Below are 57,671 nucleotides of genomic sequence, written 5' to 3' on the forward strand. Positions count from 1 at the left end.
CGGGTGATGTCGGAGACGCTGGCGCCGTGAAAGCCCTTCTCGGCAAAGACCTCCTCGGCCGCCGCCAGCAGGCGGGCGAGGGTTCGCTCGCCCCGGGGGGTCCGGGGCTGAGCGGTCGATTCCGCCAAGGCGGCGCTCACCTTCCGCCTTCGTCACCGTCCGGGCCTGTTGCCGGATTCGGCCCGGGGGCTCGAAGTCGATGATCGATTCGAGTCTCCGATTTCGACATACGCTTGCCACATCCCTTCAGGGACCTGAGCCGCCGCGGCATCCGGAATCACCTGGGTGCCGCTGTACCCCTCGACCCCCGCCAGCGCCTCGTCCAGCGCGGCGACGACGGCGCGCTCGCCACCCGCCCGCACGAAGGCGATCGCCCCTTCCACCTTGGCCCGCATGCTCCCGTCGGCGAAGTGCCCTTCCCGGAGGTACGCTTCGAGCTCCGACGCCGTCACCCGGTCCAGCGGCTGCTGCTCCGCCGTGCCGTAGCGCAGGTAGACGCGGGGGACGTCGGTGAGGATGGCGAGGAGGTCGGCGCCCAGCTCCGTCGCCAGCCGCTGGGCGGTCAGGTCCTTGTCGATCACCGCCTCCACCCCCCGGAGCCCGTCCGGCCCCTCGGCCACCGGCACTCCGCCCCCGCCCGCCGCAATGACCACCACGCCAAGGCCGACCAGCGCCCGGATGGCGTCGAGCTCGACCACGCGCCGGGGGGCGGGCGAGGGCACCACCCGCCGCCAGCCCCGGCCTGCGTCCTCGCGCATCACCCACCCTTTGGCCTGCATGAGCGCTCGGGCCTCGTGTTCCGCGTAGAAGGGTCCGACGGGTTTCGTGGGATTCCGGAAGGCCGGGTCGTGCGGATCGACGACGACCTGCGTCACGACGGTCACCACCGGGCGTGGCACACCGTGAGCCTGGAGCGCCACCCCGAGCTCCCGCTGCAGCAGGTACCCGATCTGGCCCTGGGACTGTGCCCCGCACACGTCCAGAGGCATGGCGGGAACCCGGTCCCGGGCCGCTTCGTTCTGGATCAGGATGTTGCCCACCTGAGGGCCGTTGCCGTGAGTCACCACCACCCGGTGGCCCCTTTCCACCACCCGGGCGATCTGGCGGCACGCCGTGCGGACGTTCTCGGCCTGCTCCTCCGCCGTCCCCGTCTGCCCATGCCGCAGGATGGCGTTGCCCCCAAGCGCGATGACGACCGTCTTCCCCATCGCCCTCACCTTTCGACACCACGTCCAGGGCAAGCAGGACGCCCAGAGCCCAGTCGGAGCCCGAGGTCGCTCCGTGGCGGAGGACAGAGGCGAGCGCCTCCGCCCGGCCTTCTGCGGCTCCGCCCAGCAGGGCGTCCACGAGCCGCACGCCGTCCGCCGCCGCCACCCCGCGGGCGGCCCAGCGGAGGAAGTGCGCGGACAGCGCCGTCGTCCGGCGGCGCTCGAGGGCTTCCTCGATCGCCCGCCGCAGGACGGCGGCGGCCGGGTGACCGCTGCGCCCCAGGGCGAACACGAGCCCCGCCAGGAAATCGTCTCCGCTCGGGGTGAGCCCGGGTCCCAGCCCCACCAGGGCCTCGACGGCGCGCGCCAGCCCGGCCGGCGCCGCTGTACCCGCGGTTCCCTGAAGGGCCGTGCGGAGGGCCTCCACCCGCGCCGCCGCCGCGCTCGCCAGCCTTCCCTCCCACCGCGTCCTGCAGCAGTCCCCCAGCCCCCACGGACGGCCCGCCGCCGGGAGGGAAGCGGCCAGCCAGGCCGCCGCCTCCCGCAGCTGCGCCTCAGAGGCACAGGCGGGCGGCGGCGGCGGCGCCCAGTCGAGGGCCTGCCCCCACGCCACGCACGCGCCCTCGGGACCGACGAGAACGCCGCCCTCGCACCGGACGGTGTCGCCGGGCTCCCACCCGGGGACGGGCGGCGATCCGGTGTCGGCGAGGACGACGAGCCCTGGTCCGTCACCGATCTCCGGCGCGACGAGGCCGACCAGCTCGTCGCCGAACCGGAGGTTGACCGCCCGGCGGTGAGCACTGAGAACGGTTCCCGCACGGCCGGAGGCCAGAACTGCCCGCACCGGGGCGTGGAGCGTCGCTGCTTGCCACCGCATCGTATCCCCATGGTAGCGGACGGAACCCGCGCGAATCGTCGTGGAACCATCACAAAAGCGGGGCCCGCCCAGCCCCGCCGGTTGTCAGGTTTCGTGCGCGCCGCCGCCCCTCCGTCTAGGCCAGGGAGCCCACCGCAGGCGACGGAACGAGCCCACGCAGGCGCGCCGCGTGCAAGGCTAGCTGGAGGTGGAGCCGGCTCTCCGCGTCCTCCAGGTCCATGCCCGTGATCTGCTGGATGCGCTCCAGGCGGTACAGCACCGTGTTGTAGTGGGCGTAGAGCTGTGCGGCAACGCGGCGGACGTTGCCCTTGTTGGCGAAGAAGGCTTCCAGCGTGCGCACGAGATCCGTGCGGTGGGCCAGGTCGTACTCGACCAGACGGCGGATGCTGGACAGGAAACGCTCCATCTCGTCCGACGGGCCGATCATGTCCAGGATCGGGAACACGCCCAGGTCGTCGACGTGCGCAACCCGGCCAGGCCCCCACACCCGCTCGGCGATCGCCGCCGCCCGCCGCGCCTCGAGGAAGCTGCGCCTCACCCCTTCCACGCCCCGCTGGACGCTCCCGACCCCGATGCTCAGTCGGAGCAACCGGCCGAACGGCCGCACTTGCTCCAGGAGGTGCCGGGCGAACCCCATGGCCTCCGCCCGGCCATCCCCCCTGCCACTCGGCCGCCTGAGGACGACCGTGTGGAGCTCGACCTCCCCGGTCAGCGCCTCCGCGCCGGCAAGCCGGCACACTGCCTCGTAGAGCTGGTCTGCCGCGGCCTGTGCCGCCGCGGCCTCCTGGGGGGAATGGACGGAGGCGGGCTCCGCCTTGACGGCCACGACGTAGTACGGCGCGGCGAGGTCCAGGCCGTAGAGCCGCGCCCGCTGCATCAGCGCGGCCTCGGACCGTATCTCGGGGGCGAAGAGCGCCGCGAGGAACTCGCTGCGGTACCGGCGCTCCACCTCCAGCAGGGTCCGCCGGTTGGTGAACTCCAGGGCCACCACCGTGGCCGCCGAGTCCAGCGTGATCAGGTCAAGTTCGCCCACCGGCCGGCCGGCTTCCCAGACCACGATTTCTCCGTGCGCTCGGCTCCCGACCACCACCGGGGTGACCACGCGGCTGAAGGTCCGACCCTGCCAGCGCACGACCTCGTGCCGGTGCAGCGTCTCGCCCGCAGACAGGAGGTACTCGCTCTGGCTGGCCTCCCGGGCGCTCTGGCGCTCCAGTTCCTCCGCCTCGTCCCCCGCCAGGGTCCCGGGCGCCCAGGCCAGGACCTGCCGGGCGGCGTCGAGGATGGCCACCGGGTTCCCGAGCAGCCCCGAGAGGCTGAGAGCCAGCGACTCCAGCCCGCGCCCCTCGAGAACCGCCTTCATCATCTCCCGGTGCGTCTCGTGCTGCCGGCTGAGCACGGTGGCCTGGCGGCTCACGATCTTGGCGAAGATCGGCTGCATCACCTCCGAGAAGGGAACGTCGGGCGGCAGGACGATCAGCGGGAGGGCGAGCTCGGTGGCACTCAGGAGCATCTCGGAGGGGAGTTCCCGCACGTAGGACTGCTTCACCGCCAGCGCGGCGGCGCCGAGGCGGTTCACCTGGCCCACCAGGTCGATCTGCGCGGCGCGGTCTTCGCGGATGGCGTACAGCGCCGTGATGAGGAAGTCCCCTGCCTTGACGAAGCGCAGGGCATCGGGCGCTTCCAGCACCCCCACCGAGCGGACCGCGCGCTCCATCCCGCCGGTCCCCGCCAGCACCCGGGCCCCCGGAATGAGTTCCACCGCCTCCCGAACCGTGATGGCTCCCAGGTGCTCCACGGCGGTCCCTCCCTTGTGGAAACATCACATCTCGGAAGTTTCGGCGCGTAAACTTCCGTTACATGGTCCATGCAAGTCTTAGGGTGGGTTTCGCCGCGCTCACCCCAGGCTCCTGTCACCCTGTCAGCTTGTGAACTTTTGCCTTATCCCCGCGCCTCCCGGTCGTAAGGTCGCATCAGCGCCCGAGGTGCCGCCGCGCCCCGGTAGGCACGGACGGCCAGCATCACGGCTCGATGACCGTACCTCCTTCGCCGGCGAGGGCCCTGCCCAGCGTGGAGAGGTCCGTGATGAGGGCAGGACGCTGCCGGCGCTCGGCGAAGCGGGCCGCCGCCTCCACCTTGACGCCGATGCTGCCGTACGGTAGATCCCCGCTCGCCACGAGGCCGCGGGCCTCGGCGACGGTGAGCCGCCTCAGGCCGGTCTCGCCATCCTGCCCCCAGCGCGCGATCACATGGGGGACGCCCGTAAGGAAGACGAGCATGTCCGCCGCGATCTCGACGGCCAGGAGGCTGGCGGCCAGGTCCTTCTCCACCACGGCCTCCACCCCCCGGACGCGGCCGTCGGGTGCGCGCACCACGGGGACTCCCCCACCTCCCGCGGCGATGACCACACAACCGGCATCCAGAAGGGACTTCACCTGCGGGCTCTCACACACGGTTCGGGGCTCCGGCGACGGCACCACGTGCCGCCACCCCCGCGCATCGCGCTGCAGCACGTACCCGCGCCGCGTCAGTTCGCTGGCCTTGGCGGCGGAGTAGACGGGGCCGACCACCTTGGTGGGGGCATGGAACGCCGGGTCCGCCGGATCCACCAGTACCCGGGTCAGGAGGCAGACGACGGGCCGCCGGATTCCCGCCCGGTAGAGGGCAGTGTCGAGGGTGTTCTGGATCAGGAGGCCGATCTGCCCCTGGCTCTCGGCGCCGCAGACATCGAGCGGCATGGGCGGGGCGAGAGCCCGGGCCTCCTCGTTCTGGAGCACGATGTTCCCCACCTGGGGCCCGTTCCCGTGGGTGACCACGAGCCGGTGACCGGCAGCCACGAGCTGCGCCAGCTGCCGTCCGGTGGCTTCCAGGTTCTCCGCCTGCTCCGCGGCGCTCCCGCGCTGCCCCGGCCGCAGGATCGTGCCGCTCCCGAGCGTGACCACGATCGTCATTCCGCCCTGAATGGCTGCCATCGCTCCTCCCGGCTTGGCGAAGCGCTGCGGATTACCCGTCGAAGGCGTCGGCGAGGGCCAGAAGGGCGTCGGCGAAGATGTTGGCGGGCGGATTCACGAGACCGGCTCCCACCTGCCCGACCCCGGGGTCCTTGTGCGCGATGCCGGTGTTGATGCTCGGCAGGATGCCGGTCTCGACGACGCGGCGGACGTCGATGCCTGTGGGCGTGCCGCGGAAGTTGAAGTACGGGATCTGGTAGTACCGGTTCTCCGCCAGCGTGATCTCGTACATCTTCCGGGTCAGCTCGATGGCCAGGTCCACGGTGCCGCCCACGAACTGGACGATGGCCGGCGCCGCCGCCATGGCGAACCCGCCGATTCCTGCGGTCTCGGTGATCACCGAGTCGCCGATGTCCGGGCTGGCGTCCGCCTCGGTGAAGCCGGGGAAGTAAAGGCCCCGGACCTTCTGAGCCGGGCCGGTGAACCACCGCCCGGGCAGCCCCGAGACCTGCAGCCCGAACTCGTAACCGTTGCGGGACATGCACGTGACCACGGTCGAGTCCCGGACGCCTCGCGCCGCGTCGAGGGTGGCCTTGGCGGCCGCCATGGAAAGGTTCACGAACCAGACCTCGTTGTGGCCGATGAAATCCAGCACCCGGGCTACCCGGTCGGGGCCCAGCGGCCCCCGAACGGCGTACGGGGCCACCTCCCGCAAGAACAGCGATCCGGCGGCCTTGTTCCGGTTGTGGCACTCGTCGCCCATGTGCAGCGCCTGGGCGATCAGGCTCCGGAGGTCGAGGCCCCCCATCTCCCGGACCGCGTGCCGCAGGGTCTCGGCCACGTCCGTGTTGATCCAGCGGAGCTTGTCGAGCACGTCCGGAGCGTAGGCCCCCATCCGGAGAACCCTGCCGTACCCTTCGTTCAGATTGGCGAACGCCCGGTTGCCGTAGGCCTTGTTCTCGACCACGAACACCGCGCTGGAGTACGACGTGACCCCGGCCATCGGTCCCACGGCGCCGACGTCGTTGTTGGAGCGGAAGGTGATCGCCCCCGAGGCAGCCAGCTCGGCTGCCTCCTCCGGCGTCCGGGCGAGCCCCTCGAGCATCAGGGCCCCCATGACGGCCCCCCGCTGGGGGCCTGCCATCGTCTCCCAGCGGTTGGGCGGCCCCGAGTGGAGGATGGTGGTCCGGGTCATCCCGGGGATGACCTCGCCGGCCGTGGCAACGTCGACCCACACCGGGTGACCGCTGAGAATGATCTCGAGGGCCCTGGCGTTCGCAGCCTCCACCCTGGGGTGGCTGAGCTTCTCCAGCGCGGCGACGAGGCGCGGGTCGCCGCCCGCCGGCGGCTGCCAGTCCAGCTGGGTGACGGCGATCCCCTGAGCCCTCAGGCTGTCGGCGAAGTGGGCGGTTCCCACGTTCAGGACGTGCAGGGGCTGACGCAAGAGGCTCATCGTGGACCCTACCTCCCCTCCAGGCTGGCGGCAACGGTCAGGGCGGCGAGGCGCGCCGTGGGCAGGACCACCGCGCCCGCCGCACGGAGCCGCTCCTCCTGTTCCGACCGCCGCTGGGGGTCGGCTTCCGTCGCCGTGACCGACGCCACCACCGCGACGCCCCCGGCGACGGCCGCTGCGATCTCGTCCGCCAGTGCCCCCGCCGGGTCGGGGTGTGCCCCGTGGCCCGCGACGATGTCGAGGAGGATGACGGCCGTCTCGGGGTCGGCGGCCTCGGCCCGGAGCCGCTGCCTGCGGACGGTGGGATCGATCATGGGGTGTGCGCGTCCCACCGTGAAGGTATCGTCTCCCAGGTCCAGGAGCGTGTGGCCGCGGCTGCGGTCCACGCCGCCCCGGCGCTCGGCCACCGGGTGCACGTTGCAGAGGACCGGCCCCACCCGCGCTTCCAGCACGGCGAGCGCCTGGTCGCACAGCGAACCGCCGGAGAAGAGGCCGCGGACGTAACGCCGGCCGGGGCGGACCGGGAGGGCGGGCAGCGGCCCACCGTAGCCGATCTGCGCCTCCAGTTCGGCGACCGGCCGCCCGGTGGCGAGGGAGACCGCCTGCACGGCGGCCTCGTCGATGGACAGGGCCCCCTCGCCGCCCAGGAAGCAGGTCACGACCGGCTTGGAGATCGCCCCTATGTCGGCGGCGAGCCGCTGTGCCACGGCCGGAGCCGGCGGCTTGGAGAGGACCACGATGACCGCCGTCTCCGGATCCTCCGCCAGGAGGCGCAGGCCGTCCCGCATCATGAGACCGCCCACCTCGGCGGTCAGGTCCCGGCCCCCCGTGCCGAGGAGGTGGGAGATGCCGCTTCCCAGCCGGTCGATGAGGACGCTGAGTTCCTGGGAGCCCGTCCCGGACGCCGCCACGATGCCGATCGGACCCCGCCGCACGGCGTTGGCGAAGCCGAGCCCCACCCCACCCACGATCGCCGTCCCGCAGTCCGGGCCCATGAGGAGCAGGCCCTTCTCGTGGGCCAGGCGCTTGAGGGCCACCTCGGTCTCGAGGGGGACATTGTCGCTGTACAGCATCACGTGGAGGCCGTGTTCCAGCGCCTTGCGGGCCTCCCGCCCGGCGTAGGCGCCCGGCACCGAGATGAAGGCGAGGTTCGCGCCCGGGGCCTGGCTGAGCGCGGCGGTCAGCGTCCGCGGCAGAGCGCCCCCCGACCCACGATCGCCCCCTCCGGAGCCCTTCCGGAGGAGGACCTCCGCCTGCTCCAGCGCGGCCGCCAGCGCCTCGTCGGTCTCCGCGTCGACGGCGATGACCAGGTCCGTTTCCCTGGCTGCCCGGGCAGAGTCCGTGAGGAGCCCGACCTGCTCCAGGATCTCCTTGTTCATCTCCGTGGCCATGGCGACCACGGCCTCCCGCACGCCCGGGAGTTCCATGAGCTTCTGGGAGATGGACATGAGGGCGACCGAGTCGTGGTACGTGTTCGGCTTGACGACGGTCTGGACCGGCACGGCGTCACATCCTTTCGAGCACCCCGGAGTCGCCGGAGCGAGAAGCGGAGGGGGGTGGCCCCTCCGCTCCCCCGGCTGAGACGGCCCGGCTACCTGGCGGGGACGAACGCCAGCATGCGGCACCACGCCGCCTCGCCGCCCCGGAAGCGGAACGGGAAGCAGCCCACCCACACCCGCTGGTCGAGGATCTCGTCGATCTCGCCGCCGATGTTCTCCACGTGGAACACGCCGTGCGGGAAGAGCTTGGTGTGGGTCATCTGGTACCATTCCTGGGGGAACACCTCGTCCAGGTCCTTGACGCCCAGGTGCTTGCGCACGGTCTCCGCCACGTCCGGCCGCACCTGCCGGACCACGGTGTCGAACGGATGGTCGGTGGACATGGCGTCGATGGCGATCCAGCGGATCCCGCGGTCGAGCACCCACTGGACGAACTCCTTCTTCGGCCCGGGCTGGTTCAGGAAGTAGCGGGGGAGGTCCGGCTTGGCCTCGCCGCACTTCGTCGGGCACCACTGCTCGTTGTAGTAGCGGTGGAAGCCGGTGTGGATGAGGAGGATGTCACCCTTCTCGATCCGGATGCCCGTCTTCTTCTCCCACGCCTCGAAGTGCTCGGGCCCGTACAGGTCGTAGTCGCCGACGCCCATCTTTTCGAGGTCGACGACGACGGCCGGACCGAACAGATGCTGGACCGGGATGCCCGCCACGTCAGGACCGGGGTCGTAGAAGTGCCAGGGGCTGTCCAGGTGCGTGGAGAGGTGGATCGTCGACGAGATGTGCTGCGCGTTCACCCCCTCGAAGGCGATCCGCTTGACCCACTTGACGGTGGGACCCTCGTACCGGGCGAAGGCCGGCGAGTTGGAGCTGAAATCCTGGGACAGGTCGAGCACGCGGACGTTGCTGAGATCGAGGAACTGGTTCATGCGCCCTTCCTCCCTTACCTACCGGCAACGGCTGTCAGTCGTGCGCTTCCACGGCCGGCTCGGCGTGCGCCCCGGGCCGGGCACCGGCAGACCGGCGGTCGAATGCGAGGAAGACGAGGTTCAGGAGGATGCCGACCACGGCGGCGGTGGCAATCGACGGCAGCTTCATTCCCCAGATCGGGATGTTGCCGCCCTCCATGGCAGCGCCGCCGAGCCCGATCACGAGGATGATCGCCCCGATGGCGAGCTGGCGCGGGTCGAAGAGGTCCACCTTCTCCTCCTGCATGAGCGCCACGCCCTGCATGGCGATGACCCCGAAGAGGTAGATCGCCAGGCCGCCGGTGACGAAGATCGGCAGGGTGGAGATGAGGGCCGAGAGCTTGGCCACGAACCCGAGCGCCATGGCGATGACCCCTGCGGCTGCCAGCACGGGGGTAGAGTAGTTCCGGGTGATGGCCATGAGGCTGTTGTTCTCGCCGTAGTTGGTCCCCGACGACGCCCCGAAGAAGCCGTTGATCATGTCGGACAGCCCGTCCAGGACGAGGTTGAGCCCGATCAGCCGCTTGACCTCGAGCCGTGGCCGGCCCAGCTCGTCGGCCAGCTTGTCGATGTACAGGCTGATCTGGTACAGGTGCGCCGTGCTCTCCGGGATGGTGGCGATGGCGATGGGCGCGATGGCCAGGACCGCCTGCCAGGCCCCGGGGGCCGTGAAGGCGGGGAACTGGAACTTCGGCATGGCGAACAGGGGCGCCTCGAGCACGGGCTTGAAGTCGACCAGCCCGGCCGCCAGGGACACCAGGTACCCCACGGCCGCCCCCAGGAGCACGGGCAACATGCCGAGGAGCCCCTTGCCCCGCAGGTATACCGAGAACAGCACGGTGGCCACCAGCGTCAGGAGCGCGATCGTCCAGTTCTGCGACGCCATGTCGAGAGCCGCCTTGGCCAGGGCCACCCCGATCACGATCGCCACCGAGCCCGTGATCGCCGGCGGCAGCACGCGGTCGAGGGCCTGCTTGCCCACCCTCTGGATGATCAGTCCGGCCAGGATGTTCACCAGCCCGGTGGCCACGATGCCCACCTGCGCGACGCGGTGGCCGCCCCAGGACGCGCCGACCACGGCGACCACGGGGGCGATGTAGGCGAAGCTGCCTCCGTAGTACAGCGGAATCCGGCCGCCCGACCCCACGACAGCGACGATGGTGGCCAGACCCGACGTGAACAGGGTGACGCCGACGTCGAACTTGGTGAGGATCGCCACCAGCACGGTGGCAGGGAACATGGTGAGCACGTGCTGGAATCCAAGGCTGACAAGCGCCCCGAATGGGGGTCGATCCTGCGGCAGGTATCCGATCACCCGGCCCGCTGTCATTAAGTTTGCCTCCCTTCCCTCGGTGATGTCTCGTTTCCGACCTCTTCTCCGGCTGCAGGCGGCGTCCCACCTCCTTTCCGGATCATGTCCCAGAGCCGCGCCGGGCTCAGGGGCATCTCGGTCACCCGCACCCCGAAGGGACGCAGCGCGTCCTCCAGGGCCTGGGCGAAGACCGCCGCCACGGGGATGACCCCGGCTTCGCCGGCCCCCTTGATCCCGAGCGGGTTGAGCGGAGAAGGAGTCTCGATGTGGTCGGTCTCGATGTGGGGCACCTCGCTGGCAGTGGGCAGGAGGTAGTCCATGAAGGTCGAGGTCAGCAGCTGGGCGTTCTCGTCGAAGACCAGCTTCTCGTAGAACACGCCGCCGATCCCCTGCGCCACCCCCCCGTGGATCTGCCCCTCGACGATCATCGGGTTGATCACGGTTCCGCAGTCGTGCACCACGCAGTACCGCAGGACCCGGATCTGCGCCGTCTCCGGGTCGACCTCCACCACGGCCGCGTGGCCGCCGCTCGGGAAGGTCGACTGCTGGGGGCTGAAGTAGCGGGTCGCCTCCAGCCCCGGCTCGCCGAACTGCAACGTGCCCCGCAGCGGGTTGGCCCGGAAGGCCACCTCGCCGAGGGAGAGGGAGCGAGCCGGCGCCCCCTTCACCCGGGCCCGGCCATCGGCCAGCTCGATGTCGTCCGGGCTGCATTCGAGGAGGCGGGCGGCGACCTGGCGGGCCTTGTCGGCGACGGCCTGCGCGGCCAGGTGGGCGGCGTTGCCCACCACCACGGCCGCCCGGGACGCGAAGGTGCCGATCCCCCACCCCATGGCTGCCGTGTCCCCGGTCACCACGTGGACGTCCTCCACCCGCACGCCGAGCTGGTCGGCCACCACCTGCGCGAACGAGGTGAAGTGCCCCTGTCCCTGGGTCCCCACGCCCGTGGCGACGAGCACCTTCCCGGAGGGCTCCACCTGGACCCGTACCCCTTCGTAGGGGCCCGGGCCGGAGCCCTCCACGTAGAACGCCATCCCGACCCCTACGTACCGGCCCTGGCGGCGGGCCTCCTCCTGCTCCCGCCGGACGCGGTCCAGGTCGAGGAGGCGCACCAGCGTGTCGGCCAGGAGCGGGTAATTGCCGCTGTCGTAGCGCGTCGGGGCCCAGTCCTGGTAGATCAGGCCGGTGTCCCACGGGAACTCGTCGGGCTGGATGAAGTTCTTGCGCCGCACCGCCAGCGGGTCCATCCCGAGCGCCTCGGCGATGCGGTCCATCATCCGCTCCATGACGAACACCCCATGCGGGCGCCCGGCCCCGCGGTAGGGGGTGACCGTCGGCTTGTTGGTGTACACCACCGTGCCTTCCACCCGGTAGTTGCGCAGGCGGTACGGACCCGGCAGCGTGGTAAGGGTGATGATCGGCACCTGGATCCCGTACGGCGTGTAGGCGCCGCTGTCGTGGACGAACCGCGTGTACAGGCCGAGCAGCGTCCCGTCCCGGCTGACCGCGACCTCCACCTCGTGGACCTGCTCCCGCTCCTGGGTGGTGGCCACGAAGTTCTCGCGCCGGTCCTCGATCCACTTGACCGGCCGCCGGAGCTTCATGGCCGCGAACAGCACGAGGACCTCCTCGGGGTAGAACATCATGACCTTCGGCCCGAAGCCGCCGCCGACGTCCGGGGCGATGACCCGCAGCTTCATCTGCGGGAGCCCGAACCAGCCGGCCAGCCCGTTCCGCAACGCGACCGGCGCCTGCGTGCTCACGTACATCGTGTAACCGTCGCCTTCTGGGATCGCCACGATGCCGCGGGTCTCCATCGAGGCCGCCGTTCCCCGGTCGATGCGGAGGCGCTCGGTCAGCACGAGGTCCGCCCGGGCCCGGGCGGCGTCGTAGTCGCCCACGTTGCGGACGATCCGGGCGGCGACGTTGTCGGGCATGTCGTCGTGGACGCGGGGCGCGGCCGGGTCCAGCGCCTGCAACAGGTCGTGCACGGCCGGCAGGGGCTCGTAGTCGACCTCCACCGCTTCGGCGGCGTCCTCGGCCAGGTAACGGTCCTGCGCCACCACGAAGGCCACCGCCTCGCCCAGGTGGCGCACCTTGTCCTTCACGAGGGCGGACTGAGTCCGGCCGTGAACGAGGTCGTCGTGGGGGATGAGGAGCGGGAGCGGCCCGTTCAGCGGCCCGAGGTCGTCCGCCATGTACACGGCCACCACGCCGGGCATCTGCCGGGCGCGCGCCACGTCGATCCGCCGGATGCGGGCGTGCGCGTACGGGCTGCGGACCACGGCGGCGTGGAGCATGTCCGGCCGCGAGATGTCGTCCACGTACACGCCGCGCCCGGTGAGCAGACGCAGGTCCTCGTTGCGCCGGATGGGCTGCCCGAAGTAGCGCGTGCTCACTTGCGCTCCCCTCCCTCCGGCATCCGCGACGCGGCGTCACGTACCGCCGCGACGATGTTCTGGTACCCCGTGCACCGGCAGAGGTTGCCGCTGAGGAGTTCCCGGATCTCCTCCTCGCTCTCCGGAAGCGGATGCTCGGCCAGGTAGCCGGCGACGGTCACGACGAAGCCAGGGGTGCAGAACCCGCACTGAAGCGCATGGTGCTCCCGGAACGCCTCCTGGACGGGGTGCAGCCGGTCGCCGTCGGCAAGCCCCTCGACGGTCGTCACCGAGTGGCCGTCCACCTGCACGGCGAACAGGAGGCAGGAGCGCACCGGCTTGCCGTCCAGGAGCACCGTGCACGCCCCGCACACGCCGTGCTCGCAACCCACGTGGGTCCCGGTGAGCCCGAGGTGGTGGCGCAGGAAGTCGCTCAGGAGAAGGCGCGGCTCCACCTCGCGCTCGTACTCCTGGCCGTTCACCCGCACCCGGATCGTCCGCGTGCTCACGCCTCCGCCCCCCTCTGCGCCTGGCGAACGGCAAGACGGAGGGCACGGCGGGTCAGGACGTCCGACAGGTGCCGGCGGTACTCCGCCGTGGCGTGGATGTCCGACTCCGGCTCCACGGCCTCCCGCACTTTCCGGCCGGCCTCCGCGAAGACCTTCTCACCGGGCCGCTCGCCCTGCAGCACCGCCTCCGCCCCCCGCGCCCGGATCGGGGTCGTCCCCACCCCGGTCAGGGCGATCCGCGCCTCCCGGACGGCCCCGTCTCCGCCCATGTCGACGACGCAGGCCACGCCCACGATGGCGAAGTCGCCACTGCGGCGCGCCATCTCCACGAAGGCGTACCCGGCCGTCTCCGGCAGCCGGGGCAGCCGCACCTCCACGAGGATTTCGCCGGGCTCGATGCACGTGGTGTAATACATGACGAAGAAGTCGTCCGGGCCGACCTCCCGCACGCCCCCGGTGCCGGCGATGCGGAACCGGCCGTCCAGGCAGGCCCAGACCGCCGGCAGCTCGGCGGCCGGATCGGCGTGAGCCAGGCTCCCGCCGACCGTCCCCCGGTTGCGGATCTGGACGTGCCCCACGTGCCGAACGGCCTCCCGCAGGAGCGGCTGCCAGTCGGCCACCAAGGGCGAGTGCTCGACCTCGGCGTGGCGGGTCATGGCGCCGATGGCGAGCATGTCGCCATCCGACCGGATGTACGCCAGCTCCGGGATGCGGTTCAGGTCCACCAGCAGCCGGGGCGCAGTCAGCCGCATGTTGAGCGCCGGCACGAGGCTCTGCCCGCCCGCCAGCACCTTCGCGTCCTCGCCGTGCTGCCGCAGCAGGGCCAGCGCCTCCGGGAGGGTGCGAGGGTCCTCGTAGTCAAACCGCGGGGGCTTCATCCGCCCTTCCTCCCTCCTTCCTCACCCCACCGCGCCGGTACCGGATGTCCCACCGCCCTGACCGGCGCGAGCCCGGGCTTCCCGCTCGAGGCGGGCGAAGAAGTCCCCGACGAGGTGGCGCGCCGCTCCGCCGAGGACCCGCTGCCCCACCATGGCCACGGGGCCGCCCACCTGGATCTGCCATTCGTAGTGCAGCGCCGTCCCGCCGTCCGACGGCTGCAGGCGGATCGTGCCGCTCACCTGGACGAAGCCGCCCGCCCCGTTGCCCCCGATCTCCAGACACATCCACTCCGGCCGCTTCCGGTCGGCGACCCGGAGCGTCCCCCGGTAGGTTCCCTTGATGCCCGCCAGCCCCACTCTGAGGTCTGCCCGGTAGAGATCCTCCGACTCGCGCACCAGCCGCTCACAGCCCGGGAGCGCGCGGGCGAGGGCGGAAGCGTCGTTCAGCAGCTCCCAGATCTCCTCGGGGGAGGCAGGAAGGGTGATGTCGCCCGACAACTCGTACACTTCTGGTTATCCCCCTGCTTCGAGCGCTGCGGTCGTCGTGGGCAGCCGCAGTGGCCGGCCTCCCGTGCGCCGTGCGATACGCCACGGGGATTCGAGCACGTCCGAGACGATGCCTTTGGTGAACTTCCCTAAATTCGTTCGCCACGGCCCGGAAATCGGTTGGAGAGTTCTGTGGGCTCGCGCGAAGGGCGCGGCCCCGTCCCCACGGAAAGGACGGTGCCGGCTCACAACCTGGCGAGAGGCAGGGGGATTGAGATGGAACGGGTCGTTCTCATCACGGGAGCATGCGGCGGGCTCGGAAAGGCCCTGGCGGGCGCCTTCCTGGCGGCGGGCGACCGGGTCGTCGCGGTGTGCCGGTCAGAAGAGCGCCTGTCCGCCCTCCGCGCCGCACTGGCATCGGACCGGCTCGAGGCAATCCCCGCCGACGTCACCGACGAGGCTGCTGTCGACGCCCTGTTCCGGCAGGTGCTGGACCGGCACGGGCGCCTCGACGTGCTGGTGCACGGCGCCGGGGAGTTCGCCCTCGGCGCGGTGGAGGAGAGCCCGGTGGCGGTGTTCGACGCCCTCCTGGCGGCCAACGCCCGGTCGACGTTCCTGCTGACCCGTGCGGCCGCGCGCGTGATGAAGCGAAACGGGAAGGGCCGCATCATCCACGTATCGGCAAGACAGGCCCTGCGCGGTGAGGCGCTCTTCGGCCCCTTCTCCGCCAGCAAGTCGGCGATGGACCGCATCACGGAAGCAGCAGCGGCCGAGTTGCGGGACGACGGGATCACGGTCAACGCGGTGCTGCCGGCCACCATCGACACGCCGAAGAACCGCCAGGCGATGCCCGAGGCGGACACCGGCCGGTGGATCGATCCCGAGGACGTGGCCCGGGTGGTCCTCTTCCTCGCCTCCGACGACGCCAGGGCGGTCACCGGCGCCCTGATCCCGATCCACGGCCGGCAGTGAGGGATCGGGCTCCACGACGCCGCCGGCACCGGACCGCGACCCCGGGAGGGGCCGGACCGGAGAACGGCGAAGTCCTCTGAGCCGGCCGCCGCCCCGCCGGACGGCCGGGAAGGCGATCCTGGAGGTGCCCGCACGGTGCAGCAGGCGCTCGCAGGCATCAAGGTCCTCGACCTCTCCCGCATCCTCACGGGCCCCTTCGCCTCCATGCTGCTGGCGGACCTCGGGGCCGAGGTCGTCAAGGTGGAGACCCCGGGCACCGGCGACGACACCCGTCAGTGGGGCCCGCCCTTCGTGGCGGGCGAGAGCACGTACTTTCTCAGCGTCAACCGGAACAAGAAGAGCCTGACCCTGAACCTCAAGCACCCCCGGGGGCAGGAGGTCTTCCTCCGCCTGGTCCGCTGGGCGGACGTCCTGATCGAGAACTTCCGGCCCGGCACCATGGAGCGCCTGGGCCTGGGGTACGAGGTCCTGCAGGAGCACAACCCGCGCCTGGTCTACTGTGCGGTCTCCGGCTTCGGCCTCACCGGCCCGTACCGCGACAAGCCGGGGTACGACGTGCTCGCGCAGGCCATGGGAGGCATGATGGCCGTCACCGGCGAGGAAGGGCGCCCGCCCGTGAAGGCCGGCATGTCCATCGCCGACATCGGCGCGGGCATGTACGCTGCCTTCGGCATCCTCGCCGCCCTGTGGGCGCGCGAGCGCACCGGCCGGGGGCAGAAGGTGGAGACGTCCCTCCTGGAGACCATCGTCTCCTGGCAGACCTACTTCGCGACGGCCTTCTGGGCGACGGGCCAGGAGCCCCGCAAGACCGGGTCGGTCCACCCCAGCATCGTCCCCTACCAGGCGCTCAAGGCCCGAGACCAGTACATGATCGTCGCGGTGGGCAACGACGCCCTCTGGCAGAAGTTCTGCGAGGCCATCGGCCGCCCCGACCTGGCCGCCGACCCGCGCTTCGCCACGAACAAGGACCGGGTGGTCAACCGGGAGGTCCTGATCCCGCTCCTCGAGGAGATCCTCGGCACCGCGCCGGCCGCGCACTGGATCGAGCGGCTCGAGGCGGTGGGCGTCCCCGCGGGGCCGATCTACTCCCTCGCCCAGGTCTGGTCCGATCCCCAGGTCCTGCACCGGGAGATGGCCGTGGAGGTCGACCACCCCCGTGCGGGCCGCATCAAGGTGCCCGGCATCCCCATCAAGTTCTCGGCGACGCCGGGCGCCGTGCGGACCCCGCCGCCGCTTCTCGGCGAGCACACGGACGAGGTCCTGCGGGCGCTCGGGTACTCGAACGAAGAGATCGCCCGGATGCGGGAGGAGAAGGCGATCTGACGGCGATCGGGCGTGCGCGCGGAAAGAGGTCCGGGGGACTTGCCGGTCCCTCGGACCCCTTCTTTCTGCCGGTCGTTTCTGCCGGTCAAGCTGCCGGTCGGACCGGAGGCGGGCCTCAGAGCCAGCCGCGCGCCGCCATGGCGTCGGCCAGCCGCTTGAGCGCCACCATGTACGCGGCCCGACGCATCGAGACCCCCCGCTGCGCGTGCACCTTGTACACGGTGTTGAATGCCCGGACCATCATGTCCTCGAGACGCGCCTCGACCTCGTCCTCCGGCCAGTAGAAGTTCTGGAGGTTCTGCACCCACTCGAAGTACGACACGGTGACCCCGCCGGCGTTGGCCAGGATGTCCGGGATCACGAACGTGCCGCGCTGGACCAAGGCCTCCGACGCCTCGGGGGTCGTGGGGCCGTTGGCTGCCTCGCACACGATGCGCGCCGACACCTGGTCGACATTCGCCATGGTGATCTGGTTCTCGAGGGCGGCAGGTACCAGGATGTCGACCGGGAGGTAGAGAACCTCGTCGGACCCGATGGGATCGGTGCCCGGCAGCCCGACCACGCTCCCGTAGCGGCGGGTGTGCTCGATGGCCGCCTCGACGTCGATCCCGTCCCGGCGGTGTACGCCCCCCCGGACGTCCGAGATCGCGACGACCCGCACGCCGAGTTCCTGCAGGTAGCGCGCCGTGTGCGAGCCCACGTTGCCGAACCCCTGGATGGCCGCCGTCGCCCCCCGGAGGTCCAGCCCGAGGCGATCCGCGGCCTCCCGGATGGTGATGACCACCCCCCGGCCGGTGGCGCCCGTGCGGCCGGCGGACCCGCCCAGCACCTCCGGCTTGCCGGTGATCAGCGCGGGCGTGACGACCCCCCTCAGGGACGAGTACTCGTCCAGCATCCAGCCCATGATCTCGGCGTTCGTGTTGACGTCCGGCGCCGGGATGTCGCGCTCCGGACCCACGAACCCGGCCACGGCCCGGATGTATCCTCGTGCCAGGCCTTCCAGTTCCGAGCGGGACAGGGTCCGGGGCTCGCACACGACGCCGCCCTTGGCCCCTCCGTACGGAAGGCCGAGGACGGCGCACTTCATCGTCATCCACATCGACAGGGCCTTGACCTCGTCAAGGGTGACGGCCGGGTGGAACCGGACGCCGCCCTTGGTGGGCCCGACCACGTCCGTGTGCTGGCTCCGGTAGCCGGTGAAGGTGCGAACCTCGCCGCTGTCCATGCGTACCGGGATGTTCACCACGAGCACCCGGGCCGGTTCCTTGAGGTACTCGTACACGGCCGGCGGCAGGCCGAGGTCCTCGCAGGCAGCCCGGATGAGCCGCTGCACCGCCTCCAGGGGACTCTGCGCCTCCCGGACGGCGGCTTTGGCGGGAGCGACCGCACCGGGATCCGACCGGAACTCACGCACCGTGCTCATCGCAGAATGCGCCTCGCTTACGCGTTTTCACCCGATTTATCGTCCTTCTGCGCGCCGCGGACCGCGCCGATGGCGGACCGCTGGACGGTGATGTCCACCCCGTCGGCCACGCGCAGGGTGATGGTTTCCGGATCCAGGTCCAGGATGGTGCCGTGGATCCCCCCGATCGTGATGACCCGGTCCCCCTTTCTCAAGCTATTCAGCATCTCCTGCCGTTTCTTTGCCTGGACCTGCTGGGGACGGATCATGAGGAACCATAGGAGCGCAAAGAGCGCGATCGGCAGCAATAAGTTGAACAACTGCGGATTTTGCAAAGAGCACCCGCCTCCATTCGCCCGGCCGTCCGCCGCCGCGCCGCCTGGTTCGAGCGGCGTTCCTCTCATTCGACAACTTCGCCGTCGGACCTCCGATTCCTGGCGGAGCCCGAAGGCCCACCCGATCTTTCACCCCGCCGCCGTGCCGCCGCCCGCACCCTCGGTCGCCTGCTCCTGCCAGTACACGAGCTCCTCGACCACCGCGAAGCCCAGCCGCGCCCCCAGACGGCGGGCCGCCTCGCTGCGGGCGGGAATGACGGCGGAGAGCCGCCCCACCCCGCGCAGGAACGCCCAGCCCCGCAGGCGCTCGACCAGGGCGGTGCCGATCCCCTGGCGGCGCCGGCGCGGCTCCACGTAGACATCGCCCACGAACACGAAGGGCTCGCCGTCGAAGAGGGGGGGCGGTTCCTGCAGCGTGGCCGTGGCATAGCCGGCGAACTGCCCGTCCTCCTCGGCCACCACCGTGAAGGCGGCCGGGTACCCGAGCAGGCTCTCCATGCTCGCGCGCACCTGCTCGGCGTGATTCGCCGCCAGCCGCTGGCCGGACAGGGCCGCCCGCTCCGCGGCGTAAGCCAGGCACAGGGGGAGAAGCCGCTCCAGATCCTCCATCCGTGCTGCCCGGTACTCGATCACGGTGCCACCTCGCTTCGGACCACGTGTAAAGGACGGGGGGCGTGCAGGGCCGGGCCGCGGCCCTAGCGGGCCGGCCACGTGCGCAGCACCGGGCGCAGCGCCAGCACCAGCGGCACCCCGACCCCGTACACGGCAGCCAGCTCCCCCGCCCCGACGCTCAGGGCCGTGGGGAGGTAGGGCACGTCCAGCAGCACGCTCAGGTAGGCCCCCACGATGAGCCCGTTCAGGACGACCGGCGGCAGACCGGCCAGCCACACGGACCGGCGCAGCCGCCACGTGAGGTAGGCGGCCAGGCCGGTGACCGCGCTCCCCCCGAAGATGTCGACGGGCCCCAGGCCGCCGAAGAGGAAGTTCGCCAGCATGCAGCCGGCCCACAGGCCCGGGATGGTCTCCGGCCACAGCACGGGCAGCAGCACGAGCCCCTCGGACAGGCGCAGCTGAACCGGCCCGAAGGAGATGGGAGCCAGAACCCCGGTCACGGCCACGTAGAAGGCCGCCACCAGGGCGGCCCTGCTGACCTTCCGCCACATGCCCTTCGACTCCCCGCGCTGGAAATCCCGGGCGCACCATGGTTATCATAACCCGAACCGGGCGGGAAATCCAGGGAGTGAGGGGCACAGGGAGGGAGGGCAACCCCGCGCTGCTCATCGGTTCACGGCCCCCGGCGGCTCGGGCACGGTGCCTTCCGCCCCCTCCTCCCACAGGGCGTAGAAGTCACGGCGCAGCGCCGCCAGCCGCCCGGCGGCGATCGCCTGCCGGATGTCTTCCATCAGCCGCAGGAGGAAGTGGAGGTTATGGATGGTGCACAGGCGCATCCCGAGGATCTCGTCCGCCTTCAGGAGGTGCCGGATGTAGGCGCGGGAGAAGTGGCGGCACGCGTAGCAGGTGCACCCCTCCTCCAGGGGGGCCCAGTCCCGGGCGTACGCCGCGCCCCTGACGGTGATCCGGCCCCGGCGCGTGAACACCGTGCCGTGGCGGGCAAGGCGGGTCGGGAGCACGCAGTCGAACATGTCCACCCCCCGCCAGACCCCCTCGATCAGGTCCTCGGGGGAGCCCACCCCCATGAGGTAACGCGGCCGGTCTTCCGGCAGGAGCGGCACCTGGACCTCCAGCATCTCGTACATGACCGGCTTCGGCTCGCCCACCGAGAGCCCGCCGACGGCGTACCCGGGGAAGTCGAGTTCCACGGTTCGGCGCGCGGACTCGATCCGCAGGTCCGGGTACACGCTCCCCTGCACGATGCCGAAGAGGGCCTGCTCATCCGGGCGACCGTGGGCGGCCCGGCAGCGCGCGGCCCAGCGAGCGGTCCGCTCCAGGCTGGCACGGGCGTACTCCCGGTCGGACGGGTACGGGGTGCACTCGTCGAACGCCATGATGATGTCCGCTCCCAGGTCGTTCTGGATCCGGACCGCATCCTCGGGGCGCAGGAAGTGGGTCGCCCCGTCGATGTGGGAGCGGAACTCGACGCCGTCCTCCGTGATCCGGCGCAGCGGCGCCAGGCTCATCACCTGGAACCCGCCCGAATCCGTGAGGACGGCGCCGGGCCAGGCCATGAACGGGTGGAGCCCGCCAGCCTCCCGGACGACGTCGTGACCCGGCCGCAGGTACAAGTGGTAGGTGTTGCTGAGCAGGATGCGGGCCCCGAGGTCCCAGACCTCGTGGGGCGTCATCGTCTTCACCGTCGCCTGGGTCCCCACCGGCATGAAGACCGGCGTCTCGATGGCGCCGTGCGGGGTGGTCAGCCGCCCGAGACGGGCGGCCGACGCCGGGTCCCGGGCGATCACCTGGAAGTGTACTGGCGGCATCGCGTACCCCTCTCCGCCGCCGGGCAGCGCCCGGCGGGGGCGTCAGAGAATGAGCATGGCGTCGCCGAAGCTGAAGAACCGGTAGCCCAGCCGCACCGCCTCTCGGTAGGCCGCGAGGATGCGCTCCCGACCCGCGAGGGCGGAAACCAGCATCAGCAGGGTCGACCGGGGCAGGTGGAAGTTGGTCACCAGGGCGTCCGTGGCCTTGAACCGGTAGCCCGGGTAGATGAAGATGTCCGTCCAACCCGACCCCGGCCGGATCACGCCGGCCTCGTCGGCCACCGTCTCCAGGGTGCGGAGGGCCGTGGTCCCCACCGGGATGATGCGACCTCCCCGCGCCCGCGCCGCGTTCAGGCGGGCGGCGGCCTCCTCCGTCACCCGGTAGTACTCGGCGTGCATGACGTGCTCCTCGACGTCCTCCACCTGCACCGGCCGGAAGGTCCCGAGGCCCACGTGCAGGGTCAGGTAGACGATCTCCACCCCGAGGCCGGCGATCTCCTCCAGGAGGCGCGGGGTGAAGTGCAGGCCGGCCGTCGGTGCGGCGGCCGAGCCGGGGTCGCGGGCGTAGACGGTCTGGTAGCGCCCGGGGTCCTCCAGCTCTGTCCGGATGTACGGGGGGAGGGGCACCCGTCCGAGTTCCTCCAGCACGTCCTCGAACCGGCCCTCGTACGTGAAGCGCACGGCTCGCCCGCCGGCCGGGGTGAGCCCCTGCACCTCCGCCCGCAGGCGCCCGCCGCCGAAGAGGAGGCGCTGCCCCGGGCGCGCCTTCCGCCCGGGTCGCACGAGGGTTTCCCACGTGTCCGGGCCGGTGGGGTGCAGGAGCAGCACCTCCACCCGCCCGCCCGTGCCCTCCCGCTCGCCGATCAGCCGGGCGGGGATCACCCGGGTGTCGTTCAGCACCAGGGCGTCCCCCGCCCGCAGGTAGCGGGGCAGGTCCCGGAAGATCCGGTGCTCCAGCTCCCCGCTGTCGCGGTGCAGGACCATGAGGCGGGAGGCGTCCCGGGGCTCGATGGGCGTCTGCGCGATCCGCTCCGGAGGCAGCTCGAAGTCGAAATCCGCGACCTTCAACTGCAGGCCTCCCGCTCATCCGTGGGCGCGTCTCGTTCAGGGGCCGCCGTAGGCGGCGACCTCGACCCCGGTGAAATAGTATTGGATGATCTCCACGTAAGTCTTTCCCGCCAGCGCCAGGGCCCGGGCCCCCCACTGGGACAACCCCACCCCGTGCCCGTACCCGCCACCGGCCGCCCGCAGCGTGACCGGGACTTCGCCCCCGCCCCCCAGCGCCACGAACCCGCCCTCCGGCACGGCCGCGTAACGCTCCGCCGTGCCGGAGGGCCCAGAGGCGGCCGCCTCCGCCGCTCCGGCCAGCACGAGGCCCCCGGCGCTCGCCTCGCGGAGGGCGCCTGCCGCCCCCAGGACGATGAGCCGCTCCGCCGCCGCGTACCCGCGGGCAGGGGTACCGGGAGCGGTCCGCTCGACGGTGAGCTCCCGTGGGTTGGACGGCAGGCCGAGGGCCCAGCGCATCTGCGACCCGGTCACCTGCGCGCTCCCCCGGGTCCCCCAGACCCGCCAGTGGCTCCAGCGGCCACCGGAGCCCCGCGTACCGGCAGGCTCGACCCCGAGGATCTCGCCGACGTCCACCTGGTAGCCGTCGCGAAGCGCGGCACCGAGGCGCCCCGCGTCGACGACCACCTCCCAGCGATAGCGAGGGGCGTCCTGGTCGAAGTCCGGCACCCCGCGCAGGTACGGCAGCGGCCTGCCGCCGGTGAACACGACCTCGTTGTCCTCGGTGTGCCCGCCCGACTGGGCGTGGAACAGCGCTGCGATAAGCCGGCCCTGGTACAGGATCACCTGGCCCCGGGTCGCAAGGGCCGCCGCGTCCGCCTCCGGCTCTTCGACGTCCATGCCCCCGTACAGCTGGCTGGAGGTGTCCGCCGTGACGTCGAAGCCCTCGGCCCGGAAGCGCGCTTCCTCGCGCGCCTTCAGGGCGAAGGTGCGCGACACCACCGCCTGCGCCTTCAGCGCCTCCGGCGGGAACGACCGGACCGGCATCTCCCGGGGCAGGACGCCGCGCAGGTAGTCCTCGACCCCCACGACGTTCACGACGGATAGCCGGCCCCCGGCCGCGCTGGGAAGCACCTCGGCCTCACCGCGGTAGCGCCGCCCTTCGTAGACGATGGCCCCGCCATCGGAGGCGCCTGTGCCGGCGGGCACCGCGCGCACCGGGCCCGGCAAGAGGTGCGCGCCGCCATCCGGGGGCTCCACGCGCACGGCCACCGCCGGCCCGCCCGGCGGCCCCACGGCGCCGGGCACGGGCTCGGCCCGGAAGCGCACCGGCTGACCCGGCCCCGCCCGGGCGATCTCCCGGCCCGACGGGTCGAGGACGACGAGTCCGCCGGTGCCCCGCAGCTCCGCCCCCAGCAGCGCCCGCCCGATGCCGACCCGCACCGCCGGTCCCCCGAGGCTGCCCGCAGGGGCGACGTCGCCGGGCGCCGCCGGCGCCCGGGGCGACTCCGCCCGGGCGCGCGGGGCGGGCACGCCCGCCACCGCCAGGAAGCCCAGGGCGAGGGCTCCCAGGGCCGCAACGAGCCGGCGATCAGTCCTCCTCTTGCCGACTCTCACCTTCACCCTCCCGGTTGCCGTCCGGATCCGACGCGTCCTCTTCCCCTCGGTCCCGGCGCAACGGCCACCCGCTGCCCTCGTTCCGGTTGCGCGAGAGGGGCCAGAGCGAACGTAGCCGGTCCTCCGTCCGGATCCTGTCTTCCAGCCAGGGGAACAGCCCGGCTCCGGCGGAGCGGCGGTCCCCCCGCTCGTCCTTCCGCTCGTCTTTCCCGGGACGGTCCGCCCCCCGCTCTCCCCTCTCGCGGCCCCCGTCGCGGCCGTCCTCCCCGGGCTCGGGGGCCCCCCGGCCGCGCCCGTCGGGCCCCTGCCGGTCCTCCCCCTCCGGCCGGCGCCCCGGTTCGCGACGGCCGCCCGGCTCGTTGTCCTTCTCTTTCTTCCTGTCTTCGCCCTTCTCGTCCCGTCCGGGCTCCTCATGCGCACCGTCCCGGTCACCGCCCGGGCGCGGGCCTGGGAGTCCCGGCGCGCCGTCACGCCCCGGCCCCGAGTTGTGCTCCCCCTTGTCCTCCTTTCCGCCGCGAGCGTCCTTGTCCTTCCCCGGCGGCAAGGCCGGCGGCGGGTTCTCGGGCGAGCGCCCGGGGAAGAGCCCCTTTTCTGCCTGACGCCCGCGGATCCGCTCCACGACGGTTTGGAGGGAACCCGCGCCGAACCGGCGGATGAGGTCGCCCGGCCGCAGGTCGCGGAGCTCCTCCGGCCGCAGGGTCTGGCCGGGACGCTGCGCCCGCAGTTCCTCGTAGAGCATGTACTTCCCGGGCGAGATGCCGAGCGCCTCCGCCTTCTCCCGCTCGGAAGGGTCGGCCTGCAGGGTCTGCACCTGTGCGACCCCGCGGTGGGACCGGATGACCTCCTCGGCGGCACGGTACAGGTCGTCGTGCAGGCCCTCGAGGGCCGGCGCAGCCGGACCGGAGGGAGCGGCGGGCGAGATCGTGATGAGGACCATCGCATCGCCGTCGTCGGGCTGCAAGAAGCCCAACCGGAACGCCGCCTCGGTGATGGCCTCCACCACCTCGGGCGCCGGACGCCCCCGGTACCGGAGAAGTGCCAGCACCCGCTCGCCATCGGCGTTCAGGGCCCGGGCGGAGCGCACCCGCTCCCCGGCGGTGACCCAGAGTTCGATGCTCGGGTTGATGTCGACGGCCACCAGGGCGACGGCCGGCAGCGGGACGACGAAGGGCCGCACGATGGCGACGGCCAGCAGCAGCACGGCTGCGGCCGCGGCGGCCCACCACGCCGCCCTGGGGCCGGCGTGGTGGGCGGCGTCGGGGAAGGTGACCTCCTCACCGATCGCGGCGGGCCGGCTCAGCCGCACGTGGCGGAACTGCCCGTCCGGCGTGAGGACGATGCCCCTCCGCCCGTCCAGCCGGAGAAGCACCCCCTTGCCCACGGCCGCGACCCCCTTTCCCCGGGCCCGTCACGAACCCCGGCCGTCCGGATCGCTGCCGGCCGGTACGAGCGCGGGGCGGATGTAGCTCCGGAGGTAGTCGTACTCTTCGAGGAGGATGATCGCCACCGCCACGATGTACCGCCGCTGGCGCTCCAGGGTCTTGCGGCTCACCGGGGCGCGCCCGGCGAGTTGCCGGAGGGGCAACTCCTTGCGCAGGAGCAGGTGCTCCCGCAAGTCCGGGTCCTCGGCCAGCAGCCGGGCGCAGGCGATGGCCCGCTGGCGGGCGTCCTCGTGCCGGGGCGACTCGCGCACCAGGTCCTCGAAGCGGATCCCGAACTCGAGCAGTCGCCGGCTGAGGCGCTCGATCTCCTCCCGCCGCTCGGCCGCCTCCTCGTCCGCCCGGTGCTGGAGGACCGCCGCCCGCTCGTCGACCCCGGGGAGGGAGGACTCCTCCTCGCCCGGCGGCGCGAGGCTCGACAGCGGTACCTCGGGGCGCCGCCGGGCACGGCGCAGGTGGTCGATGAGCCGGCGCCGGATCACGACCTCGGCGAACGTGAGGAACGAGGTTCCGCGCCCCGGCGTGTACCGGTCGATCGCCTCGTCCAGGGCCATGAGGCCGACGCTCACTTCCTCGTCCCGGCCGGCCTGCAGGTACCGCCCCGTGACCTGTGCCCCGACGCGCAGCACCAGGGGCGTGTACTGCCGAAGCACCTGCTCCCGGGCCGCGGGGTCGCCGGCCCGCGCCCGTTCGATGGGGTCGTCCTGCGGCGGGGAGGGGCCGCCGCGGCCGCCCAGTAGGGCCCACAGCCCCGCGAGGAAGCCGGGCAAGGCCGTCACCCGCCTTCGGTAAACTCTTCGCCGGAGTCGGGACCGGATCTGGGGGTCGCGCGGCGCGTCAGCGCAGCCGGCCCACGATCCAGAAGAGAAGGCTCAGGATCACGCTGAGGAGGATGCTGGTCATGAGGGGGAAGTAGAACGTGAAGTTGCCACGCTGCACCACGATGTCCCCGGGCAGCCGCCCCAGGCTGAGCAGACGGCCCCCGTAGGTGAAGGCCAGGCCGAGGACGAACAGGAAGCCCCCCATCCACATCATGAGACGCCCGACCGGCTCCACGCCCCTCGCACCTCCGCCCGTCATCAGAAGAGACGCTGCTGCTCAGGCCCATCGGCCTCAGGGTACGGTATTCCCAGATACTCGTAGGCCGCCCGGGTGGCCACCCGGCCCCGGGGAGTCCGCTGCAGGAAGCCCATCTGCATGAGGTAGGGCTCGTACACGTCCTCGATGGTCTCCGGCTCCTCGCTGGTGGCGGCGGCCAGCGTCTCCAGACCGACCGGCCCGCCGCCGTACCGCTCGACGATCACCCGCAAGAGCCGCCGGTCCACGTGGTCGAGCCCCAGGCGGTCGACCTGCATGAGCTCGAGCCCGGCCTCGGCCACCTCCCGGGTGATCCGGCCGTCCGCCCGGACCTCGGCGTAGTCCCGCAGCCGGCGGAGGAGGCGGTTGGCCACCCGTGGCGTGCCCCGCGCCCGGCGGGCGATCTCCAGGGCCCCCCCGGGATCGAGCGGCACCCCGAGGATCCGCGCGGACCGGTTCAGGATCTGCACGAGCTCCGGGACCTCGTAAAACTGCAGCTGCGCCACCACCCCGAAGCGGTCGCGGAGCGGGGACGTGAGCGCCCCGTACCGCGTCGTGGCCCCGACCAGGGTGAAGCGCGGCAGGTCGAGCCGCAGCGTCCGGGCCGAGGGACCCTTGCCCAGCACGAGGTCCAGGGCGAAGTCCTCCATTGCCGGGTAGAGTGTCTCCTCGACGGCCCGGCTCAGGCGGTGGATCTCGTCGATGAACAGCACGTCGCGGTCCTCGAGGTTGGTCAGGATCGCTGCCAGGTCGCCGCCGTGCGTGAGAGCGGGGCCCGAGGTCGTGCGGATGTTCACCCCCAGCTCGCTGGCGATGATGTGGGCGAGCGTGGTCTTCCCCAGGCCGGGCGGCCCGTACAGGAGGACGTGGTCGAGCGGCTCCGACCGGGCCAGGGCCGCCTGGATGTAGATCGTGAGCTCCTCCTTGACCCGCTCCTGGCCCGGATAGTCCCGCAGGCGGGTGGGGCGCAGGGACCGGTCGTACAGGGCGTCGTCGCCCTGGCCCTGCGCCGATACCAGGCGCTCGCCCTCCACCGCGTTCCCCCCCATACGGTCCGCGCGTGTTCACGGCACGTGCGCACACTCACAACTCACAATTCACCACTCACCACTCACAACTCACCGCTCGCAGCTCCTCCGCCCAGCCACCGCAGCGCCAGACGGACGAGGGCGGCGGCCTCCGCCCCGTCGCCGGCCTGCGGCCGGATGGCCTCCAGGGCGCGCAGCGCCTCGGGACGCGGGTAGCCGAGCGCCGCCAGCGCCTCCGCCGCGTCCGCCCAGGCCTGCGCCGCCGGGTGCGCCGGCGCGGCCGGACCCGGTCCGCCATCCGCCGCGGGCCGCGCGCTGCCGCTCAGGCGCTCGCGCAGTTCGAGCACCAGGCGCTGCGCGAGCTTGCGGCCCACCTGCGGGAGGCGGGTCAGGAAGGCCGTGTCTTCGAGCACGATCGCCCGCCGCACCTCGTCCGGCGAGGCCGCCGAGAGGATCGCCAGGGCCACCTTCGGACCGATCCCGCTCACCGTGAGGAGCGCCTCGAAGAGCTCCAGCTCGCCCTGGGTGAGGAAGCCGAACAGCGTCAGGCTGTCCTCCCGCACCTGCAGCGAGGTGTAGAGGAGCACCTCCCGGCCGGCGCCCGGCAGCCGCTCCCGGGTGGAGGCCGGTACCAGCACCCGGTATCCCACCCCGGCGACGTCCACCACCACGTGGTCGGCCCCCGCCCGAACCAGCCGGCCCTGAAGGTGGGCGATCATCCGCTTCGTTGCCTCCCCAGTCCCTGCCGGACTCGCTCCTCGAGCGGCCACGACTGGAGCGCGCACAGGGCCACGGCGAGGGCGTCCGCCACGTCGTCCGGCCGGGGCTCGTCGCCGAGCCCCAGGAGGACGCGGACCATGGCCTGGACCTGGGTCTTGTCCGCCCGCCCCCAGCCGCTCACGGACTGCTTGACCTGCATCGGCGTGTACTCGGCGACCGGGACGCCGGACTGGGCCGCGGCGAGCAGGGCCACGCCACGGGCCTGGCCCACGCTCAGGGCGGTGGTGACGTTGCGGCCGAAGAAGAGTTCCTCCACCGCGACCAGATCCGGTTTCCAGTCGTGCAACAGACGGGACAGCCCGGTGTGAAGGGCCAGGAGGCGGAGATGCGGAGGCTCCCCCGCCGGCGTCTCGATGCTCCCGAAAGCGAGCGCCCGGGGCCCGCGGCTCCCGGACTCCACCACGCCGTAACCAAGCCTCGCCGTGCCGGGGTCGACTCCCAGAACCCGCAGCCGCGCCGCCTCCCCGCGCCCGGTGTCCCTTCTGGAATTACGCTACGCCCGGGGCGGGTTCCTGCCCGGGCGCGCCTGTGTTCGGGGCGCGGGCGAGAGACATCCACGAGGCGGGTTCAGGAGGCGTCGGACTCCAGGAAGGCCCGGACCGCCTCGTCGCCTTCCACGTCGACGCCCTGCTCCAGCCGGTGCCGGTCGACGGGCGGCAACCGGTCGGCGGCGATGCCGGTGCGGGAAAGCACCGGCCCCAGATGGCCCGCGCGGCCGTAGTAGACGACCACCTCGCCCCCCTCCAGCCGCACGTGCCGCCACGGCTCGGGCAGGTCCTGACGCAGCACCACCCGGTCGGGGGAGAACGACTCGACCTGCCACTGCGGGTAGTAGAGCGTCAGGTCCTGCCGGCGCATCCCCACGAGCGCGGCGGGCGCGGGCTCCTCGGACTCCTCCGTCCGGCCCGACGGGAAGTACACCTTGCGGTACAGGACCGTCGCCCCGGCCCGGATGGCAGGGGCGGCCGTCTCCTGGACCAGCGCGGCCCGGCCGGGGAGGGTCCGCCGGGGTACGGGCGGCCTCGGCCCGCGCACGAGTGCCAGCGACCAGCCGGCCAGGAAGACCAGGAGGCCCAGGCCGAGCAGGAGCCAGCGCCGGCGAGGGATGGATAGACGCTGCACCCGATCCCCTCCCGGTGACAGAAAGAAGTACCGCCCCGAGTTTCGCCCGGGACGGCACCGCTTATTCACGCTCCGGGAGCCAGCGGAGGTCCACCCACTCCCCGGCGAGGTCGGCCACACGCCACGGCAGCTCGGCGACCTCGCCGTCCGTGATGCGGAAGGCCTTCACCTCCGGTTCCTGTCCGGCCATGGAGACGATCACGTAAGCGGCCTCCGGGTAGCGGGCCATGGCCACGTCGGTGCGAGAAGGGTACGCGACCGTGGTCGGGTGCGAGTGGTAGATCGCCACGAGCTCTTCCTGGCCCGCCAGCACGCCCTGCATCGCCACGTGCTGGTCCGCGGGGTCGATCTGGTAGCGGATCGCAGGCTGGGCATGCACGTTGCGCAGGGCGTAGGCGCGGCGGGCGACACCCCCCTTGCCCGTCATGATCCCGCACGCTTCCTTCGGCCACTCCTCCCGGCAGTGCGCGACCATCCGCTCGTACAGGATCCGGGGTACCGTCAGGGTAGCAAAGCGGGAAGGCACGGCTCTCGCCACGCTTCGAAAGAGGATCGGGCTTCCCAGCCCCATCCGTAAGTTATGTCAACGCTGCCGAACGGGTGACCGCGCCTTCCCGCTAGCGCAGGTCGAGCCATTCCCCGTCCGGCAGGTCCAGCTTCCGGTACGGCACCGGGGCCGGGTCGCGCCCGGCGGCGAGCCGGTAGGCGCGGGCGTCGGGGGGATGTGACGCCAGCGAGACGATGAAGAGGAACGCCGGGCCCCCGGCCGGGCCGCGGGCCTGCCACACCTCCGCCAGCGCCAGGTCCCGGGGCGACGGGTACGCCACCGAGTCCGGGTGCGAGTGGTAGAGGGCGATCCACTCCTCATCGCCGGCCTCCACCGGACGGAGGGCGACCAGCGCGTCCACGGGGTCGACCCGGAAACGGCGGACGGGGTCGGGGTGGGCGTTGCGCACGGCCACGGCCCTGCGCACGACCCCCTGCCGGCCCGTGAGAAAGCCGACGGCCTCGTGCGGCCGCTCCGCCAGGCAGTGGGCCAGCACGAGGTCGTACAGACGGCGGGGGATCGCCAGGAGGGTGTCCATCGCTAGCCCTCGAGGGCGGCGAGTTCGCCCTCGGGGATGTCGAAGTTCGCGTAGACGTTCTGCACGTCGTCGTTCTGGTCGAGCACCTCGAGGAGGCGCAGGAGCCTCCTGGCGGTCTCGCCGCTCACCTCCACGGTGGTGACGGGCACCCGCTGCACCTTGCCTTCCTCGACCTTCACCCCGGCCCGCTCCAGCGCCCGCAGGACGCCGTCCAGGTCGTCCGGGGCGGTGGTGATCTCGAAGGCGTCGTCCTCGGCCCGCAGGTCCTCGGCGCCGGCGTCCAGGACGACGGCCAGGAGGTCGTCCTCCGTGATGTCGTTCTCGGCCCGGTTCACCCGGATCACGCCCTTGCGGGCGAACATCCAGGCCACCGACCCTGACTCCCCCAGGCTCCCGCCGTGCTTGTTGAAGATGCTGCGGATGTCGGCGGCGGTGCGGTTCCGGTTGTCCGTCAGGATCTCCATCAGGATGGCGACCCCGCCGGGCCCGTAGCCTTCGTAGACGACCTCCTCGTACGCGGAGCCCCCGGCCTGGCCGGTGGCGCGGGCGATCAGCCGCTCGATGTTCTCGACCGGCATGTTGGCCTCTCGCGCCTTCTCGATCGCCACCTTCAGGCGCAGGTTCGCGTCCGGGTTCCCTCCGCCCGCCCGGGCGGCGCTGAGGATGTCCTTCGCCAGGCGCGAGAAAAGACGGCCGCGTTCGGCGTCGTTCTTCGCCTTAGTCCGCTTGATCTGAGCCCACTTCGAATGTCCCGACATGGCCCTTGACTCCCCCCGGCCGGCAGGCGCCGGAGCCCGGGCCGCGCCTGCCGCTGGGGCGGGCTACGCCGGGCCCACGGGCGGAAGCTGCCGCTTGTGTTCGCTTTCGCGGTGCATGGCCTCGACCCGCTCCTTCAGCTCCGGGGAGCCCTCCCCGGTCAGCAGGTACCGGTCGAGGTCCGCATAGCGGATCCCCATCTGGCCCTCGTCCGTCTGGCCGGGCCACAGCCCTGCCGTGGGGGTGCGGTCCACGATCTCCGGGGGCACGCCCAGGTGCCGGGCCAGCTCGCGCACCTGGCCCTTGACGAGCGAGCCGATCGGGAGGAGGTCCACCCCGCCGTCGCCGTACTTGGTGAAGTACCCCACGTAGAGTTCGTCGCGATTGCCGGTGCCTGCGACCAGGTACCGCCGGAGCGCCGCGTGGAAGTAAAGCGCGGCCATGCGGAGGCGGGGCTTCAGGTTGGCCAGCGCGAGCCGGCGCACCTCCGTCCCCTCGCCCTCCGGGCTCATCACCGCCACAAGGGCATCGTACGCGTGGGAGAGGTCGACCGTCAACACTTCGATTCCCAGCGGCTCCGCCGCCAGACGGGCGAAGCGGGCGTCCGCCGGGTCCGAGTGGCAGGGCATGACGAGCCCCAGCACCCGCTCCCGGCCCACCGCCCGCACCGCGAGCGCGGCCACGGTGGCCGAGTCCACCCCGCCGGACAGCCCGACCACCAGCCCCCGCGCTCCGGCCCGGCGGACCTCGTCCGCCATCCAGCCCGAGATCCGCTCCGCCACCGCCGCCGCGTCCATGAACCTCGCCTCCCGGGCCTATTATTTCACGGTGGGGCGCGGCGGGCAACCAATTGTCAACTTCCCTGTCACAAGGCGGAGGACCACCCGGCGCGCCTACTCCTCCTCCGCCCACAGCACCGAGCTCAGGTACCGCTCGCCGGTGTCCGGGAGCACCACGACGATCTGCTTGCCCCGGTTCTCCGGCCGCTTCGCCACCTGCACGGCCGCCCAGGCCGCGGCGCCCGAGGAGATGCCGCAGAAGATGCCCTCCTCCCGGGTCAGCCGTCGCGCCATCTGGATGGCATCCTCGTTGGTGACCCGGATGACCTCGTCGACGACTTCCATGTTGAGCGTGTCGGGCTTGAATCCGGCACCGATGCCCTGGATCCTGTGCGGGCCGGGCTGGCCCCCGGACAGGACGGGCGAGTCCGCCGGCTCGACCGCGACCACGCGGAAGCCGGGCTTGCGGGCCTTGATGACCTCGCCCACCCCGGTGACCGTCCCGCCGGTGCCGACGCCGCCGACGAAGATGTCCACCCGGCCGTCCGTGTCCCGCCAGATCTCCTCGGCGGTCGTGCGCCGGTGGATCTCCGGGTTGGCCGGATTCTCGAACTGCTGCGGCATCCAGGCACCCGGATTCGCCTCCAGGATCTCCTGGGCCTTCCGGATGGCACCCTTCATGCCCTCCGCCCCGGGGGTCAGGACGACCTCGGCGCCGAACGCCCGCAGGATCCGGCGCCGCTCCAGGCTCACCGTGTCCGGCATGGTGACGATGAGCCGGTAGCCCTTGGCCGCGGCCATGAAGGCAAGGCCGATGCCGGTGTTGCCCGAGGTCGGCTCCACGATCAGCGTCTGGCCCGGACGGATGCGACCCTCGCGCTCGGCCGCCTCGACCATCGAGAAGGCGATCCGGTCCTTGACGCTGCTCGCCGGGTTGAAGAACTCGAGCTTGGCCAGCACCTCCGCCCCCGCGCCGTCCGTCACCCGGTTCAGGCGCACCAGGGGCGTGTTGCCGATCAGCTCCCAGATGTTACTGGCCACCTTCGGCCGCGTCCCGATGCTCACGTACGCTCCTCCTTGGGAACAGGAAAATTTCCGCCTGGAATCACGGTGTCTTCATTGTAACAGACACGGCCGGGGCCGTCAGGGGGAGGTTCGCCCGGCGAGACCGGAGGCGGACCCGACCCGTGCGCGCCAGCGGCCGCCCCCGGGGCGGGGCGGCCGCCGGCCTTCGTACGTACCCTGCTACACCCAGGCTGGATACGCTGCGATTCCGGGCACTCCGGCGACGGTCGGGTAGGCGGAAGGCACGGTGGCGACGGTCGTCACCGGCACGGCGTATTCGTAGACCCGGTACACCGTCGCGTTCGCCGCCGGGTAGTTCACTCCGCCCGGGACGATGAAGTTGTCGTTGGCCCCCGCCTGAGCCCCGATGAACGGGGAGAAGGCGGGCACGACGCCCGTCCCGTCCGGGAAACCGAAGAACCCAAACAACATCCGAGGGCACCCCCTTGGAGGTGAGCCCGCCCTTTCGGCTGTTTCCCCCCGGCCTCAGTCTATGGGGCGCCGGCGCGCGGGGTTACGGTCGACGGCGGCGCGAGGGTGCCGCCGAGCCAGAAGCTCTCGGGCACCTTCCCGGTGATGACCGTCTCGGCCAGGGGTAGTTCGGAGGTGACGGTCACCTCGCGGGTGACGAGCGGGATCACGACCCGCACGCGCGCGGTGAGCGCGAGGCTGACCACGTGCCGGGTCTGGTTGATCCCGGCCGCCTCGAACCGGTTGCGCACGTCCGCCGTGACGGCGCCCACGGGGACGAAGCGGACGGGCACCCCCGGCCCGAGTCCCGCGAGGAACGGGCTTCCGAAAAGGTCGCCCACCGGCAGGCGGAACGTCCGCTGCCCGATCCGCGCCAGCTCCGCCTGCAGCGCCCGCACGGCCCGGGCGGCGATCTCGTTCACCAGCGGGGTGTTGGTCTGGAGCACGGTGACGTTGCCCTGGGCGTCCGTCTCGTAGCGGACCAGGTCGGCGTACGACACCCCGCGCACGACCTGCCCGACCACCACCCGGTTCACCGCGTCCATGGCGATGGCCTGGGCCTGCATGTCCCCGACCGCCCGGATCACCGGATCGGCGACCCGGCCCCCGAGCCGGGCCAGGCCCCAGAGCACCGCTGCCGCCAGGAGCGCTCGCGCCGCCGGCCCCACCCGGGCCGCAAGCCGGCGCCGCCGGAAGCCCCGCATGCGCCTCCGCCCCTACCCTTCCGGTGGCAGCCAGGATATGCGCGCGCGGTCCCGAACGTTCCTGCCGGACGGGGCGCGGGTCAGCGCAGGACCACCCGGCCGTACCGCCGCTTTCCCGCCCGCACGACGAGCCCGTCGCGCACGGGCACGGGGGCGAGGGGGTCGGCGGCGCGCTCGCCGTCGAGGGTCACCCCACCCTGCTCGACCAGGCGCCGGGCCTCCGACGACGACTGCGCCAGGCCGAGGAGGACGAGGAGGCGGAAGAGCGGGAGGGTGCCCCCGGGCTCGAGGTCCTGCCGCCCCAGCGGCAGCTCCGGCAGATCGCCGGGAAGCTCCCGGCGCTGGAACACCGTGCGGAAGTGCTCCTCCGCCTGGCGGGCGGCCTCCTCGCCGTGGTACAGACGGACGATCTCCCGGGCCAGCTCCATCTTGAAGTCGCGGGGGTTGGCGCCGGCCGCCATCGCCGCCTCGATCTCCCGGACCCGGCTGACGGGTACCTCCGTGAAGTACGTCAGGTACCGGACGATGAGGGTGTCCGGGATGGACATGGTCTTCCCGTACATGTCCTCGGGACTGTCATTCAGGCCGATGTAGTTCCCGAGGCTCTTGGACATCTTCTCGACCCCGTCGAGCCCCTCGACGATGGGGGTCATCAGGCACACCTGCGGCTCCTGCCCCGCCTCGCGCTGGAGCTCGCGGCCCACCAGCAGGTTGAACCGCTGGTCCGTGCCCCCCAGTTCCACGTCGGCGCGCACGGCCACCGAGTCGGTCCCCTGCATGAGCGGGTAGAAGAACTCGTGGAGAAAAATGGGACGCCCCTCGGCGTAACGTTTTCCGAAGTCCTCCCGTTCCAGCATGCGGGCGACGGTCATCGTCGAGGCCAGCCGGATCACGTCCGCGAAGGTGAGGCCCGCCAGCCACTCGCTGTTGTACCGGACCTCCGTGCGCTCGATGTCCAGCCCCACCCGCCGGGCCTGCTCCAGGTAGGTGGCCGCGTTCGCCCGGGTCTCCTCCTGGGTGAGCTGGGGACGGGCCTCGTTGCGGCCGGTCGGGTCGCCCACCGTGGCCGTGTAGTCGCCGATGATCAGCACGGCCTGGTGGCCCAGGTCCTGGAACGCCTTCAGCTTGCGCAGCGGCACCGTGTGGCCCAGCGTCAGCTCCCGACCGGTGGGGTCGATGCCCAGCTTGACCCGGAGCGGCCGGCCGGTGCGGTAGGACTCCGCCAGCTTGCGCTCGAGCTCCTCGCGGCTCACCAGGTCCGCGACGCCGCGCAGGAGGTACTCCAGCTGCTCGTGGACGGGGCGAAACGGCATCCGAGTGCTCCTCCTTCGGCGGGATCCGGAGGTCATAGAGAAAGCCCGCCCCGCGGCGGGCGCTCTGGCAGGGCCAGGGGCCCCTGGCTGTTCTTGACTTGGCCTAGATTTTAGCATAGTCTCGGAGCGGCCCGCAAATGTTGTTCCGTCCCCCGGAACAGGACGCGGCCCGCGCGGGGCGAATCTCCATGACCATGGAGGTGCATCGGCCCGATGCCCACGAAGCCCGGCTCCCCGGGCGCCCGTCCCCGGCGCAGGAGGCCCCGGCGCCGCTTCTGGCGGTGGGTCGGGTACCTGTTCGTGTTCTTCTTCCTGGCGCTGATCGGCGGGACGGGCTACGCCGCCATGTACGTCCTGGAGCAGTACCGCGCCCTGCCCGCGGCCGGGCGGGTGGACCCGGAGCGCATGGTAGGGCCCCTGTCGACGATCATCTATGACCGCAACGGCAAGGAGCTGGCCGTCCTCACCGGCAAGGAGAACGAGAACCGCATCTACGTACCCCTCAAGGACATCCCCCGGCACGTGCAGGATGCCTTCATCGCCATCGAGGACGCCCGGTTCTGGCAGCACCGCGGCTTCGACCCCAGGCGCCTCGTGGCGGCGGCCTGGATCGACCTCAAGTACCTGGTCACCGGCAAGGGGGATATCCAGGGCGCCAGCACGATCACCCAGCAGTTCGTCAAGAACGCGTACAACCTGGACCGCGGGCGGAAGCTCTCCCGCAAGGTCCAGGAGCTCCTCCTCGCGATCCAGCTGGAGCGCAGCCTCTCAAAGGAAGAGATCCTCGAAGGTTACCTGAACGAGATCTACTTCGGCTATAACTTCTACGGCATCGGGGCGGCCGCCAAGGAGTACTTCGGCAAGCACCCGAAGGACCTCACGATCGCCGAGGCCGCCATGCTCGCCGGCATGGTCCAGGCCCCGGCGACCTACGACCCTTACAAGAACCCCGAGGCGGCGAAGGAGCGGCAGGAGATCGTCCTCGACCAGATGCTCCGCTGGGGCTTCATCACGCAGGAGCAGTGGCAGCAGGCCCGGGCCGAGAAGCTGCACCACCCCGGCCTGTCCCCGATCGTCCAGCCGCAGCGGCCGCAGGGGCCCGGTGCCCACTTCGTCGACTACGTGATCCGGGTCCTGACCGACGAGCAGGAGGCCCTCCGGTACGGCATCCAGCCGATGCAGGACAGCGAGCTCTTCCGGGGCGGGTACAAGATCTACACGACCTTCGACCCGCAGGTCCAGGCCATCGCCGACCGGGCCGTGGCCAAGGTGATGGACCCCCAGGTGGACAAGCGGTTCGCCATGCCGGCCGACAGGCGGGAGGACTGGATCCAGGTCGGCGTGGCGGTGGTGCGGCCCTCGACCGGGGAGATCCTGGCGCTGGTGGGCGGCCGGGATCACACGCGCATGCGCGAGCTCAACCGGGCGACCGACACCCTCCGGCAGCCAGGGTCGGCCATGAAGCCCCTGGCCGCCTACACACCGGCCGTCGAGCTCCTGGGGTGGGGTCCGGGCACGGTGATCGACGACGCGCCTTTCAAGGTCGATCCCGCCAGCCCGACCGGACTGTGGCCCCGGAACTACGACAACACCTACTGGGGCCTCATCCCCATGCGCCGGGCGATCGAGGCCTCCCGCAACGCGGCCGCCGTGCAGACGATCGCCAAGGTCGGCCCGGAGAAGGCCGTGGAGATCGCCTCCCTGCTCGGGATCCGGACCCTGGTGAAGGACGGCCCCCGCAACGACGTTCAGCTGGCCACGGCCCTGGGCGGGCTCACGCGGGGCGTGTCCGTGCTCGACATGACCCTCGCGTACTCCACCCTGGCGAACCTCGGGCTTCGGGTGGACCCGGTGATCGTCACCCGCATCGTCGACCGCGACGGGCAGGTGATCTTCGAGGCGAAGCCCCGCCGCCGCCAGGTGATCAAGGAGTCCACCGCCTGGCTGATGGTCGACATGATGAAGGGCGTGATCCGCCGCGGCACGGCCGCCGCGGCCACCAAAGGGCTCAACGGGTGGCCGGCGGCGGGCAAGACCGGGACGACGGAGAACAAGGCGGACGCGTGGTTCGTCGGGTTCACCCGGGACCTGGCCGTCGGCGTGTGGAACGGCTACGACAACCGGGAGGCGGAGAAGCCGCGCTCCCTGGAGTACGCGGGGGCCGACGCGCCCACCCGGATCTGGACCGAGATCATGCTGGCGGCACACCGTTCTCCGCCGGAGGACTGGCCGCGGCCTGCGAGCGTGATCCCGGTGGAGATCTGCGCCAAGACGGGCTTGCTGCCGAGCGCCATGTGCCCGCAGACCACCACCGAGTGGTTCGCCCGGGGCACGCAGCCCACGCAGCCGGATTACCCCGGCTTCTGGACGGACCCCATCCCGGTGGTCAAGGAAGTGGTGCAGCAGCCCGACGGCTCCTCCAAGGAGGTCTGGCGCCGCTGGCAGCCGGGCTGCGCCGGCGTACCGGAGAACCGGAGCTTCCTGATCCGGCCGGACTTCCCGCGCAGCCCGAAGGATCCGAACAACCCGCGCTACCTGCCGCAGGACCTGTCGGAGACGGCGCCCACGGAGACCTGCACCCCCGTGATCCCGCCCGCGTGGCTGGGCGGGCCGCCCGGCTCCCAGCCCGGCTCCGGCAGCGAGCAGCCGGGCTGGCTGTTCCCGCAGGAGCCTGCTGAGCCGCCGGCGCAGGGGCCGGGTCAGGGGCCAGGTCAGGCGCCGGGCCACTCAGGCCAGCCGGGTCAGGCGTCGGGCGGCGCGGGCGAGGCGCCGGCCCAGCCGGAGCAGCCGCCGGGTACCGGCACGCAGCCGGGCGGCCAGTGACGGGGGGCGGGCGCGGGTGGTGATCCGGGACCCCATCCACGGGGACATCGACCTGACCGCCGAGGAGGCGCGGGTGCTCGACACCCGGGAGATGCAGCGCCTGCGGGGGATCAAGCAGCTCGGGACCGCCTACCTGGTGTACCCGGGCTGCACCCACACGCGCTTCGACCACTCGCTCGGCACCCTGGCGGCGGCCAGCCGGATCCTCGCGCACCTGGGGCGCAGCGGCTTCGACATCCCGGCCGCCGACGCCGCCCTCGTCCGCATGGCGGCTCTGGTGCACGACGTGACCCACGTGCCCTTCGGGCACACCTTCGAGGACGAGCGGGAGATCTTCCCGCGCCACGACGACGGCCACCGGACGGAGGCGTTCTTCGGCGACCGTTCCGAGCTCGGGCAGGTGCTGAAGGCCCTCGGCTTGCGCGATGGGGTCCTGGACCTCCTCTCCGGCCGGGGGCCGTCCCCGTGGATGGCCGAGGTGGTGTCCTCGACCGTCGACGCCGACCTCCTGGACTACCTCCGCCGCGACGCGTACTTCGCCGGGCTGCGGCGCGACTACGACGACCGCATCTTCTCCTACTTCACCCTCGACGGCGGGCACCTGGTCATGAACATGCTCCGGCACGGGCTGGAACGGCCGGACGCCCGGTCGGAGATCGTCCACCTCCTCCACCTGCGCTACTTCCTCACCGAGCGCGTGTACCTGCACCACACGAAGATCGCCGCGGGAGCCATGATCGCCAAGGCGGTGGAGATCGGGACCCGCACCTGGCTGACCGAGGAGCGGCTCTACACCCTCACGGACGAGCAGTTCCTGGACCTCCTGGCCGGCTTCCCCGATCCGGACGTGCAGGAACTCGCGGCACGCCTGCGGGCCCGCCGGCTGTACAAGCGGGCCTACGTGCTCTCCGGCCAGAGCCTGGGTGCGCAGCAGGCGCAGATCATCCAGCGCTTCAGCGGCCCCACCCGCGAGCACACGCAGCTGGAGGAGGCCATCGCCCGGCGGGCGAGGGTACGGCCGGCGGAGGTCATCCTGTACTGCCCCCGGGCCAGCTACATCAAGGAAGCGCAGGTACCCGTCCGGACGCGACAGGGGGTCCAGCCCCTGGCCGGGCTGGACTCCCCGCTGTCCGGCGACGTCGGCGCGCTGGCCCGGCAGTACGCCGACCTCTGGCGCCTGTACGTCTTCGCGCCGCCCGAGCGGGTGGAAGTGGTCCGCACCGCCGCCCGGGAGGTCTTCGGGCTGCCCAGCGAGTACGCCGGCAAGGCGGCCGCCGTCTAGTCAGACCCAGCGCGTCTCGATGGGCGGCGGGTTGCGCAGGGTGGAGAGAACGACGCAGTACTTCTCCACCTTCTCCCGAAGGGAGGCGAGTTGCTCCGGAGTAGCATCCGGGGCGACGACCTCGATGCGACTGCGGATCGCCTTGAAGCCGACGGGCGCAGAGGGGTCGATGCCCAAGGTTCCCTTCAGGTCGAGGTCGCCTTCCACGGCGACCTCGATCTTTTCCGCCCGGATCCCCATCGCCTCGGCCACCATCTGCGCGGTGAGCTGGGCGCAGGCGGCCAGCGCCCCCAGCAGCAGGTCGCCGGAGCAGGCGCCGGTCCCGGCGCCGCCGACCCCCGGATGGGCCTGGGCCTCGTAGATCGCCCGGCCGAGGTCGACGTGGCAGCTGATGGGGACACCGGCCTGGCTGCCCCGGGCGGTGATCGTGACGACGGCCGCGTCGGGTTGCTCGCGGTAGAGGGTCTTGAGCGGCCGCGGCCGCTGCCGCTCCCGCAGGTTGAAGGACAAGGCGCTTGCCTCCCCTCGAATGGCGTTTGCTTCAGTCCGCAGCGGTGTCCCACTCGCCCAGCAGTTCCGCCAGGACCCGGCCCCTCAGGGAGGTCAGCTGGGGGGAGTGCCGGCTGCGGGGATGGGGAAGCTCGACAGGGATCTCGCACCGGATCCGCCCGGGCCGCGGGCTCATCACCACCACCCGGTCGGCCAGGTAGACGGCCTCGTCCACGTCGTGGGTGACCAGGAGCATCGTGGTGCCCCGAGTCCGGACGACCCGCAGCAGCATCTCCTGGAGCCGCATGCGGGTCAGGGCGTCGACAGCGCTAAAGGGTTCGTCGAGGAGGAGCAGTTCCGGGTGGTGGAAGAGCCCCCGGGCGATGGCGACCCGCTGGGCCATGCCGCCGGAAAGCTGCTTGGGGAGGGCGTCGAGGAAGTCACCGAGCCCCATCTCGACCACGAGCTCGGCCACCTGGGCCCGCAGCGCGGGTACGAGCCGCCGCCCCAGGGCGATGTTCTCCGCCACCGTCAACCAAGGCATGAGCCGGGGCTCCTGGAACACGACCCCCACTGCCGGGTGGGGTCCGCGGACCGGCGTGCCGGCGACGGCCACCGTGCCGCCCTGGACGGTCTCCAGCCCTGCGGCGATGCGGAGCAGGGTGCTCTTGCCGCAGCCGCTGGGGCCGACCAGGCAGACCACCTCGCCGGCCCGTACGGTCAGATCGACCCCGCGCAGGACCTCGAGCTCGCCGAACCACTTGGAGAGCCCCTGGACCGTGAGCACCTCACGCATCGGCCTTCGCCTCCTTCAGGCTGTCGCGCCAGCGCAGGAGCCGGTTCTCGAGCACCTTCAGGATGCCGTCGAAGAACTTCCCCAGGAGTGCGAGCAGGAGGATCGCCCCCAGCACGATGTCAGCCCGGGAGAGCTCACGGCCGTCGGTGAGCAGGAAGCCGAGGCCCCGGGTGCCGGCGATCAGCTCGGCGGCCACGAGGAAGAGCCAGGCCATGTTCATCCCCGCCCGCAGTCCGGTCAGGGCTGAGGGCAGGGCGCCGGGGAGCAGGATGTGGCGGATGATCTGAAGCTGCGACAAACCCTGGACGCGGCCCACCTCGACCAGCTTGCGGTCGATCCCGTGGATGCCGGCGACGAGGTTGAGGTAGAACGGGAAGAAGGCGCCGATGGCGATGAGGGTCACCTTGGGCGCCTCGTCGATGCCCATCCAGAGGAGCAGGAGCGGCACCCAGGCGAGCGAGGGAATGCCGCGGATGGCCTGAAGGGTTGGATCGAGGAGACGCTCCGCCCGTGGGCTGAGGCCCACCGCCACGGCGGCGGGCAGGGCGAGCGCGACGCCGGCGCTGAATCCGGCGAGCACCCGCATGACGCTGACCGCCACATGGGTGACCAGTTCGCCCGAGAGGAGCGCGCTGGCAAGGTACGCCACGACGGCGCTGGGCGGCGGGAGGAGGTAGGCCTGTACGAGCCCGGCGCGGCTGGCGGTCTCCCAGAGGGCGAGCAGGACGACGGGAACGATGAACGCTTCGGCCCGTCCGGCCCGCCGGAGACGGGCGCCGGTGCGTACGGCAGGGCGTGTCACCATGACCTGAGCCACCGTGTCTTCCCCCTTTCCGTCCGGGACGGCCGTCCCCCGGGGTCTTCCTGGCACCGCAGGCGCCACGGCCCTACGGCTGGACGACGGCCCGGGCGAACTCGGGCCGGATGAGTTCGCCGATGACCTTCTCCGGGTCCACACCCGGCTTGATGAGGCCTTCTTTCACCAGGATGCGGCTGGCGGCCGCCAGGCCCCTGCGGTGCTCCTCGCCGGGGATGGGGTTCCGGAAGTCGTTGCGTGTCAAGACCTGCCGTGCGACCTCCGGACTCATCTTGGCCTGCTCCGCCAGGATGCGGGCCGTCTCCTCAGGATGCTCGAGTGCCCACCGGCGCGCCCTCTCGTACACCTTGAGGACCCGCTTGACGATTTCAGGGTAACGGTCCGCGTAGGACTGCCGGACGTTCAGGAACCCGTAGGTGTTGAAGTCCGGGTTGCGGAAGAACAACCGGGCGCCGCTTTCGAGGTTGGCTTGCGCCATGTGCGGGTCCAGGCCGGCCCAGGCGTCGACCTCACCCCGGTCCAGGGCGGCCTTGCCGTCCGGGTGCTGCAGGTGCACCAGCTCGATGTCGCTCTGACTGAGGCCCGCGGTATCCAGTGCCCGCAGGAGAAAGATGTAGGGGTCGGTCCCCTTGGTAGCGGCGACCTTCTTGCCCTTCAGGTCGGCCACAGTGCGGATCGGGCTGTCCTTGCGGGTGACCAGGGCCGTCCACTCCGGCTTGGAGTAGATGTAGACCACCTGCAGGGGAATCCCGTTGGAACGGGCCAGGAGGGCGGCGGCGCCCGCAGTCGACGTGAAGTCGGCGCTCTCGCTGGCCAGGTACTCGATCGCCTTGTTGCTGCCCAGACTGAGCACCCACTTGACCGGCAGCCCGTCGGCCTGGAACTCTTCCTCCATCCAGCCGTGGTGCTTGATCACGAGGCTCAGCGGCGAGTAGTAGGCGTAGTCGAGGCGGATCTCGGGAGGCCTGGCGGCTGCGCCGCCGGAACGGCCGCACCCGACGGCGGCGACAAGGGCGAGGACGACCACCAGCACGGGCAGCACGACGCGTTTCATGGGGGGACAGCCCTCCTGTGTCGGGCGGACCCGGTGTGCATTCCGGCCGAACGGCAGCGGGCCTCCCCGGCGGGGAGGCCCGCTCTGTAGCCGGCAGGCCGCCCTCTTATCTCCCGGGATGTCCGGTGGAGTTGGCACCTTCGCGGGGGCGCGCCATCCCCGCGGGTTGCCGGGCTTCATCGGGCCAGTTCCCTCCGCCGCTCTGGATAAGAGGCGTCTTCACCTGTCACTCGTGAGTCCGCGCTTGTGGGTTGCGAGTCGTGAGTTTTGAGTTGTCGCTATGGCCAGAGTCTAGCAGGGAGCCCTTGGAGGGTCAATATGGTGTTCTACAAAAATAGGACACTTTTTCCTCCCAACGAAGGAAACGCGGGGCCCCGCCCCGGCGCAGGCGGCAGGCGGCGCCGGAGGGCCCGGATCTGCTCCACGTCGTGAGCGGGTCCCCGCCCGCCCCGAATCAGGGTTCTTGCAACGTGGCCACCGTCACGCCGTCGCCGCCCTCGCCGACCCCGCCGAGGCGGAAGGAGACGACCGCGGGGTGCTCCCGCAGGTAACGCTGCACGGCCTGGCGCAGCGCGCCGGTGCCCTTGCCGTGGATGATCCGCACGTGCGTCGCCCCGGCGAGCAGGGCGTCGTCGAGGTACTTGTCGATCCGGCGGAGGGCGTCGGCCGTCGTGAGCCCGCGCAGGTCGAGCTCCGTGGAGAACCCGGCGCGGACCCCGGCGGCCTCGGGGCGGGGCCGGGCCGGCGCGGGCGCAGGAGGCGCCGCCGGGGCCGGTGCAGCCGCCCGCAGGAGGTCCGAGACGGGGACGCGCAGCTTGAGCACGCCGGCCTGCACCGTCACCTGCCCCTCCACGTCGGGCGGGGACAGGACCGTGGCGGTCACGTTCATCGAGCGGACGTAGACGGTCTCGCCCGGCCGGAGGTCGGGCGGTGGCCCCGCCTCCGGGCTTCCCGCCAGCGGATCGACTGCGGCAGGGCCGGCGGCGTCCGCCGCCGGCTCAAGGCTGCGGGTCCGTCCGCTCAGGGCCCGCAGGCGCTCCCGCGCGGCGGCGATGGCCCGCTCCTGCTCGCGCGCCGCCTGCTGGCGGCGGGCCGCGCGGAGCTCGTCCAGGATCTCCTCCGCCTCGCGCCGGACCGCCGCCAGGAGGCTGGCAGCTTCGGCGCGGGCCTTCTCCAGGATCTCCTGCTCCCGCTCGCGGGTGCGGGCCAGGCGCTCGCGCGCGTCCCGCTGCAGGCGTTCCGCCTCGGCCCGGGCAGCCCGGGCCGCCTCCCGTTCCCGCTCCGCCTCGATCCGCGCCGCCTGGACGTGGGCGAGCAGGCGCTCCACCGTGTCCTCCTCCCGGCTGAGGAAGCTGCGGGCGCGTTCGACGAGGGAAGGGGCGATCCCGAGCCGCAGCGCGATCTCGAACGCCTGTGACGCCCCCGGCGTGCCGATCTGGAGGCGGTACGTGGGCCGGAGGGTCTCGAGGTCGAATTCCACCGAGGCGTTCTCCACCCGGTCGCGGTGGAACGCGAAGGCCTTCAGCTCCGGGTAGTGGGTGGTGGCCACGGCGAGCGCCCCGCGGGCCTGGAGGTGCTCGAGGATCGCCATGGCCAGGGCGGCGCCCTCGGTCGGGTCCGTGCCCGCGCCCAGCTCGTCGAGGAGGACGAGGGCACCCGGCTGCAGCTCCGCCAGGATGCCGGCGATGGCCCCCATGTGGGAGCTGAAGGTGGACAGGCTCGCTTCGATCGACTGCTCGTCGCCGATGTCCGCGAAGACCTGCGAGAACACCCCGAGCTCCGTGCCGGGGGCGGCCGGCACGTGCAGGCCCGCCTGGGCCATGAGGCAGAAGAGGCCGATCGTCTTCAGGGTCACGGTTTTGCCGCCGGTGTTCGGCCCCGTGATGACCAGGACGTCGAAGTCGCGGCCCAGGTGCACGTCGATGGGGACGGGCTCGACGGGCAGGAGCGGGTGCCGGCCGCGGACGATCGCCACCTCGGGGCGGTCGGAGAGCACAGGCTCCACGGCGTCGAGGTCCCGGCTCAGGAGCGCCTTGGCGGCGCAGAAGTCGAGGTGCGCGAGGGCCTCGAGGGTCGTGGTCCAGGCGTCGGCGTCCTGTGCGATGAGCCCCGTCAGGCGGGCCAGGATGCGGGCGATCTCCTCCCGCTCGTCGAGGGCCAGGCGCTTGAGGTCGTTGCCCAGGTCGACCACGGCGAAGGGCTCGATGAACAGCGTGGAGCCGCTCTGGGACTGGTCGTGCACGACCCCGGGCACCTGCGAGCGGTATTCGACCTTGACCGGCAGCACGTAGCGATCGTCCCGGATGGTGACGATGGGTTCCTGCAGGTAGAGCCGCATCGACGGGTTCCGGACGAGGGTCTCCAGGCGCTCCCGGATCCGGTTCTGGAGGATCCGCATCTCCCGGCGGATGCGGGCCAGCTCCGGGCTGGCGGCGTCGGCCACCTCGCCCTCCTCCGTGATCGACCGCCGGATCTCGGCCTCGGTCGCGGCGAAGTCTCCCAGCTGGGCCCCGTAGGCGGCCAGGGTCGGGGCCGTGGCCTGGTGCTCGGCCAGCTGGCGGCGCAGGCGGCGGGCGGCCGCAGCGGTGTCTGCCACGTCGAGGAGCTCGGCCGGCTCCAGCGGCGCCCCCAGGATGGCGCGCCGCACCGCCTGGCGCAGGTCACGGACCCCGCCCAGGTTCAGGCCGGCGCCGCGGTCCAGGAGCGCCCGCGCCTCCGACGTCTCCCGCAGCCGGTGGGCCACCTCGAGGGGGTCCGGCGACGGCTGCAGAGCCGCGCAGATCGCCTTGCCGGCCGCGGTCTGCGCCCGGGCCGTCAGGAGCGCTCGAATCCGGTCGAATTCCAGCGTGCGGAGCGCGCGCTCGTTCACTTCGGAGCCGTCACGTCCCTTCCGGGCCGGGGGAGCCCCGGCCCCTTGCATTATGTACGCGCCGGCCGCGCCGGCGCAACCGGAAGACTCGCTCCGCTCGGGCCGGCAGCCGTGGAGGGACCGGCGTTGGCACCGTCGAACCCTCCTGTCGTGCACCTGCCAGGTGCACCACCTGGAGACGAGGAGGCCGGTCGATGGCACTCGCCGTCACGTTCGAGCCGTACCGCCCGGTCGTACTCCTGCACGCTTTCCCCTTGAACCGGACGATGTGGTCCCCGCAGGTCGAAACCCTCGAGGCGGCCGGTTTCAGCCCGCTGGCTCCGGATCTGCCCGGCTTCGGCGAGAGCCGGGCGGTGCGCGCGCAGAGCCTGGACGGCTTCGCGGCGGCGGTGCTGGAGACACTCGACCGGTACGGGATCCGGCGGGCTGCCTTCGTGGGGCTCAGCATGGGCGGGTACGTGCTGTTCCGCATCTGGGAGCGGGCACCGGAGCGGGTGCTTGCCCTGGTGCTGGCCGATACCCGCGCCGAGCCGGACGCGCCGGAAGCCCGGGAGCGCCGTCTCCTCCAGGCGAGCCAGGTCGAGGCGCAGGGCCCGGCGGCCATCGCCGACGGGTTCGTGCAGGGAGCCCTCGGAGCCACCACGCACCGCGCCCGCGCCGGCGTGACCCTCCGGGTGCGCGACCTGGTGCTGGGCGCGCCGCGCGAGGGCGTGGTGCAGGCCCTTCACGCACTCGCCGGGCGCCCCGACTCCCGGCCGCTTCTCCCGGGGATCCGTGTCCCGACGCTCATCCTCGTCGGCGACGAGGACACCCTGACACCGCCCGACGCCTCCCGTGCGATGGCCGCCGCGATCCCGGGCTCAGTGCTGAAGGTCCTCCCGGGCGCGGGACACCTCGCCAACCTCGAAGACCCGGGGGCGTTCAACGGGGCGCTGCTCGACTTCCTGGGCACCGTCCGCTGGCACTGACCCGTCAGGCGGCCGCCGTTCCGGGGGCGGCGGAGGCTTGCACTGCTCCTGGGCCACGTCGGCCCGGGTCGCCGGGCGGGCCGCCTCGCGCAGGACCACGCTCACCCCGCCGGTCGGTTCGAGCCACGCCTCCTCCACGTCGCTGAGGCGCAGGACCTGTTGCATGCGGAGCGCGGCGGCGAGGTCGCCGAGGCTGACGCGCTCCCGTCGCAGGTTGTCGAGCAGGATCCGGCCGTCCTTCACCAGCAGGGTGGGACGGCCTTCCGTCACGTCCTCCACCTTCCGGAAGCGCAGATTCAGGGTGGTGAGGAGGACGTGCAGGCCCCCGAGGATCAGGACCGGCACGATCCCGTGCAGCATGTTGCCGTCGGCCTCGGTGATCGGGATCGAGGCGACCTCGCTGATCATGATGACGAGGGCCAGGTCGAACGGCGCCATGGCTGCGACCGTCCGCTTGCCCGTCCAGCGCATGACCGCCAGGACCAGGAAGAACAGCACGGTGGTACGGAAGGTCAGTCGTGGCAGGTCTGCCAGAAGCTCCGGCAACCACCGGTCCACCGGCGGCACCCCCCGCCGGACCCTTTCCCCGGGTGTGCTCGTCCTGTTAGCGTACCCCCGGGTGGGCAGGCTTCAAGCAGGCCGGCAGGCCCGGCCGCCGAGGGCAAGAAAAAGGCGCCCGGCCTGCTGTGACACCGGGCGCAGGGCAATCGGACCGTGGTGGGGGAACCTGACGGGCTGGAAGCCCTCGCGACGGGGGGGACCACCACGGCCCGGGGTTCGACCCCGCAGTGCGCGGGACGTACCCTGTCATGAATTTACCATACACGCCATGTGTTGTCCAGCCATGATCATCCGGAATCTCCCAGCACCGTTCGGGACAACCAGGTGACATCATCCTGCCCCGGTCCGCGCGGGCTTCGGTTCGCCGGGTCCGGTGGCTGCCGCCAGCCCGGACGCGCCCTCGGAAACTGCCGCGGCCCGAGCCTCGATGAAGCTGCGCACGAGGTGGGCGAGGCTGCGAGGGGGAATGCCTTCCCGCAGGGCCAGGTGGAGGGTCTCGATGTACGCCTCCGCCTCGGGGTGGGCCAGGAGCAGCCGCAGCACGTCGACGCCCGGCGGCATCTCCCCCCTCTTCAGGAGCCCTTCCGGGATGCCTGTCTCCTCGCAGAGCCGCGCAAGGAGGGTGTCCGGTATCTCGGTCCGTCCGGCCAGCATGTCCCGGAGCTGATCGGCCGGGACCCGGAAGTAGGCCGCCAGGCGGTCCGGTGCGAACTCCGGGTAGCCCTCCTCCATCATCCAGGTGATGATCTGCCGCAGGCGAAGCCCGGGCCGGTCGAGGTCCCGGAACGCCTGCAGTTCCGCAGGCTTGAGCCGCGCCATCTTCAGCCGGAGGACCCGTCCGGTCTCGGGGGGCACCCGCCCCAGGAGGTAGTCGACCGACACCCCGAAGTGGCGCGCCAGCGCCACCAGGTGCTCCGCCCGCACCCGGTCGAAGCTCTTGTGCTCCCGCTCCAGCGCCCCGATGTAGCTGTAGTGCAGTCCAACCGCCCGCTCCACGTCACGCAGGCTCTGCCGCTGCGACTCTCGTACCATCCGAAGGCGCTGACCCGGGCTGAGCACGGGTCCACACCTCCCGAAGCGGTTTCCCGGATTCCGATGGAATGCGATTCCATGCTACTTCAACCAAGACCCGAAGTCAACTTGGGGTAGCTAACTATTGCGAACTGGCTACTTCTTCGGCTGACAGCCGGCGCCGCGGTCACGGGCCAGGGAGGCCGCCGTGCACCGCTCACCCTGACGCCGCCCGTTCCCACTCCACGTAGAGTCGCTCGAGCTCACGCTCCAGCGCCTGGTAACGGGCGGCGATCTCGCGCCCTCGCGGGCTGCGGTACGTGTCCGGGTCGGCCAGGCGGGCGGCCAGTTCGTCCCTCTCCGCCTCGAGGCGGGCAATCTCCGTCTCCAGCCGGCGGACCTCAGCCTGGCGGGCGGCCTCGGCCCGCCGCCGCTCCCGCGGAGTGGCGTGCGGGGGGCCATCCCCGGCGGCGCCGCGGCCCGGGCCTGCCGCCGCAGGCTCCCGCGGCTGGCCGGCCGGGGCACTCGCGGGGGCGGCCGCCGCCTGCGCGGCCGCCTGCGCCTCGCGGTAGGCCGTGTAGTTGCCCGGATGGTCGGTCACTGCCCCATCGGCGAACGCCCAGACGCGCGTCGCCAGCCGGTCGATGAAGTACCGGTCGTGGCTGACGAACAGGATCGTCCCGGGGAAGACCTGCAGGGCCTCCTCCAGGGCCTGGCGCGCATCGGCGTCGAGGTGGTTCGTGGGCTCGTCGAGGAGCAGCGTGTTCGCGCCGGACAGCACGAGCCGGGCCAGCCGGAGACGGCTCCGCTCGCCGCCCGACAGCACGCCCACCGGACGCTCCACGTCCTCGCCCCGGAACAGGAAGCGGGCGAGCAGCGACCGGGCCTCGAACACGGTCATCCCCGGCAGCTGCAGGATGGTCTGGAGAACCGTGCGGCCGGGGTCCAGGTCGTCCAGGTCCTGCGCGAAGTACCCCCTCCGCACCCCGACGCCCCACCACACCCGACCGGCGGAGGGCGCCTCGAGCCCGTGGAGGATCCGCAGGAACGTCGTCTTGCCTGCCCCGTTCGGACCCACCAGCGCGACGCGCTCCCCGCGCCGCACCCGGAGGGTGACGTCGCGGAACAGCACGCGGTCGCCGACGGCGCGGGCAAGGTCCCGGACCACGAGCACCTCCTCGGCGCTCTCGTGGCGGGGACCGAACTGCAGGCGCAGGCCCGGCCGGGCGACCGGCGGGGGCGGGGTGCCCTCCTCTTCCAGGCGCGCCAGGGCGCGCTCGCGGCTCTTCGCCTGCCGTGCCCGGCTGCCGGCCTGGTAGCGGCGGATGAAGGCCTCGAGGCGCTGCCGCTCCTCCTCCCGGCGGCGCCAGGCCGCCTCCTCCTGGCGCAGCCGCGCCTCCCGGGCTTCGAGGTAGGCCGAGTAGTTCCCGCGGTAGTACGTGCTCCGCCCTGCTCGCAGCTCGAGCACCGCCCCGGCCACGGAATCGAGGAGGTAGCGGTCGTGCGACACGATCACCGCCGCCGCCCGGGAGACGCGCAGATAGCCCTCCAGCCACTCCACGGCCGCCAGGTCCAGGTGATTCGTGGGCTCGTCGAGCAGCAGGAGGTCCGGCTCGGCCAGCAGCACCTTCGCCAGGCCCAGGCGGACCCGCTGCCCACCGGAAAGCGCCCGTACCGGCAAGGACAGGTCGGGCTCCCGGAACCCGAGGCCGAACAGGACCGACCGCACGCGGGCCGGAGCCGCGTACCCGCCAGCGGCCTCGAAGCGGGCCAGGAGGTGGTCGTACTCCGCCGTCACCTCCCGCAGCGCCCGCCCCGCGGCCGCGGCGCTGGCCATCTCGGCCTCCAGGTCCCGCAGCCGCCCCTCCCACCCCCAGATGTGCGACAGCGCGCGGGCCGCTTCCTCGGCGACGGCCCGGTCCGACGGAGGGACCGCCTCCTGGGCCAGGTAGCCCACCCGGCAGCCGGGGGCCACGACGACCCGCCCCGAGGCGGGCTCCGCCTGCCCCGCCAGGGTGCGCAGGAGCGTCGACTTGCCGGCCCCGTTGGGGCCCACGACGGCCAGCCGCTCGCCGCGGTTCAGGACGAAGGAGACGCCGGTCAGCAGGCGCTGTCCGCCCGCGTCACAGGCCAGGTCCTGGACGGTGAGAACGGCCAACGATCCACCCCCCGTGCCGGACGGGCCGTGCAGCCATGGCGACCCTAAGCCCGCATCTGGGCGCCGATCCGGGTCAGGGCGGCGCGGATCCGCGCCATCGCCTCCTCCACCTCGGCGTCGGTCAGCGTGCGCTCGGGCGACCGGAAGGTGAGCGAGAACGCCAGGCTGCGCCGGCCCGGCGGGACAGGCTCGCCCTCGTAGACGTCGAAGAGCCGCACGTCCTCCAGGAGGTCGCCGCCCGAGTCCTGGATGACCCCGGCCACGGCCCCTGCCGGCACCGTCCGGTCGAGCACGAGCGCCAGGTCCCGGGTCACCGCCGGGAAGCGCGGCACCGGCCGGTACGTCCGCAGCGCCGGCACCTGGGCGGCAACGGGATCGAGGTCGACCTCCGCGGCCACCGGGCGTCCCGGCAGATCCCACGCCGCGGCGACGAGCGGGTGCACCTCGCCCAGGACGCCGGCGGGCCTCCCGCCGATCAGCAGCCGGGCGCTGCGCCCCGGGTGCAGCCACGGGACCCCGGCGCCCTCCACCACGGTCGCCGCCACGCCGACGCTGGAGAGGGCGTGCAGGAGCACCCCCTTCAGCCAGTAGAAGTCCGCCGGGCGCTCGGGGTGGTTCCATCCCACCGGCACGGCGAGGCCGTGGGCGGCGATACCGATCCGGAGGTCCTCCACGGCGGGCGACCGCGCCGGGTCGGGCTCCCCTGCCTGCGCGCCGGCGTCCGCCGGCCGGTACACCCGGGCGATCTCGAAGACGGCCAGGTCGCGCACCTGCCGGTACACATTGTACTGGAGCACGTCCAAAAGGGAGGGCACCAGCAGCGTGCGCAGGACGGAGCGCTCCTCGTAGAGCGGGTTCTGGACCGTGAGGACGCGGCGGGCCGGGTCGTCGGGGGCGAGGCGCAGCCGGTCCAGCACCGCCGGCGAGGTGAGGCTGTGGGTGAGCACCTCGTCCAGGCCGGCGCCGGCCAGCGCCCGCCGGAGGGCCAGCACGATCTCCTGCCGGCGGCTGCGGGAACCCCGCACGGCCGGTCCCCGGGGAAGGGTGGGTTCGATCCGGTCGTAGCCGTGCTGGCGTGCCACCTCTTCGGCCAGGTCGTCCTCGATGGCCAGGTCCGGACGGCGGGTGGGGACGACCGCCACGAGGAGCCCGGCCTCGTCCGCCGCCCAGCGCCGCACGGTCTCGCCGGCCCGGAGGATCTCCCCGCGCGCGGCCGCCGCCCAGGTCCGGTAGGCGACGTCGTCGGCCGGCACGGGGCTGACCGCGTGCATGGCGGCCCACACGGGCAGCTCGTCCGCCGGGTCGGAGGGGTCGGCGACCTCGGACGCGACGCCGCGGGCCGCTCCGGCGCCGCCGCCCACCCCCTGCTGCTCCGGTCGCAGGTCGGGCATCGCGCCCGCGGCCTCGAGCCGCGGCAGGTCGAAGAGCATCAGGTCCTCGCCCGGCAGCACCACCAGCCCGAGGCGGCGCAGGTAGCCGGCCGCCTCGTCGAGCGAGAGTGGCAGCCCGAGCACGGTCCGCAGCCGCCGCAGCCGCAGGGGGATCACCCGGGGAACGAAGGGCCGGGGGTACACGTCGAGCACCCCGGGCACGACCCGCCCGCCGGCGATCTCCGCCAGGAGCTGCGCCGCCCGGTCGAGGGCCCGCACCACGCCGGAGGGGTCGACGCCCTTGGTGAAGCGGGCGGACGCCTCGGAGGGAAGTCCGTATCGCCGGCTCGTCCGCCGGTTGTTGATGCCGTCGAACACGGCGGCCTCGAGGAACACGTTCGTGGTCGACTCGGTGACCTCCGAGTCCTCGCCGCCCATCACGCCGGCGATGACCTGCGGCCGCTCGGCGTCGGCGATCACCAGCACGTCCGGGTCGAGCACCCGCTCCTGCCCGTCCAGGGTGACGATCCGCTCGCCGGGCCGGGCCCGCCGGGCGATGATCTGCTTCCCGCCGATCCGGTCGTAGTTGAAGGCGTGGAGCGGCTGGCCGAGCTCCATCATGACGAAGTTCGTGACGTCGACCACGTTGTTGATCGGCCGCATCCCGGCCGCCCGGATGCGCCGCTGGAGCCACGCCGGCGAAGGGCCGACCTTCACGCCGGTGACGAGCCGGCCGGCGTACCGCGGGCAGAGGTCGGGGTCGTCGATGCGGATGGCGATGTAGTCGGCGATGTGGCCGTCCCCGTCCTCGCGGAGCGTGATCTCCGGCCACCGCACGGCCCGGCCGGTGAGGGCGGCGTACTCGATCGCCACCCCGATCATGGACTGGCAGTGCGAGGCGTAGTTCGTCGTCAGCTCCAGCTCCAGGACCGTGTCGTCCAGGCCGAGGAGGGCGCGGCAGTCCGCGCCGACCGGGACGTCGGGGGGCAGGATCAGGATCCGGTCGCCGCCCTCCGGGATGCCGAGCTCCTCCGGGGAGCACAGCATCCCCTCCGACTTCACCCCCCGGAACTCGGCCACCCCGATCTCCCGCCCGCCGGCGATGCGGGCGCCCGGCACGGCCACCGGCACCCGGTCGCCCTCCCGGACGTTCGTGGCCCCGGTGACGATCTGGAGGCGCCGCCCCGCCCCCACGTCGACGGTGCAGACGAAGAGGTTCGGGGCGGAGGGGTGGCGCTCCACCGCCTCGACGTGGCCGGCCACGACCCCGCGCACGTCGGGGTCGGGCCCCTGGACGCCCTCCACCGCCAGGCCCACCCCGGTCAGCCGGCCGGCCACCTCGGCCGGCGGCTCGGCGACGTCCACGTAATCCCTGAGCCAGTCCAGTGAGACCCGCATCCCGCCGCCCTCCTAGAACTGCCGGACGAAGCGCATGTCGCCGGCGATGAAGTGCCGGAGGTCGTCGACCCCGTACAGGATCATCGCCACCCGCTCGATGCCCATCCCGAAGGCGAAGCCGGTGACCTCGTCCGGGTCGTAGCCGCCGTTGCGCAGGACCGTGGGGTGAACCATGCCCGAGCCCAGGATCTCGATCCACCCCGTCTCCTTGCACACCCGGCAGCCGCTGCCGCCGCAGAACGGGCAGGAGACGTCGACCTCGGCGCTCGGCTCCGTGAAGGGGAAGTACGACGGGCGCATCCGCACGCGGGAGTCGGGCCCGAACAGCCCCCGCGCCATCTCCAGGAGCGTTCCCTTCAGGTCGCCCATGCTGATGCCCCGGTCGACCACCAGGCCCTCCACCTGGTGGAACATCGACAGGTGGGTGGCGTCCTCCGTGTCCCGCCGGAACACGCGGCCGGGGACGATGATGCGCACGGGCAGCCGGGGGGCCACCTGCTGCATGTAGCGCACCTGGGTGTTGGAGGTATGGGTGCGCAGGAGCACGTCCTCGCCTTCGATGAAGAGACTGTCCTGCGCGTCCCGGGCCGGGTGCCCCTTGGGGATGTTGAGCGCCTCAAAGTTGTACCAGTCCGTCTCCACCTCGGGGCCCTCCGCCACCTCGTAGCCCATGCCGATGAAGATGTCCTCGATCCGCTCCCAGACCTGCCGGAGCAGGTGGAGGTGTCCCCGGGGCACGGGTGTGCCGGGCAGCGTGACGTCGATCCGTTCCGCCTCCAGCCGGGCCGCCAGCTCGACCTCCTGAAGCACCCGCTCCCGCTCGGCCAGCGCCGCCTCGATGGCTGCCCTCGCCTCGTTGGCGGCGGCCCCGAGCGTCCGCCGCACGTCGGGCGGCAGCCGGCCGATCTGCCCGAGCAGCCGGCTCAGCTCGGACTTCTTGCCCAGGTAGCGCACCCGCAACTCCCGCAGCTCGGCCGTCGACCCGGCCGACTGCACCGCGGCCAGCGCCTCCGCCCGGATGCGCCCGACCTCGTCCATTCTCGCTCGCCCTCCGCTCTGCGCTGCTGCCGGTCCCGCCGGTGGGCCGGCACCGCGAGAACGCTCCCGTCCCCATGGGACGGGAGCGTTCTCCCGCGGTACCACCCATGTTAGGCCCTCGCGGACCTCCCTCGTCGCAGGCGCCAGCACCCGCAGGCGCTCCGCCCTCCCCGCTAACGCCGGGGCTACGGCCGCACCTACGCACGGGCCGCCAGCGGCGCTGCCCGCTTCAGCACGGCTGCTCGGGAGGGAACTTCCCCCTGCCGGCGGAGCGAGGGCTTGCAGCCACGGCCCCCGTCTCTGGACACCGCCCCTGCAGGCGTACTTTCCTCCGTCATCGCCGGTTCACAAAACAGGTGCGGGGCGCCCGGCACCCCGCCTCGCCCGCCGGCTCCGGCGGTCGGCTCCATGTAGTCCTGATCTTACCACAACCCTACTGGAGTGTGAAGCGCTTGTAGAGGAGGTAGGCGATGACCGAACCCGTCCGGAGGAAGAGGTCCCAAAAGACCTGGGCTGGCGTCAGCGGTACCACTCCCTTTCCAGCAGGGTTTGGACTTGTCTGACACCGGGCATTGTACCACAGCCCGCCTCCGAGGCGCAACGGAGAGGCCTCCCGCACGGGGCGAGCCGGCGCTACCTCCCACGGTGCGTGAAGCGGCGGTACGCCGAACGGCATGCGGTCGGCGCAGGCCGAACGGCCCCCGTCCCGCCCGCACGTTCACCCTCCCCGCTGGCGAAGCGCCTCGTACAGGAGCAGTGTACCGGCGATGGCGGCGTTCAGGCTTTCCGCCTCCCCGGGCATGGGGATCCGGACAGTCCCGCCGGCGGCCCGGCGGAAGGCCGGCGACGGCCCCCGGGCCTCGCTGCCCACGACGAGGGCGAGGGGGCGCCGCCAGTCGACCTCCCAGGGCAGCCGCTCGCCCCGGGCGTCGGCCACCACGATGGGCACGCCGGCCTGCCGCAGCCGGGCGACCACCGCCTCCGGGTCCGGCTCGACGGCCACCGGAAGCCGGAACAGGCCGCCCATGGCGGCCCGGACGACCTTCGGCGCCCACGGGTCGGCCGCCCCGCCGGTGGCCACGAGCCCGGCAGCGCCCAGGGCGTGCGCCGACCGCACCAGCGTGCCGAGGTTTCCCGGGTCCTGCAGCCCGTCGGCGACCACGAGCGGGCCGGCCGCACGGCGCGCCCGGTCGCCCGGCGGCGCAGCCAGAGCGACTGATGCGACGAGCTCCTCGAGGGTGCGCCCCGGGATGCGGAACACGGCCAGGAGCCCCTGCGGCGTGACGGTGTCGGCCACCCGGGCGAGGAGGTCGGCAGGCACCCGCACCCGGCGGACGCCGGCAGCCGCCAGCCCGTCGAGCACCCCGGCCGCTTCCCGCCGGGCCGCAAGCTCGTCCGTGTAGAGCGCCACCTCGAGGGTCACCCCGGCCCGCAGCGCCTCCTCGGCGAGCCGCACGCCCTCCAGGATGGAGCAGCCCTCGGCCTCCCGGTCCCGGCGGCGGGTCGCCAGCGCCCGGACGCGCTTCAGCAGCGGATTGCGGGCGCTCGTGATGGCCTCAGCCACCGGCCGGCGACTCCTCCAGCTCCTGCAGGCGGCTCAGGCTCGTGGGGTCGCCCGCCACCACCAGGATGTCGCCCTCGTAGATCACGTCGTCCGAACCGGGGTTCACCAGCACGTCCTCGCCGCGGCGGATCGCCATGACGTTCAGGCGGAAGCGGGCGCGCAGGTTCAGGTCCCGGAGCGAGCGGCCGAACATGGCCGGGCTGGCCGGCACCTCGACCACCCGGTAGCCGGGCGAGAGCTCGATCGAGTCCAGCGCCACGCCGGTGAGGATGTGGTGGGCCACCCGCACCCCCATGTCGCGCTCGGGGTAGATGACCTGGTCCGCGCCGATCTTCTCCAGCAGCTTGCCGTGCAGGTCGCTCGACGCCTTCGCCACCACCCGCGGCACCCCGGCCTCCTTGAGGAGGAGAGTGATGAGGGTGCTCTCCTGCAGGTCCCCGCCGACCGCCATGATCACCGCGTCGAAGTTGCGCAGCCCGAGGGCGCGGATCTGCTCCTCGTCGGTGCAGTCCGCCTCCACCACGTGGGTCAGCTCGTGGCGCATCTGGTTCACCCGGGCGTGGTCGCGGTCGATCCCCATCACCTGGTGACCCAGGCTCTCGAGCGTGCGGGCCACACTGGAGCCGAAGCGGCCGAGGCCGATGACGGCGAACTGCTTCACCCGATCATCACCCGCTCGTCGGGGAATTGCACGTCGGGCGCCGGGGCGCGGCGCTCGGCAAGGGCGACCGCCAGCGTCAGGGGCCCGACGCGCCCCGTGTACATCATCAGCGCGATCAGGAGCTTACCGGCGGTGGTGAGGTCCGGGGTGATGCCGGTCGAGAGGCCGACCGTGCCGAAGGCCGAGGTCGTCTCGAAGAGGATCGGGGTCAGGTCGCGCCCCTCCGTGACGAGCAAGGTCGCGGTTACCAGAAGCACCCAGCCGGCGGCGATGGCGGCGATCACCCACGCCTTGCGGAGGAGGTCGTTGGGCAGGCGTCTCCCCCATACGTGCACGTCTTCCCATCCCCGGACCGCCGCCCGGATCGTCAGCACGACGGTCGCGAACGTGGTGGTCTTGATGCCGCCCCCCGTGCCTCCCGGGGAAGCGCCGATGTACATGAGGGCGATCACCAGGAGCAGGGTGACCGGCCGGAGCTCACCGGTGGGAATGACCTCGAACCCGGCCGTGCGCGGGGTGACGGCCGTGAAGAACGCCGCCAGGGGCCGGGCAAGCGGCGGTAGGGCCCCGAGCGTCTTCGGGTTCGACCACTCGAGCGCGAGGACGGCGGCGAAGCCGCCGGCGACCAGGCAGGCGGTGGTCGCCAGGGCCATGCGGGAGTGCAGGCTCAGGCGGTGCCAGTGCAGGCGGGTGCGCCGCAGGTCCTGGATGACCGTGAAGCCGATGCCCCCGACCATGAGCAGCGCGGCCACCGTGAGGACCACGACCGGGTCGGTCGCAAAGGGCTTCAGGCTCACGTGGAAGAGGTCGAAGCCCGCGTTGGCGAATGCGGAGATGGCGTGGAAGACGGCCAGCCAGGCCGCCCGCAGGGGCGGGTAGTCCCCGAGGAATCGCAGGAAGAGGATCAGCGCCCCGGTCCCCTCGATGACCACGGTGACCTTCAGAACCTCCTGGACCAGCCGCACCATCCCGGCCGGGGCCCACTGGCCGAAGGCTTCCTGCAGGACCACCCGTTCCCGGAGCGAGACCCGCCGCCCCAGGATCAGCGCCACGGCCACGGAGAGCACGGTGATCCCGAGCCCGCCGATCTGGATCAGGCTCAGGATCACGATCTGCCCGAAGAGGGAGAAGTCCCCGGCCGTGTCGAGGACGACGAGGCCGGTCACGCAGACCGCCGAGGTCGCCGTGAACAGGGCGTTCACCACGCCGACGCTCTGACCCGTCGCGCTGCTGACCGGCAGCGAGAGCAGCACCGTGCCCACGAGGATGAGCAGGGCGAAGCCCGTCACCAGCACCCGCGCGGGGCTGAAGAGGACGTGGCGGCGGCGGGCAGCCAGCACAGGCAGCCCGAGCCTCATGCGTTCTCCTCCAGTTCCCGGATCCCCCGGTCCGGACCGAGCAGGACCAGGATGTCCCCCAGCTGGACAACCTCGTCGGCGCGTGGGGCCACCAGCGTGCGACGGCCACGCTGGATGGCCATCACGTTCACCTCGTAACGCTGGGACAGGGCAAGCTCGCGGAGGCTCTTGCCGGCCAGCCGCGGCCCGGCCACCAGCTCGATCATGCTGTGCGACGGCGAGAGCTGCACGTACTCGGT

Annotated in this window: 53 protein-coding genes, 1 pseudogene and 1 riboswitch (2 of these 55 running past the window's edge); of the genes and pseudogenes, 5 read left to right on the forward strand and 49 right to left on the reverse strand. The window is 72.2% G+C overall.

The annotated features are described in order from the left end of the window. The 13 genes and pseudogenes from caldi_RS09190 to caldi_RS09245 all read right to left on the reverse strand — a co-directional run. Positions 1-128 carry the start of a TetR/AcrR family transcriptional regulator gene (locus caldi_RS09190; RefSeq protein WP_264841478.1) on the reverse strand. The gene continues 508 nt to the left of window position 1, outside the view, so the window shows 128 of its 636 coding nt (coding positions 1-128); its start codon is at positions 126-128; the stop codon falls past the left edge of the window. 24 nt (positions 129-152) lie between these two features. Beyond that, positions 153-1,208: a carbamate kinase gene (arcC, locus tag caldi_RS09195; protein WP_264841479.1), complete on the reverse strand. Its 1,056-nt coding sequence runs from the start codon at positions 1,206-1,208 to the stop codon at positions 153-155. Positions 1,209-1,293: 85 nt separating this feature from the next. Continuing rightward, positions 1,294-2,085, reverse strand: a pseudogene (locus caldi_RS17790) (oxamate carbamoyltransferase subunit AllH family protein); the annotation flags it as partial. A gap of 115 nt (positions 2,086-2,200) precedes the next feature. Next, positions 2,201-3,880: a PucR family transcriptional regulator gene (locus caldi_RS09200; RefSeq protein WP_264841480.1), complete on the reverse strand. Its 1,680-nt coding sequence runs from the start codon at positions 3,878-3,880 to the stop codon at positions 2,201-2,203. A gap of 223 nt (positions 3,881-4,103) precedes the next feature. Beyond that, positions 4,104-5,054 carry a carbamate kinase gene (locus caldi_RS09205; protein ID WP_264841481.1) on the reverse strand — a complete coding sequence of 317 codons (951 nt, stop codon included), beginning with the start codon at positions 5,052-5,054 and terminating at the stop codon, positions 4,104-4,106. 31 nt (positions 5,055-5,085) lie between these two features. Next, positions 5,086-6,486, reverse strand: coding sequence for a YlbE family protein (locus caldi_RS09210; protein ID WP_264841482.1), 1,401 nt, complete (start codon positions 6,484-6,486; stop codon positions 5,086-5,088). A gap of 8 nt (positions 6,487-6,494) precedes the next feature. Further along, on the reverse strand, positions 6,495-7,988 hold the full coding sequence (gene fdrA / locus caldi_RS09215) for an acyl-CoA synthetase FdrA (RefSeq protein WP_264841483.1): 1,494 nt from the start codon (positions 7,986-7,988) through the stop codon (positions 6,495-6,497). An 89-nt stretch (positions 7,989-8,077) separates the two neighbouring features. Continuing rightward, the gene (locus caldi_RS09220) at positions 8,078-8,905 is read right to left on the reverse strand and encodes a cyclase family protein (protein ID WP_264841484.1); all 828 of its coding nucleotides are present in this window, start codon (positions 8,903-8,905) and stop codon (positions 8,078-8,080) included. Positions 8,906-8,939: 34 nt separating this feature from the next. After that, the gene (locus caldi_RS09225; RefSeq protein ID WP_264841485.1) at positions 8,940-10,274 is read right to left on the reverse strand and encodes a uracil-xanthine permease family protein; all 1,335 of its coding nucleotides are present in this window, start codon (positions 10,272-10,274) and stop codon (positions 8,940-8,942) included. After that, complete coding sequence (locus caldi_RS09230; protein WP_264841486.1) at positions 10,274-12,652, reverse strand: xanthine dehydrogenase family protein molybdopterin-binding subunit; 2,379 nt, start codon at positions 12,650-12,652, stop codon at positions 10,274-10,276. The genes caldi_RS09225 and caldi_RS09230 overlap by 1 nt, the downstream gene beginning before the upstream one ends. Next, positions 12,649-13,140 carry a (2Fe-2S)-binding protein gene (locus caldi_RS09235; protein ID WP_264841487.1) on the reverse strand — a complete coding sequence of 164 codons (492 nt, stop codon included), beginning with the start codon at positions 13,138-13,140 and terminating at the stop codon, positions 12,649-12,651. The genes caldi_RS09230 and caldi_RS09235 overlap by 4 nt, the downstream gene beginning before the upstream one ends. Then, positions 13,137-14,018 (reverse strand): FAD binding domain-containing protein, encoded by an 882-nt coding sequence (locus caldi_RS09240; protein ID WP_264841488.1) that lies wholly within the window; start codon positions 14,016-14,018, stop codon positions 13,137-13,139. Before caldi_RS09240 ends, caldi_RS09235 begins: the two co-directional genes overlap by 4 nt. Before the next feature lie 21 nt (positions 14,019-14,039). Beyond that, on the reverse strand, positions 14,040-14,525 hold the full coding sequence (locus tag caldi_RS09245) for an SRPBCC family protein (protein WP_264841489.1): 486 nt from the start codon (positions 14,523-14,525) through the stop codon (positions 14,040-14,042). A gap of 255 nt (positions 14,526-14,780) precedes the next feature. Here caldi_RS09245 and caldi_RS09250 point away from each other — a divergent pair, with 255 nt between their 5' ends. Then, positions 14,781-15,476: an SDR family NAD(P)-dependent oxidoreductase gene (locus caldi_RS09250; RefSeq protein WP_264841490.1), complete on the forward strand. Its 696-nt coding sequence runs from the start codon at positions 14,781-14,783 to the stop codon at positions 15,474-15,476. A 135-nt stretch (positions 15,477-15,611) separates the two neighbouring features. Continuing rightward, entirely contained in the window at positions 15,612-16,799 is a 1,188-nt protein-coding gene (locus caldi_RS09255) for a CaiB/BaiF CoA transferase family protein (protein ID WP_264841491.1), read from the forward strand. A 115-nt stretch (positions 16,800-16,914) separates the two neighbouring features. On the opposite strand, the gene caldi_RS09260 is transcribed toward caldi_RS09255, so the two are convergent. From caldi_RS09260 to tyrS, 22 genes are all read right to left on the reverse strand, one after another. After that, on the reverse strand, positions 16,915-18,222 hold the full coding sequence (locus caldi_RS09260; protein ID WP_264841492.1) for a Glu/Leu/Phe/Val family dehydrogenase: 1,308 nt from the start codon (positions 18,220-18,222) through the stop codon (positions 16,915-16,917). 17 nt (positions 18,223-18,239) lie between these two features. Next, complete coding sequence (gene yajC / locus caldi_RS09265) at positions 18,240-18,536, reverse strand: preprotein translocase subunit YajC (RefSeq protein ID WP_264841493.1); 297 nt, start codon at positions 18,534-18,536, stop codon at positions 18,240-18,242. A gap of 129 nt (positions 18,537-18,665) precedes the next feature. After that, positions 18,666-19,169, reverse strand: a complete 504-nt coding sequence (locus caldi_RS09270; protein WP_264841494.1) for a GNAT family N-acetyltransferase — start codon at positions 19,167-19,169, stop codon at positions 18,666-18,668. Positions 19,170-19,231: 62 nt separating this feature from the next. Next, a complete protein-coding gene (locus tag caldi_RS09275) occupies positions 19,232-19,699 on the reverse strand; it encodes a QueT transporter family protein (RefSeq protein WP_264841495.1) in 468 nt (155 codons plus the stop codon). Positions 19,700-19,813: 114 nt separating this feature from the next. Further along, a complete protein-coding gene (gene tgt, locus caldi_RS09280) occupies positions 19,814-20,974 on the reverse strand; it encodes a tRNA guanosine(34) transglycosylase Tgt (protein ID WP_264841496.1) in 1,161 nt (386 codons plus the stop codon). A 42-nt stretch (positions 20,975-21,016) separates the two neighbouring features. After that, complete coding sequence (queA, locus tag caldi_RS09285; RefSeq protein WP_264841497.1) at positions 21,017-22,042, reverse strand: tRNA preQ1(34) S-adenosylmethionine ribosyltransferase-isomerase QueA; 1,026 nt, start codon at positions 22,040-22,042, stop codon at positions 21,017-21,019. A 36-nt stretch (positions 22,043-22,078) separates the two neighbouring features. Continuing rightward, a complete protein-coding gene (locus caldi_RS09290; RefSeq protein WP_264841498.1) occupies positions 22,079-23,602 on the reverse strand; it encodes a SpoIID/LytB domain-containing protein in 1,524 nt (507 codons plus the stop codon). Beyond that, a complete protein-coding gene (locus caldi_RS09295; RefSeq protein ID WP_264841499.1) occupies positions 23,571-24,977 on the reverse strand; it encodes an anti-sigma-I factor RsgI family protein in 1,407 nt (468 codons plus the stop codon). Before caldi_RS09295 ends, caldi_RS09290 begins: the two co-directional genes overlap by 32 nt. Positions 24,978-25,004: 27 nt before the next feature. Further along, complete coding sequence (gene sigI, locus caldi_RS09300) at positions 25,005-25,805, reverse strand: RNA polymerase sigma-I factor (RefSeq protein WP_264841500.1); 801 nt, start codon at positions 25,803-25,805, stop codon at positions 25,005-25,007. 67 nt (positions 25,806-25,872) lie between these two features. Continuing rightward, positions 25,873-26,091 (reverse strand): DUF2905 domain-containing protein, encoded by a 219-nt coding sequence (locus caldi_RS09305; protein WP_264841501.1) that lies wholly within the window; start codon positions 26,089-26,091, stop codon positions 25,873-25,875. Positions 26,092-26,114: 23 nt separating this feature from the next. Then, complete coding sequence (gene ruvB / locus caldi_RS09310) at positions 26,115-27,146, reverse strand: Holliday junction branch migration DNA helicase RuvB (protein WP_406568078.1); 1,032 nt, start codon at positions 27,144-27,146, stop codon at positions 26,115-26,117. Between the two features lie 77 nt (positions 27,147-27,223). Further along, a complete protein-coding gene (gene ruvA, locus caldi_RS09315; protein WP_264841503.1) occupies positions 27,224-27,859 on the reverse strand; it encodes a Holliday junction branch migration protein RuvA in 636 nt (211 codons plus the stop codon). Next, positions 27,856-28,371 carry a crossover junction endodeoxyribonuclease RuvC gene (gene ruvC / locus caldi_RS09320; protein ID WP_264844772.1) on the reverse strand — a complete coding sequence of 172 codons (516 nt, stop codon included), beginning with the start codon at positions 28,369-28,371 and terminating at the stop codon, positions 27,856-27,858. Before ruvC ends, ruvA begins: the two co-directional genes overlap by 4 nt. Positions 28,372-28,487: 116 nt before the next feature. Beyond that, entirely contained in the window at positions 28,488-29,042 is a 555-nt protein-coding gene (locus caldi_RS09325) for a hypothetical protein (RefSeq protein WP_264841504.1), read from the reverse strand. A 61-nt stretch (positions 29,043-29,103) separates the two neighbouring features. After that, positions 29,104-29,568, reverse strand: coding sequence for a M67 family metallopeptidase (locus tag caldi_RS09330; protein WP_264841505.1), 465 nt, complete (start codon positions 29,566-29,568; stop codon positions 29,104-29,106). A gap of 91 nt (positions 29,569-29,659) precedes the next feature. Continuing rightward, positions 29,660-30,127 carry a M67 family metallopeptidase gene (locus caldi_RS09335; RefSeq protein WP_264841506.1) on the reverse strand — a complete coding sequence of 156 codons (468 nt, stop codon included), beginning with the start codon at positions 30,125-30,127 and terminating at the stop codon, positions 29,660-29,662. 2 nt (positions 30,128-30,129) lie between these two features. Further along, positions 30,130-30,885, reverse strand: a complete 756-nt coding sequence (locus caldi_RS09340) for a YebC/PmpR family DNA-binding transcriptional regulator (protein WP_264841507.1) — start codon at positions 30,883-30,885, stop codon at positions 30,130-30,132. Positions 30,886-30,948: 63 nt separating this feature from the next. Beyond that, on the reverse strand, positions 30,949-31,680 hold the full coding sequence (gene nadE, locus caldi_RS09345) for an NAD(+) synthase (protein WP_264841508.1): 732 nt from the start codon (positions 31,678-31,680) through the stop codon (positions 30,949-30,951). Between the two features lie 96 nt (positions 31,681-31,776). After that, entirely contained in the window at positions 31,777-32,727 is a 951-nt protein-coding gene (cysK, locus tag caldi_RS09350) for a cysteine synthase A (protein ID WP_319951743.1), read from the reverse strand. Positions 32,728-32,907: 180 nt separating this feature from the next. After that, entirely contained in the window at positions 32,908-33,159 is a 252-nt protein-coding gene (locus caldi_RS09355) for a hypothetical protein (RefSeq protein WP_264841509.1), read from the reverse strand. 59 nt (positions 33,160-33,218) lie between these two features. Further along, positions 33,219-33,902: a sporulation protein YunB gene (gene yunB / locus caldi_RS09360; RefSeq protein WP_264841510.1), complete on the reverse strand. Its 684-nt coding sequence runs from the start codon at positions 33,900-33,902 to the stop codon at positions 33,219-33,221. A gap of 80 nt (positions 33,903-33,982) precedes the next feature. After that, positions 33,983-35,215, reverse strand: a complete 1,233-nt coding sequence (gene tyrS / locus caldi_RS09365; RefSeq protein WP_264841511.1) for a tyrosine--tRNA ligase — start codon at positions 35,213-35,215, stop codon at positions 33,983-33,985. A gap of 213 nt (positions 35,216-35,428) precedes the next feature. On the opposite strand from tyrS, the gene caldi_RS09370 reads away from it, so the two are divergent. Both caldi_RS09370 and caldi_RS09375 read left to right on the forward strand, forming a co-directional pair. Beyond that, the gene (locus tag caldi_RS09370) at positions 35,429-38,038 is read left to right on the forward strand and encodes a transglycosylase domain-containing protein (protein ID WP_264841512.1); all 2,610 of its coding nucleotides are present in this window, start codon (positions 35,429-35,431) and stop codon (positions 38,036-38,038) included. 16 nt (positions 38,039-38,054) lie between these two features. Beyond that, on the forward strand, positions 38,055-39,320 hold the full coding sequence (locus caldi_RS09375; RefSeq protein WP_264841513.1) for an HD domain-containing protein: 1,266 nt from the start codon (positions 38,055-38,057) through the stop codon (positions 39,318-39,320). Here caldi_RS09375 and caldi_RS09380 read toward each other — a convergent pair whose 3' ends face one another. The 5 genes from caldi_RS09380 to caldi_RS09400 form a co-directional block, all read right to left on the reverse strand. Continuing rightward, positions 39,321-39,830 (reverse strand): OsmC family protein, encoded by a 510-nt coding sequence (locus tag caldi_RS09380; protein WP_264841514.1) that lies wholly within the window; start codon positions 39,828-39,830, stop codon positions 39,321-39,323. It lies immediately after the preceding gene. 31 nt (positions 39,831-39,861) lie between these two features. After that, entirely contained in the window at positions 39,862-40,605 is a 744-nt protein-coding gene (locus caldi_RS09385; RefSeq protein ID WP_264841515.1) for an ABC transporter ATP-binding protein, read from the reverse strand. After that, the gene (locus tag caldi_RS09390; protein WP_264841516.1) at positions 40,598-41,422 is read right to left on the reverse strand and encodes an ABC transporter permease; all 825 of its coding nucleotides are present in this window, start codon (positions 41,420-41,422) and stop codon (positions 40,598-40,600) included. Before caldi_RS09390 ends, caldi_RS09385 begins: the two co-directional genes overlap by 8 nt. A 70-nt stretch (positions 41,423-41,492) precedes the next feature. Beyond that, positions 41,493-42,476 (reverse strand): aliphatic sulfonate ABC transporter substrate-binding protein, encoded by a 984-nt coding sequence (locus tag caldi_RS09395; protein WP_264841517.1) that lies wholly within the window; start codon positions 42,474-42,476, stop codon positions 41,493-41,495. Between the two features lie 103 nt (positions 42,477-42,579). Next, positions 42,580-42,689, reverse strand: a riboswitch (SAM riboswitch). 241 nt (positions 42,690-42,930) lie between these two features. After that, positions 42,931-45,345: an endonuclease MutS2 gene (locus caldi_RS09400; RefSeq protein ID WP_264841518.1), complete on the reverse strand. Its 2,415-nt coding sequence runs from the start codon at positions 45,343-45,345 to the stop codon at positions 42,931-42,933. Positions 45,346-45,539: 194 nt separating this feature from the next. Here caldi_RS09400 and caldi_RS09405 point away from each other — a divergent pair, with 194 nt between their 5' ends. Continuing rightward, positions 45,540-46,313 (forward strand): alpha/beta fold hydrolase, encoded by a 774-nt coding sequence (locus caldi_RS09405; protein WP_264841519.1) that lies wholly within the window; start codon positions 45,540-45,542, stop codon positions 46,311-46,313. Here caldi_RS09405 and caldi_RS09410 read toward each other — a convergent pair. The 9 genes from caldi_RS09410 to caldi_RS09450 form a co-directional block, all read right to left on the reverse strand. After that, positions 46,206-46,871, reverse strand: a complete 666-nt coding sequence (locus caldi_RS09410) for a DUF421 domain-containing protein (RefSeq protein ID WP_264841520.1) — start codon at positions 46,869-46,871, stop codon at positions 46,206-46,208. The genes caldi_RS09405 and caldi_RS09410 overlap by 108 nt on opposite strands. Before the next feature lie 333 nt (positions 46,872-47,204). Continuing rightward, on the reverse strand, positions 47,205-47,933 hold the full coding sequence (locus caldi_RS09415) for a helix-turn-helix domain-containing protein (protein ID WP_264841521.1): 729 nt from the start codon (positions 47,931-47,933) through the stop codon (positions 47,205-47,207). A 169-nt stretch (positions 47,934-48,102) separates the two neighbouring features. After that, positions 48,103-50,043, reverse strand: a complete 1,941-nt coding sequence (locus caldi_RS09420) for an ABC-F family ATP-binding cassette domain-containing protein (RefSeq protein WP_264841522.1) — start codon at positions 50,041-50,043, stop codon at positions 48,103-48,105. 44 nt (positions 50,044-50,087) lie between these two features. Further along, positions 50,088-52,811, reverse strand: coding sequence for a phenylalanine--tRNA ligase subunit beta (gene pheT, locus caldi_RS09425; RefSeq protein WP_264841523.1), 2,724 nt, complete (start codon positions 52,809-52,811; stop codon positions 50,088-50,090). A gap of 12 nt (positions 52,812-52,823) precedes the next feature. Then, positions 52,824-53,849, reverse strand: coding sequence for a phenylalanine--tRNA ligase subunit alpha (gene pheS, locus caldi_RS09430; RefSeq protein WP_264841524.1), 1,026 nt, complete (start codon positions 53,847-53,849; stop codon positions 52,824-52,826). A gap of 718 nt (positions 53,850-54,567) precedes the next feature. After that, positions 54,568-55,413, reverse strand: coding sequence for a TrmH family RNA methyltransferase (locus caldi_RS09435; RefSeq protein ID WP_264841525.1), 846 nt, complete (start codon positions 55,411-55,413; stop codon positions 54,568-54,570). Beyond that, entirely contained in the window at positions 55,406-56,074 is a 669-nt protein-coding gene (locus caldi_RS09440; RefSeq protein WP_264841526.1) for a potassium channel family protein, read from the reverse strand. The genes caldi_RS09435 and caldi_RS09440 overlap by 8 nt, the downstream gene beginning before the upstream one ends. After that, the gene (locus caldi_RS09445) at positions 56,071-57,432 is read right to left on the reverse strand and encodes a TrkH family potassium uptake protein (protein WP_264841527.1); all 1,362 of its coding nucleotides are present in this window, start codon (positions 57,430-57,432) and stop codon (positions 56,071-56,073) included. Before caldi_RS09445 ends, caldi_RS09440 begins: the two co-directional genes overlap by 4 nt. Beyond that, a protein-coding gene (locus caldi_RS09450; protein ID WP_264841528.1) for a potassium channel family protein crosses the window boundary here: on the reverse strand, positions 57,429-57,671 show its 3' portion. 411 nt of this gene lie beyond the right edge of the window; only the last 243 of its 654 coding nucleotides appear in the window; its start codon lies off the right edge, out of view; it ends in the stop codon at positions 57,429-57,431. Before caldi_RS09450 ends, caldi_RS09445 begins: the two co-directional genes overlap by 4 nt.

It is taken from the genome of Caldinitratiruptor microaerophilus (assembly GCF_025999835.1).
Taxonomy (GTDB): Bacteria; Bacillota; Sulfobacillia; order Symbiobacteriales; family ZC4RG38; genus Caldinitratiruptor; species Caldinitratiruptor microaerophilus.

What these genes read in the sequence shown, in the direction of transcription:
- arcC (WP_264841479.1), bottom strand. Translation starts at nt 1,208, where the DNA reads ATGGGGAAGACGGTCGTCATCGCGCTTGGGGGCAACGCCATCCTGCGG.
- caldi_RS09205 (WP_264841481.1), bottom strand. Translation starts at nt 5,054, where the DNA reads ATGGCAGCCATTCAGGGCGGAATGACGATCGTGGTCACGCTCGGGAGC.
- caldi_RS09210 (WP_264841482.1), bottom strand. Translation starts at nt 6,486, where the DNA reads ATGAGCCTCTTGCGTCAGCCCCTGCACGTCCTGAACGTGGGAACCGCC.
- caldi_RS09220 (WP_264841484.1), bottom strand. Translation starts at nt 8,905, where the DNA reads ATGAACCAGTTCCTCGATCTCAGCAACGTCCGCGTGCTCGACCTGTCC.
- caldi_RS09225 (WP_264841485.1), bottom strand. Translation starts at nt 10,274, where the DNA reads ATGACAGCGGGCCGGGTGATCGGATACCTGCCGCAGGATCGACCCCCA.
- caldi_RS09240 (WP_264841488.1), bottom strand. Translation starts at nt 14,018, where the DNA reads ATGAAGCCCCCGCGGTTTGACTACGAGGACCCTCGCACCCTCCCGGAG.
- caldi_RS09250 (WP_264841490.1), top strand. Translation starts at nt 14,781, where the DNA reads ATGGAACGGGTCGTTCTCATCACGGGAGCATGCGGCGGGCTCGGAAAG.
- caldi_RS09260 (WP_264841492.1), bottom strand. Translation starts at nt 18,222, where the DNA reads ATGAGCACGGTGCGTGAGTTCCGGTCGGATCCCGGTGCGGTCGCTCCC.
- caldi_RS09275 (WP_264841495.1), bottom strand. Translation starts at nt 19,699, where the DNA reads ATGTGGCGGAAGGTCAGCAGGGCCGCCCTGGTGGCGGCCTTCTACGTG.
- tgt (WP_264841496.1), bottom strand. Translation starts at nt 20,974, where the DNA reads ATGCCGCCAGTACACTTCCAGGTGATCGCCCGGGACCCGGCGTCGGCC.
- ruvA (WP_264841503.1), bottom strand. Translation starts at nt 27,859, where the DNA reads ATGATCGCCCACCTTCAGGGCCGGCTGGTTCGGGCGGGGGCCGACCAC.
- caldi_RS09335 (WP_264841506.1), bottom strand. Translation starts at nt 30,127, where the DNA reads ATGGACACCCTCCTGGCGATCCCCCGCCGTCTGTACGACCTCGTGCTG.
- caldi_RS09340 (WP_264841507.1), bottom strand. Translation starts at nt 30,885, where the DNA reads ATGTCGGGACATTCGAAGTGGGCTCAGATCAAGCGGACTAAGGCGAAG.
- nadE (WP_264841508.1), bottom strand. Translation starts at nt 31,680, where the DNA reads ATGGACGCGGCGGCGGTGGCGGAGCGGATCTCGGGCTGGATGGCGGAC.
- caldi_RS09355 (WP_264841509.1), bottom strand. Translation starts at nt 33,159, where the DNA reads ATGTTGTTTGGGTTCTTCGGTTTCCCGGACGGGACGGGCGTCGTGCCC.
- yunB (WP_264841510.1), bottom strand. Translation starts at nt 33,902, where the DNA reads ATGCGGGGCTTCCGGCGGCGCCGGCTTGCGGCCCGGGTGGGGCCGGCG.
- tyrS (WP_264841511.1), bottom strand. Translation starts at nt 35,215, where the DNA reads ATGCCGTTTCGCCCCGTCCACGAGCAGCTGGAGTACCTCCTGCGCGGC.
- caldi_RS09370 (WP_264841512.1), top strand. Translation starts at nt 35,429, where the DNA reads ATGCCCACGAAGCCCGGCTCCCCGGGCGCCCGTCCCCGGCGCAGGAGG.
- caldi_RS09385 (WP_264841515.1), bottom strand. Translation starts at nt 40,605, where the DNA reads ATGCGTGAGGTGCTCACGGTCCAGGGGCTCTCCAAGTGGTTCGGCGAG.
- caldi_RS09395 (WP_264841517.1), bottom strand. Translation starts at nt 42,476, where the DNA reads ATGAAACGCGTCGTGCTGCCCGTGCTGGTGGTCGTCCTCGCCCTTGTC.
- caldi_RS09405 (WP_264841519.1), top strand. Translation starts at nt 45,540, where the DNA reads ATGGCACTCGCCGTCACGTTCGAGCCGTACCGCCCGGTCGTACTCCTG.
- pheT (WP_264841523.1), bottom strand. Translation starts at nt 52,811, where the DNA reads ATGCGGGTCTCACTGGACTGGCTCAGGGATTACGTGGACGTCGCCGAG.
- pheS (WP_264841524.1), bottom strand. Translation starts at nt 53,849, where the DNA reads ATGGACGAGGTCGGGCGCATCCGGGCGGAGGCGCTGGCCGCGGTGCAG.
- caldi_RS09445 (WP_264841527.1), bottom strand. Translation starts at nt 57,432, where the DNA reads ATGAGGCTCGGGCTGCCTGTGCTGGCTGCCCGCCGCCGCCACGTCCTC.